The sequence below is a fragment of the Desulforhopalus sp. IMCC35007 genome (assembly GCF_005116575.1).
Taxonomy (GTDB): domain Bacteria; phylum Desulfobacterota; class Desulfobulbia; order Desulfobulbales; family Desulfocapsaceae; genus Desulforhopalus_A.
In genome coordinates this window covers 115,344-173,014 of sequence record NZ_SWCN01000003.1, presented here as the reverse complement: position 1 = coordinate 173,014, position 57,671 = coordinate 115,344, and the positions used below count along the sequence as shown (strand labels likewise).

General features: G+C 44.3%; 49 protein-coding genes (2 of these 49 cut by a window edge). 28 read left to right on the top strand and 21 right to left on the bottom strand.

What is annotated here, in order from left to right:
* The 3 genes in view from pilB to FCL48_RS25350 are tightly spaced (at most 30 nt apart) and all read left to right on the top strand, a layout consistent with a single transcriptional unit that may run on beyond the window.
* A protein-coding gene (gene pilB, locus FCL48_RS04190) for a type IV-A pilus assembly ATPase PilB (protein WP_136870996.1) crosses the window boundary here: on the top strand, positions 1-1,749 show its 3' portion. Its footprint begins 498 nt before the window's first position; 1,749 of the gene's 2,247 nt are visible here — the last part of the coding sequence; its start codon lies off the left edge, out of view; it ends in the stop codon at positions 1,747-1,749.
* Positions 1,750-1,779: 30 nt separating this feature from the next.
* The gene (locus FCL48_RS04185) at positions 1,780-2,745 is read left to right on the top strand and encodes an ELM1/GtrOC1 family putative glycosyltransferase (protein WP_169309070.1); all 966 of its coding nucleotides are present in this window, start codon (positions 1,780-1,782) and stop codon (positions 2,743-2,745) included.
* The gene (locus FCL48_RS25350) at positions 2,727-5,021 is read left to right on the top strand and encodes a glycosyltransferase family 4 protein (RefSeq protein ID WP_240744734.1); all 2,295 of its coding nucleotides are present in this window, start codon (positions 2,727-2,729) and stop codon (positions 5,019-5,021) included. The genes FCL48_RS04185 and FCL48_RS25350 overlap by 19 nt, the downstream gene beginning before the upstream one ends.
* A 17-nt stretch (positions 5,022-5,038) precedes the next feature.
* On the opposite strand, the gene FCL48_RS04175 is transcribed toward FCL48_RS25350, so the two are convergent.
* The gene (locus FCL48_RS04175; protein WP_136870994.1) at positions 5,039-5,224 is read right to left on the bottom strand and encodes a hypothetical protein; all 186 of its coding nucleotides are present in this window, start codon (positions 5,222-5,224) and stop codon (positions 5,039-5,041) included.
* 23 nt (positions 5,225-5,247) lie between these two features.
* Positions 5,248-7,449, bottom strand: a complete 2,202-nt coding sequence (gene glgB, locus FCL48_RS04170; protein ID WP_136870993.1) for a 1,4-alpha-glucan branching protein GlgB — start codon at positions 7,447-7,449, stop codon at positions 5,248-5,250.
* Positions 7,450-7,673: 224 nt separating this feature from the next.
* Between glgB and FCL48_RS04165 the strand changes: the two genes are divergently transcribed.
* The 3 genes from FCL48_RS04165 to FCL48_RS04155 all read left to right on the top strand — a co-directional run bounded on the left by FCL48_RS04165 (position 7,674) and on the right by FCL48_RS04155 (position 9,358).
* Positions 7,674-8,246, top strand: coding sequence for a YqgE/AlgH family protein (locus FCL48_RS04165; RefSeq protein ID WP_136870992.1), 573 nt, complete (start codon positions 7,674-7,676; stop codon positions 8,244-8,246).
* Positions 8,247-8,355: 109 nt separating this feature from the next.
* Positions 8,356-8,754, top strand: a complete 399-nt coding sequence (locus FCL48_RS04160; RefSeq protein WP_136870991.1) for a YkgJ family cysteine cluster protein — start codon at positions 8,356-8,358, stop codon at positions 8,752-8,754.
* A 133-nt stretch (positions 8,755-8,887) separates the two neighbouring features.
* On the top strand, positions 8,888-9,358 hold the full coding sequence (locus FCL48_RS04155; RefSeq protein WP_136870990.1) for a 23S rRNA (pseudouridine(1915)-N(3))-methyltransferase RlmH: 471 nt from the start codon (positions 8,888-8,890) through the stop codon (positions 9,356-9,358).
* An 80-nt stretch (positions 9,359-9,438) separates the two neighbouring features.
* On the opposite strand, the gene FCL48_RS04150 is transcribed toward FCL48_RS04155, so the two are convergent.
* Positions 9,439-10,215 (bottom strand): class I SAM-dependent methyltransferase, encoded by a 777-nt coding sequence (locus tag FCL48_RS04150; protein WP_169309069.1) that lies wholly within the window; start codon positions 10,213-10,215, stop codon positions 9,439-9,441.
* Between the two features lie 91 nt (positions 10,216-10,306).
* Here FCL48_RS04150 and kdsB point away from each other — a divergent pair, with 91 nt between their 5' ends.
* From kdsB to FCL48_RS04130, 4 genes are all read left to right on the top strand, one after another.
* The gene (gene kdsB / locus FCL48_RS04145) at positions 10,307-11,068 is read left to right on the top strand and encodes a 3-deoxy-manno-octulosonate cytidylyltransferase (protein ID WP_136870988.1); all 762 of its coding nucleotides are present in this window, start codon (positions 10,307-10,309) and stop codon (positions 11,066-11,068) included.
* Between the two features lie 66 nt (positions 11,069-11,134).
* On the top strand, positions 11,135-13,438 hold the full coding sequence (locus FCL48_RS04140) for a gluconeogenesis factor YvcK family protein (RefSeq protein ID WP_136870987.1): 2,304 nt from the start codon (positions 11,135-11,137) through the stop codon (positions 13,436-13,438).
* A gap of 17 nt (positions 13,439-13,455) precedes the next feature.
* The gene (locus FCL48_RS04135; RefSeq protein WP_136870986.1) at positions 13,456-13,824 is read left to right on the top strand and encodes a response regulator; all 369 of its coding nucleotides are present in this window, start codon (positions 13,456-13,458) and stop codon (positions 13,822-13,824) included.
* Positions 13,825-13,844: 20 nt separating this feature from the next.
* Positions 13,845-15,836 (top strand): response regulator, encoded by a 1,992-nt coding sequence (locus tag FCL48_RS04130; RefSeq protein WP_169309068.1) that lies wholly within the window; start codon positions 13,845-13,847, stop codon positions 15,834-15,836.
* A 76-nt stretch (positions 15,837-15,912) separates the two neighbouring features.
* Here the strand turns inward: FCL48_RS04130 and FCL48_RS24915 are convergent, their stop codons facing one another.
* A complete protein-coding gene (locus FCL48_RS24915; protein WP_169309067.1) occupies positions 15,913-16,050 on the bottom strand; it encodes a hypothetical protein in 138 nt (45 codons plus the stop codon).
* 9 nt (positions 16,051-16,059) lie between these two features.
* Positions 16,060-19,815: an ATP-dependent RNA helicase HrpA gene (gene hrpA, locus FCL48_RS04125; protein ID WP_136870984.1), complete on the bottom strand. Its 3,756-nt coding sequence runs from the start codon at positions 19,813-19,815 to the stop codon at positions 16,060-16,062.
* A 107-nt stretch (positions 19,816-19,922) separates the two neighbouring features.
* On the opposite strand from hrpA, the gene galU reads away from it, so the two are divergent.
* Together galU and priA are read left to right on the top strand one after the other, a co-directional pair.
* On the top strand, positions 19,923-20,798 hold the full coding sequence (gene galU, locus FCL48_RS04120) for a UTP--glucose-1-phosphate uridylyltransferase GalU (RefSeq protein WP_136870983.1): 876 nt from the start codon (positions 19,923-19,925) through the stop codon (positions 20,796-20,798).
* Positions 20,795-23,335, top strand: coding sequence for a primosomal protein N' (gene priA / locus FCL48_RS04115; protein WP_136870982.1), 2,541 nt, complete (start codon positions 20,795-20,797; stop codon positions 23,333-23,335). The genes galU and priA overlap by 4 nt, the downstream gene beginning before the upstream one ends.
* 48 nt (positions 23,336-23,383) lie before the next feature.
* On the opposite strand, the gene FCL48_RS04110 is transcribed toward priA, so the two are convergent.
* Together FCL48_RS04110 and FCL48_RS04105 are read right to left on the bottom strand one after the other, a co-directional pair.
* Complete coding sequence (locus tag FCL48_RS04110; RefSeq protein WP_136870981.1) at positions 23,384-24,934, bottom strand: GGDEF domain-containing protein; 1,551 nt, start codon at positions 24,932-24,934, stop codon at positions 23,384-23,386.
* Between the two features lie 148 nt (positions 24,935-25,082).
* Positions 25,083-26,135 carry a KamA family radical SAM protein gene (locus FCL48_RS04105; protein WP_136870980.1) on the bottom strand — a complete coding sequence of 351 codons (1,053 nt, stop codon included), beginning with the start codon at positions 26,133-26,135 and terminating at the stop codon, positions 25,083-25,085.
* A gap of 81 nt (positions 26,136-26,216) precedes the next feature.
* Between FCL48_RS04105 and maeA the strand changes: the two genes are divergently transcribed.
* Positions 26,217-27,953, top strand: coding sequence for an oxaloacetate-decarboxylating malate dehydrogenase (maeA, locus tag FCL48_RS04100; protein ID WP_136870979.1), 1,737 nt, complete (start codon positions 26,217-26,219; stop codon positions 27,951-27,953).
* Positions 27,954-28,026: 73 nt separating this feature from the next.
* On the opposite strand, the gene FCL48_RS04095 is transcribed toward maeA, so the two are convergent.
* A complete protein-coding gene (locus FCL48_RS04095; protein ID WP_136870978.1) occupies positions 28,027-28,227 on the bottom strand; it encodes a cold-shock protein in 201 nt (66 codons plus the stop codon).
* Between the two features lie 464 nt (positions 28,228-28,691).
* Here FCL48_RS04095 and FCL48_RS04090 point away from each other — a divergent pair, with 464 nt between their 5' ends.
* Genes FCL48_RS04090 through FCL48_RS04075 form a run of 4 tightly spaced genes read left to right on the top strand, consistent with a single transcriptional unit; the run spans position 28,692 to position 33,583 of the window.
* Positions 28,692-29,561: an alpha/beta fold hydrolase gene (locus tag FCL48_RS04090; protein ID WP_136870977.1), complete on the top strand. Its 870-nt coding sequence runs from the start codon at positions 28,692-28,694 to the stop codon at positions 29,559-29,561.
* On the top strand, positions 29,561-31,189 hold the full coding sequence (locus FCL48_RS04085; RefSeq protein ID WP_136870976.1) for a fatty acid CoA ligase family protein: 1,629 nt from the start codon (positions 29,561-29,563) through the stop codon (positions 31,187-31,189). The genes FCL48_RS04090 and FCL48_RS04085 overlap by 1 nt, the downstream gene beginning before the upstream one ends.
* Complete coding sequence (locus FCL48_RS04080) at positions 31,162-32,184, top strand: NAD-dependent epimerase/dehydratase family protein (RefSeq protein ID WP_136870975.1); 1,023 nt, start codon at positions 31,162-31,164, stop codon at positions 32,182-32,184. The genes FCL48_RS04085 and FCL48_RS04080 overlap by 28 nt, the downstream gene beginning before the upstream one ends.
* Positions 32,174-33,583: a M48 family metallopeptidase gene (locus tag FCL48_RS04075; RefSeq protein ID WP_136870974.1), complete on the top strand. Its 1,410-nt coding sequence runs from the start codon at positions 32,174-32,176 to the stop codon at positions 33,581-33,583. The genes FCL48_RS04080 and FCL48_RS04075 overlap by 11 nt, the downstream gene beginning before the upstream one ends.
* A 72-nt stretch (positions 33,584-33,655) precedes the next feature.
* Here FCL48_RS04075 and dusB read toward each other — a convergent pair whose 3' ends face one another.
* From dusB to FCL48_RS04030, 9 genes are all read right to left on the bottom strand, one after another.
* The gene (gene dusB / locus FCL48_RS04070; RefSeq protein WP_136870973.1) at positions 33,656-34,594 is read right to left on the bottom strand and encodes a tRNA dihydrouridine synthase DusB; all 939 of its coding nucleotides are present in this window, start codon (positions 34,592-34,594) and stop codon (positions 33,656-33,658) included.
* A gap of 78 nt (positions 34,595-34,672) precedes the next feature.
* Positions 34,673-35,191, bottom strand: a complete 519-nt coding sequence (lptE, locus tag FCL48_RS04065; protein WP_136870972.1) for an LptE family protein — start codon at positions 35,189-35,191, stop codon at positions 34,673-34,675.
* A 123-nt stretch (positions 35,192-35,314) separates the two neighbouring features.
* The gene (leuS, locus tag FCL48_RS04060; protein ID WP_136870971.1) at positions 35,315-37,807 is read right to left on the bottom strand and encodes a leucine--tRNA ligase; all 2,493 of its coding nucleotides are present in this window, start codon (positions 37,805-37,807) and stop codon (positions 35,315-35,317) included.
* 79 nt (positions 37,808-37,886) lie between these two features.
* Complete coding sequence (gene dnaB, locus FCL48_RS04055) at positions 37,887-39,272, bottom strand: replicative DNA helicase (RefSeq protein WP_240744733.1); 1,386 nt, start codon at positions 39,270-39,272, stop codon at positions 37,887-37,889.
* 182 nt (positions 39,273-39,454) lie between these two features.
* The gene (gene rplI, locus FCL48_RS04050) at positions 39,455-39,907 is read right to left on the bottom strand and encodes a 50S ribosomal protein L9 (RefSeq protein ID WP_136870970.1); all 453 of its coding nucleotides are present in this window, start codon (positions 39,905-39,907) and stop codon (positions 39,455-39,457) included.
* Between the two features lie 60 nt (positions 39,908-39,967).
* Positions 39,968-40,942 carry a DUF2232 domain-containing protein gene (locus FCL48_RS04045; protein ID WP_136870969.1) on the bottom strand — a complete coding sequence of 325 codons (975 nt, stop codon included), beginning with the start codon at positions 40,940-40,942 and terminating at the stop codon, positions 39,968-39,970.
* A 21-nt stretch (positions 40,943-40,963) separates the two neighbouring features.
* Positions 40,964-41,209 carry a 30S ribosomal protein S18 gene (gene rpsR, locus FCL48_RS04040; protein WP_136870968.1) on the bottom strand — a complete coding sequence of 82 codons (246 nt, stop codon included), beginning with the start codon at positions 41,207-41,209 and terminating at the stop codon, positions 40,964-40,966.
* Positions 41,210-41,252: 43 nt separating this feature from the next.
* Positions 41,253-41,681: a 30S ribosomal protein S6 gene (gene rpsF / locus FCL48_RS04035; protein ID WP_136870967.1), complete on the bottom strand. Its 429-nt coding sequence runs from the start codon at positions 41,679-41,681 to the stop codon at positions 41,253-41,255.
* 197 nt (positions 41,682-41,878) lie between these two features.
* Positions 41,879-42,277, bottom strand: coding sequence for a MazG nucleotide pyrophosphohydrolase domain-containing protein (locus FCL48_RS04030; protein ID WP_240744732.1), 399 nt, complete (start codon positions 42,275-42,277; stop codon positions 41,879-41,881).
* Positions 42,278-42,595: 318 nt separating this feature from the next.
* Here FCL48_RS04030 and FCL48_RS04025 point away from each other — a divergent pair, with 318 nt between their 5' ends.
* From FCL48_RS04025 to ung, 9 genes are all read left to right on the top strand, one after another.
* Entirely contained in the window at positions 42,596-43,042 is a 447-nt protein-coding gene (locus FCL48_RS04025; protein ID WP_136870966.1) for an AP2 domain-containing protein, read from the top strand.
* 206 nt (positions 43,043-43,248) lie between these two features.
* Positions 43,249-43,560 carry a 50S ribosomal protein L21 gene (rplU, locus tag FCL48_RS04020; protein ID WP_136870965.1) on the top strand — a complete coding sequence of 104 codons (312 nt, stop codon included), beginning with the start codon at positions 43,249-43,251 and terminating at the stop codon, positions 43,558-43,560.
* Between the two features lie 75 nt (positions 43,561-43,635).
* Positions 43,636-43,893, top strand: coding sequence for a 50S ribosomal protein L27 (gene rpmA, locus FCL48_RS04015; RefSeq protein ID WP_136870964.1), 258 nt, complete (start codon positions 43,636-43,638; stop codon positions 43,891-43,893).
* 128 nt (positions 43,894-44,021) lie between these two features.
* The gene (gene obgE / locus FCL48_RS04010; protein ID WP_136870963.1) at positions 44,022-45,038 is read left to right on the top strand and encodes a GTPase ObgE; all 1,017 of its coding nucleotides are present in this window, start codon (positions 44,022-44,024) and stop codon (positions 45,036-45,038) included.
* A 174-nt stretch (positions 45,039-45,212) separates the two neighbouring features.
* Entirely contained in the window at positions 45,213-46,358 is a 1,146-nt protein-coding gene (gene proB / locus FCL48_RS04005) for a glutamate 5-kinase (protein WP_240744731.1), read from the top strand.
* 21 nt (positions 46,359-46,379) lie between these two features.
* Positions 46,380-47,636, top strand: coding sequence for a glutamate-5-semialdehyde dehydrogenase (locus FCL48_RS04000; RefSeq protein WP_136870961.1), 1,257 nt, complete (start codon positions 46,380-46,382; stop codon positions 47,634-47,636).
* A complete protein-coding gene (gene nadD, locus FCL48_RS03995; RefSeq protein ID WP_169309066.1) occupies positions 47,633-48,271 on the top strand; it encodes a nicotinate (nicotinamide) nucleotide adenylyltransferase in 639 nt (212 codons plus the stop codon). The genes FCL48_RS04000 and nadD overlap by 4 nt, the downstream gene beginning before the upstream one ends.
* A gap of 72 nt (positions 48,272-48,343) precedes the next feature.
* Positions 48,344-49,576 (top strand): chemotaxis protein CheB, encoded by a 1,233-nt coding sequence (locus FCL48_RS03990; RefSeq protein WP_136870959.1) that lies wholly within the window; start codon positions 48,344-48,346, stop codon positions 49,574-49,576.
* A gap of 42 nt (positions 49,577-49,618) precedes the next feature.
* Positions 49,619-50,296 (top strand): uracil-DNA glycosylase, encoded by a 678-nt coding sequence (ung, locus tag FCL48_RS03985; protein ID WP_136870958.1) that lies wholly within the window; start codon positions 49,619-49,621, stop codon positions 50,294-50,296.
* A 7-nt stretch (positions 50,297-50,303) separates the two neighbouring features.
* On the opposite strand, the gene FCL48_RS03980 is transcribed toward ung, so the two are convergent.
* Both FCL48_RS03980 and lptF read right to left on the bottom strand, forming a co-directional pair.
* A complete protein-coding gene (locus tag FCL48_RS03980) occupies positions 50,304-51,902 on the bottom strand; it encodes an NAD(P)H-hydrate dehydratase (RefSeq protein WP_136870957.1) in 1,599 nt (532 codons plus the stop codon).
* 210 nt (positions 51,903-52,112) lie between these two features.
* The gene (lptF, locus tag FCL48_RS03975; protein ID WP_169309065.1) at positions 52,113-53,537 is read right to left on the bottom strand and encodes an LPS export ABC transporter permease LptF; all 1,425 of its coding nucleotides are present in this window, start codon (positions 53,535-53,537) and stop codon (positions 52,113-52,115) included.
* A 160-nt stretch (positions 53,538-53,697) separates the two neighbouring features.
* Here lptF and FCL48_RS24910 point away from each other — a divergent pair, with 160 nt between their 5' ends.
* Entirely contained in the window at positions 53,698-53,865 is a 168-nt protein-coding gene (locus FCL48_RS24910; RefSeq protein ID WP_169309064.1) for a hypothetical protein, read from the top strand.
* 28 nt (positions 53,866-53,893) lie between these two features.
* Here FCL48_RS24910 and FCL48_RS03970 read toward each other — a convergent pair whose 3' ends face one another.
* Together FCL48_RS03970 and FCL48_RS03965 are read right to left on the bottom strand one after the other, a co-directional pair.
* Complete coding sequence (locus FCL48_RS03970; RefSeq protein WP_136870955.1) at positions 53,894-55,267, bottom strand: M23 family metallopeptidase; 1,374 nt, start codon at positions 55,265-55,267, stop codon at positions 53,894-53,896.
* 54 nt (positions 55,268-55,321) lie between these two features.
* Entirely contained in the window at positions 55,322-56,818 is a 1,497-nt protein-coding gene (locus FCL48_RS03965) for an Rne/Rng family ribonuclease (protein ID WP_136870954.1), read from the bottom strand.
* A gap of 136 nt (positions 56,819-56,954) precedes the next feature.
* On the opposite strand from FCL48_RS03965, the gene FCL48_RS03960 reads away from it, so the two are divergent.
* Positions 56,955-57,671, top strand: partial view of a glycosyltransferase family A protein gene (locus FCL48_RS03960; RefSeq protein WP_136870953.1) — the 5' portion only. It continues 222 nt past the right edge of the window; 717 of the gene's 939 nt are visible here — the first part of the coding sequence; the start codon lies at positions 56,955-56,957; the stop codon falls past the right edge of the window.

Genomic DNA, 57,671 nt, shown 5'->3' with positions numbered 1-57,671 from the left:
AATGAAGAAGTAGAGTTACTTATTGGTCACAAAGAGGAGAAAGAAGAAGAACTTGATATTACTCAGGTTGAAGATTTTGGTTCTATCGTCGCCGAGGCTGCAGATGATTTTGAGATTGAACCAGACGATGTCGAAGAAGGTGGTGATAGATTTGCCGCATCAGATGCACCAATTATTAAACTGGTGAATGGTATATTGGTTAAAGCAGTTCAGGATGGGGTCTCAGATATACATGTTGAGCCATACGAAAAAACCATGCAGGTCCGTTATCGTAAAGATGGCTCCTTGTTTAAATCGATGAACCTGCCCCTTACTATCAAGAATGCTCTGGTCGCGAGACTGAAAATTCTTTCAGGTCTTGACATAACAGAGAGGAGAGTCCCCCAGGATGGCCGTATAAAAATGCGAATGGGCCGAAACAAATCTGTCGATTTTCGTGTTTCATCATTACCGACTTTGTTTGGCGAATCCGTCGTACTTCGTATCCTTGATAAATCCTCGCTCAATGTTGACCTTACCAAACTCGGTTTTGAGCATAGTACTTTTGATATGCTCAAAAGATGCCTCACGAAACCGCAGGGACTTCTTCTTGTTACAGGTCCTACAGGATCAGGGAAAACAGTCACACTGTATTCCGCACTGAACTCGATGAATAGCGAAGACATAAAAATCCTGACGGCAGAAGATCCGGTCGAGTTTAACTTCAAAGGTATTAATCAGGTCAATGTTCACCAGGAAGTCGGAATGACTTTTGCAGCTGCGCTGAAGGCATTTCTTCGTCAGGATCCGGATATTATCATGGTGGGTGAGATTCGAGATATGGAGACTGCGGAGATAGCGATTAAAGCTGCTATGACGGGTCACCTTGTTTTTTCAACCCTGCATACCAATGACAGCCCCGCTACAATTGGCCGTCTTATTGATATTGGAATTCCTCCTTATATGCTTGCTTCCGCAGTTACCATGGTTCTCTCCCAAAGACTGGGACGGCGCCTCTGTTCAAAGTGTAAAAAAATAGTTCAATATGAGCGGGATGAGCTTATGCAGGTCGGATTTAAAGAAGATGAACTGGATAGTCTGGTAATTTATGGTCCAAACGGCTGCTCTGAATGTAACGGCCTGGGATACAAAGGACGGCTTGGTTTTTTTGAACTCATGGAGATTACTGATGAAGTTGCCAAAGCGATAAACGCCGAGGTTCCTGAGGATCAATTGCGAAAAATTGCCATCCAGGAAGGAATGACCCCTTTGCGGGAAGCTGCACTGCAAAAAGTGCGGGCGGGGGTGACCAGTATTGACGAGGCTTTACGGAGAACTGTTGCCCATAAAGAAAGTCTGCCGGCATATATGGTCAATCCCGATGAAGAAAAGTATGAAGACGGTGACATGATCATCCGCGAAGGTAACAATGACATCGATTTCTTTAAACTGATCAGAGGTTCACTCAATGTAATCAAAGGTGGCAAAAAAATCGCCGAACTCACTGAGCCGGGCGAATATTTTGGTGAAATGGCCTCGATCACAGGAGAAGAACGAACCGCCTCTATCGTGGCTCAGGGACGAACAAGCGTAAAACGCTATCCAGGAGACAAAATTGAAGAAATAATTGAAAAATATCCCGACGTGTCTCGGCATATTTTCAAAACCATTACGACCAGGTTAAGGGCTTCCAATCAGATCAATGTCAAACTTGCAGAGCGTTTAAAAGGAGCGGGCGGGCCCAAGATACCACCGAGAAACAGACCCTGATACCGAAGACAACTCACAACAATGAAATCCATGAACAATAGGAAAAAAGAGGTCCTAGACGTTTTGGTGGTGGTTGATGGCAGACCTGGACACGAAAAACAGTCTTTTGGCATCATTAAGGCCCTGGGAAATAGAGTTAAGGTAAACACCTTTGTGGTGGATATCTCTAAAAAAAAATTTTTCCAACAACTGAAAAGTTACGGGACCTTTTTTTTTTCACTCCCACCAGGCGAAATAACCCTGCCGGACCATGCTGATCTTGTAATCGGTACAGGAACAAGAACTCACAGCACTGTTTTAAATCTTAAAAAATATTTTAAGATACCTGCTGTCACCTGTATGACACCGAGTTTGCATTTTCGTAAATATTTTGATGTATGTTTTGTCCCTGAACATGATAATTGCACAGCGCGAGCCAATTATTTTTTCACCTATGGGGCCCCAAACACCTCCACTGACAAGAGAAAACACAGCGAGGAAAAAGGCCTTATTGTCCTTGGAGGCGTGGATGCTAAAAGCCATGACTGGAACCACAAGGACATCACAGATAAAATCACAAAAATCATTTTCACTGAAAAAAATATTCAGTGGATTGTTTCTTCTTCCCCCCGTACCCCCGCACCAACGGCAGCAGTACTAGCCGAGATAGCAAGAACTGCTGACAATGCTGAATTTTTTGATTATAAGGATACGGCCAAAGGCTGGATCGAAGAACAATATGACTCCTGTGCAAGGGTATGGGTCACAACAGATTCAATCTCCATGCTGTATGAAGCGTTGTCGTCTGGTTGCCGGGTATACGTGCTCACCATGCCGTGGAAAGATGGTGGCAATAAATTTAAAAAAAATGAAGAACTGCTGATAAAAAAAGGCCTTGTAACACCATATTCCTCCTGGGAGAAAGGCAAAGTCGACCAGAGTATAAACACAATTAAACTCAATGAAGCACAGCGATGTGCTGATCATATATTGCAAACATGCTGGCAAGAAAATTAACGGTAGTACAGATTCTTCCGGAACTGGAAGAAGGAGGAGTAGAAGGCGAGACTGTCGATCTTGCCAGCTATCTTGCACGAAATGGGCACCGCTCTATTGTTATTTCAGGGGGAGGGCGTCTCGTCAAGCAACTGGAAGATGCGGGATGTATCCATGTGCAATGGGATTTTATCGGCGAGAAAAGCCTGCGCTGCCTCCAATACATACTAAAACTAAAAAAATTCCTTATTCAGGAGAAGGTTGATATTCTTCACCTGCGCTCTAGGTTGCCTGCCTGGATCGGCTATCTTTCTTGGAAATTGATTCCGGAACATCAAAGGCCTTCACTTTTCACAACGTTTCATGGTTTCTATTCTGTTAACTCCTACTCTTGCATCATGACCAAAGGGCAGACCGTTGCTGCCGTGTCAGAGACAATCCGTGAACACATTCTGAAAAATTACAAGGTAGATCCTCGTAAAATTCAACTGGTATATGGTGGGTTTGATACGCAGGAGTTTTGCAGAAGCGGGGTGAGTGAAGACCGGGTAGAGGCCCTTCGTACGAAATGGCTTGTCGGATATGAAAACAAACCTGTTATCGTTTTACCGGGACGTCTCACCTTGTGGAAGGGACAGGATGTTTTGATAGATGCACTAGCACGTCTTGGTAATTACGACTTCGTCTGTCTTCTAGTTGGAGATACCGAAGAAAATCCATCCTTTACCAAAAAACTTCGAGACCGAATTAACATCCATGGCCTGGCCAATAAAGTTCTGATGGTTGGACATTGTGTGGATATGCCCGCAGCATTACTGCTCGCAGATGTAGTTGTTTCTGCCTCATCAACCCAACCGGAAGCTTTTGGTAAGGTTGCAATAGAAGCGATGGCTATGGAAAAGCCCGTCATTGCTACATCCCATGGCGGAAGTCTTGAAACTATTATTGACGGCAAGACGGGCTGGCTTGTACCTCCGCTGTGTCCTGAAATCCTCGCCAAAGCAATTGTTGAAGCAATTGAAGCGCCAGACAAGTGTAAGGAGTTTGGTCAAAATGGACGTCAGCACGTTTTGAACAACTTTACTGCATTAAGGATGTGCGAGAAAACCGTACAGTTGTATCAGGAACTCTACAAAGTCAACACCTTCACAGATGAGCAGAAGATCTGTGTCATGCAGTTGCTGCCCGAACTCAACAGCGGTGGTGTTGAACGTGGCACCCTGGAAATGGGACGCTTTCTTGTTCAAAAACATCATAGTTCTATCGTTGTCTCAGGTGGTGGCCGTCTCGTCGATGAACTGGAAGCGGAGGGGAGCCTGCATATCAAGAAATCAATTGGCTCAAAATCACCCCTGGCTCTGGCTCATATCTGGCCGATGAGAAGAATGTTGAAAAAACATAAGGTTGACGTTCTCCATCTCCGTTCCCGAATGCCTGCCTGGGTTGGCTATATTGCCTGGCTTTCTATTAAGAAAAGCAAAAGGCCTCTTCTTGTCACTACGTTTCATGGATTTTACTCTGTAAATGCCTATTCAAAGATAATGACCAAGGGGGAGGGGGTGATTGCCGTTTCGGAGAGTATAAAAAAGCACATAAAGGAGAATTACCAAAGAGAGCATGATGTTCGTCTGATTTTCCGTGGTGTGGAAATTGATTCTTTTACCCCATCAAAAGTGGAGGAAGCGCGGGTGGACCGGTTGAGGGATCAATGGAACGTTACGGAAAACAAGCAGGTAATAATGCTTCCTGGCCGATTGACTCGCCTGAAGGGGCAGGAAGTATTTTTACGAAGCTTACGTGCGGTGACCAATACCAATTATCAGGCAATTCTGGTAGGGGATACCGAAGATAACCCTGGCTATACCGCAGAACTTAAAGAGATCATTCGAGCCAACAATCTGCAAAACTACGTCAAGATGGTTGGCCACTGTAGTGATATGCCTGCAGCCTTTATGATTGCAGATATTGTTCTCTCGACTTCTTCCCTTGAGCCGGAAGCCTTTGGTCGCACTACCGTTGAGGCGATGGCGATGGGTTGTCCGGTAATTGTTACCGGCCATGGTGGCAGCCTGGAAACGGTTCTGCCAGGAGAAAACGGCTGGATTGTTAAGCCGTCAGATATAGCCGAACTGGCTCAAGCCATTGACGCAGCTCTTTTAACATCTCCTGAGAGGTTAAAAGAGATAGGAGAAAATAACCAGAGACGCGTCATGGAAAAATTTACGGCGAGCGCCATGTGTGAACAGACGTTTTCTTTTTATGAAGAGTTGCTTGGGAAAAAAGCAGGGCACGCCTGAGCCTTCTGTGGCAGGTTTTACTCCCGGCTGCTGAAATGCTTTTCCATGAAAACGCATTCCTTCGGTGAAAGGTCATATTTTAATATGACCTTTTGCAGTATCTCATTTTGTTTTTCCACTCCTTTTACCTCAAGTTCTTCTGAATATTCTTTTATCGCCTTGATGATTTTATCCCCTGGTGGATAGATGGACTTAGATGACACCGTGACATCTCCTTTATATGTTTTTATAGGCTGAGCGGTTTGAGGATAATCGCGCCAAGGGGTGGGATGCTCATTACAGTATGAAATCTGCCCTGAGCATATGGCAGGTTGATCGCCTCAACTGTTGTTTGTTCTTGTACCCCCGCCCCACCGTAGCAGGCGTCATCTGAACAGAAGATGCGCTGATAGCTGCGGTTTGTTGGAAGAGGCACCTTATAATCTGTATGGGTCTGTGGGGTGAAATTGAATATGCAAACCAGGTGATCATCTGGATTGCGGCCATACCTGCAAAACGAGATTATAGAATTATCGCGGTCTTCAAGATCCAGCCAGGAAAAACCTTCATTGCTGTTGTCGAGCTCCCAGAGAGCAGGGTTATCGATGTAAAGTTTATTCAGGGTGGCCAGGCATTTCATCAGTTGTACATGCTGTGGGAATTCCAGTAGATGCCAGTCTAGACTCTGCTTGCAATACCATTCTGACCATTGGCCGAATTCTGAGCCCATGAAGAGTAGTTTCTTCCCAGGATGCATCCACATCAGGGAGAACAGAAGACGAAGGTTGGCAAACTTCTGCCAATCATCTCCTGGCATTTTTGCTAAGAGCGAATTCTTCCCATGAACCATTTCATCGTGGGATAAGGGCAGAATGAAGTGCTCTGAAAATGCGTATATAATAGAAAACGTAAGTTTGTTATGGTGGTATTTTCTATAAATCGGATCTTTCTCAAAATAGTCGAGGATGTCGTTCATCCAGCCCATATTCCATTTATAATTAAAACCAAGCCCGCCTTCTTCGGCAGGTCTTGAGACCCCGTAAAAACTTGTAGATTCTTCTGCAATCATGAGACGATCCGGGTGGAGCTGTGCTACAATAGAATTCAGATGTCGAATAAATTCAATGGCTTCAAGGTTTTCTCTCCCCCCGTAACTGTTTGGTATCCAGTCGCCATCATTGCGTGCATAATCGAGATAGAGCATCGAGGCCACAGCATCCACACGTAAACCGTCAATATTGTATTTATCAAACCAGAACAGAGCATTAGAGATCAGGTAATTACTGACTTCATTGCGCCCATAGTTGTAAATATAGGTGCCCCACTCAGGATGTGACCCGAGCCGATGATCTTCATGTTCGTAAAGGGGAGTTCCATCAAAAAAGCCGAGGCTGTGGTCATCTTTTGGAAAATGGGCAGGTACCCAATCAAGTATTACTCCGATATTATTGCAGTGGCATTTGTCCACAAACTGCATAAATTCTTGAGGCGTACCATATCTGCTGGTGATGCTGAAGGGTGCAGTTACCTGGTAGCCCCAGGATTCATCAAGGGGGTGCTCCATCACTGGCATAAGCTCTATATGGGTAAATCCCATTTCTACAACGTAGGGAATAAGTTTGTCTGCCAGCTCAAGATAGGTTAGAAAACGTTGAGCATCTTTGGGATCTCTTTGCCATGACCCGGGATGGACTTCGTAGATAGATAAAGGCCGTTTGTGTTGCGGTGTTGTTTTGCGGGTATCATTCCATTGTTGATCATTCCAGGTATAGCCTGAAAGGGAATGCACTACAGAGCCTGTCTGCGGGCGGAGTTCACCATAAAACTGGTAAGGGTCGGCCTTTTCCCTGTATAGACCATATTTCCCTAAAATCGCGTATTTGTAAATCTCACCTTCTGTGAGATGTGGAATGAAGAGTTCCCATATACCTGAGGCCCCAAGGCTTCGCATTTGATGAACCCGTTTATCCCAGTAGTTAAAATTGCCGATAATTGAAATGGCTTGGGCATTAGGGCTCCAGATTCTGAAGATGACACCGCTGATGTTATTGATCGTCGCCGTGTGTGATCCAAGGTGATTATAAATTTTGTAGTTGGTTCCCTTATTGAAAAGAAAGCGATCCTGCTCACCGAGTTGCACTGTAAAACGGTAGGTGTCATTTATTCGTCTGCTTATCCCATTGGCGTAATGGATTTCGTACTGGTAGTTGAAAGGATCCAGGTACGGGTCAACAAGCTCACTGGTTGGAATTGTCAGAACAAACATTCCCTCATCATGGGTTCGTTGCATTGGTCGCAGTTGCTGATCAACGGCAAGAAACACTTTTTCAGCATTGGGTTGAAATGTCCGAAGGGTAACGCTCTGTTCTTTGTCGTCATTAAAATGGGCACCAAGATATTGAAAAGGGTCATGGTGGCAACAGTTGAGAATCCTCGTGGCGTGGGTCATGGTCTCACTCGTTAGTAAATAGTGAAAGTACAAGAAGAATGGAATATGTATCTATAGTAGAGCAAAGCATGTTCTTTGTCATGGTCATTTTTCTATAAGCTGTTCTTTGGCAAAGAAATGAAGGAACGTGGTCTGTCTGCTTGACCTGGTCAATGACATTTTGGTAAAATAAGATGTGGGTAGAGAATAAATGAAATAACCAAAAAAGAGTGCAACAAAAAATTATGGAACAGAACACTCAGGATTTTACATCACTTGCAGGTAAATTTCTTATTTCGACACCGCAAATGCCGGATCCCAGATTTGCGGAGCATGTGATCTATATTTGTGCGCACAGCGCTGAAGGAGCAATGGGTGTTGCCGTCAATCAACCCAATCTATCTATTCCACTGGCTGAGATTTTACAAGGGATCCAACTTCCTGTGCCGGACAAAGAGCTTCCTCCTGTCCATATTGGCGGTCCGGTTGATCTTGAATCCGCTTTCATACTCTTTTTTTCAGATTATCGCACCCAACACAAAATTGATGTGAGTGAGACGGTTTCGCTCACCAGAGAAACCAAGGTGTTAGAAGACATTGCCCATGGTATGGGGCCTGATAAGTATCTTTTTATACTCGGCTACACAGGCTGGGGGCCCGGCCAGCTTGAAGAAGAACTGGTAGAAAAAGGCTGGTTGACGGTCCCTGCCAATGATGAAATCATCTTTCAGATGAGTGACGAACTCAAATGGAAGGCCGCAGCAATGCAGTTTGGTATCGATATATCTCTTTATGAAGATGAGATTGGCTACGCTTAGTATCTATATTTCATCATCGTTTTACGTGCATTGCAACTCCTAGCCGTGTATACTTCCTCCCCTCAATGAATCAACTCTTTTTTGTTCACTTTTTACTCTTAGGTATACGATGGATACAGTTGAAAAAATATTCTCATGCACGAGGTGTGGTTACTGTTGTCATGGGGAAACCACAGTCTCTTTGGACAAGGACGATCAGACACGTATGGTTGAGGTCCTTGGGGAGGAGCGTGAGGTCGTTGAAAAAACATTCTGGCGGGTGACTGCGGGAGTGGTGCAGATGAAGGTAACAGACGGTCATTGCATCTTTTTTGATGACGGCTGTAAAGTCCATAAAGGCCGGCCGTGGCGATGCGCGCAGTGGCCGCTTCATCCATCTATTCTTATTGATGAAAATAATTTTCATTCCATAGCTGAGTCCTGTCCAGGGATTAAGGTCGAAGTCGGTTATGCAGAGTTTTGTAGAGTCTTGAAAGGGCTTATGGCAAAATCAAAAATATCCTGCTAGAAAATTCCTGTTTTTGCCATTGTGTCAGGGGAAAATATTACCTGAAAATTGTATTCTTTGTTTTGAGCTTTTTAATTTGATTGTATTTTCAAAATGATACACCAGGCACTCGCAATATTCAGGTATTAATTTAATGAAACACGAACTGCTTTTTATCGGGAAAACCAAAGACCGTTTTATCCAGGACGGCATACAAGAATACAGTTCTAGGCTCAGTCATTACACTAATTTCAATATTACGACGCTTAAAGATAAAAGCACTTCTAAAAATAAAAGTGCCCTGGAAAGCATTGAAGCTCAAGGCAAACTTCTACTCGATGCCGTGCCGCAAGGGGCACTCATTGTTGCTCTGGACTCAAGGGGGCAGCAATTCACCTCTGAGCTTTTTTCTCAAAAAATCGTTGATTGGGAGATAAGTGGGACAAAGCAGATAAATTATCTGATCGGAGGTCCGGATGGTATTGCTGATGTTGTTTTAAAGTCCGCCACTCTGGTGCTCTCATTTTCTAAAATGACATTTACTCACGACATGGTGAGAATGTTGCTTGTTGAACAGCTCTATAGGGCCTATACCATTAAAAATGGAGAGAAATACCATAAGTAAAGGGTAGTGGGTGCAGTACATTGTCGGTTGGGTATGTGGTAATGTCTTCGTTGTGGCTCTAGCACAGTTGCAGCCCTGTTTTAGATTATGAGATAAATATCGTAACGGCTACTTTTCATTTTTATCTGATACGAAACGTTCTCAGTTGTCAGGGTAGGTGCCTGACGTGGACGTTTTACTACTACTCTTTTCCGCGCTTTCAATTTTGCAAGCTCCAGAAGATGCTCGCTGTCACTGTCGTCACCCACTATGGCGCGGATGATCCGCATGCTCTGTTTGTTGAGGGCTGAGCCACTATCGTGGGGATACATTGGATCGAGATAGACTGTATCGAATTCCTTTTCCTGTCCAGTTGACAGAGAAAAACTACTTTGGTGAATAAAGGTAACCCGTTCTTCGACTATTGGTTGCGTTTGCCTGTGCATGAGGGCACGATCCAGTCCATCCTGAAGAAGTGCTGCAATAACAGGGTTTCTCTCAAACAGGGTCACCCGGCAGCCCAGAGACGCCAGGACAAAACTATCCCCGCCAAGGCCTGCTGTCGCATCAAGTACCGTAGGTCGGACACCTGGTTTTATTCCTGCAGCTTTTGCCAGGGGTTGCTTTATGGAGGCGTCGTTAAGTCTTCTGTAACCATTTTTTCCATGAATAAAATCGACAAAGAGAAGCGTCTGGCATTTCTTTTTTTTCTGGTCATAGCAGACAAGTTCCAGCCCGTTTACTGTGTAACAGAGAATGTATTCGGTCGTGGATTCTGCAGGAGAAAGGTAAAAAGGGAGCTGGAGTTTTATTGCCAGTTCTTCGGCTTTTTGTAGAAATGTTGTTGTTTTTATTGTAGATGAAACAGAAGTGTTCATTGGCAGTTTCATGACTTTGGGCATACTCCCCGATAATGATTTATTTATTTAACCATCGTTTGATTTTCTATATAAAAACATTGAGTGAATCATGCATAAAGAAAAACCAAAAGTAGTTGCAATTATTCCCGCACGATACGACAGCAATAGATTTCCCGGCAAACCCCTGGCTCTCATTAATGGAAAGCCGATGATACAGCATGTAGTAGAAAGAGCAAGTGGGGTGCAGATATTATCGAGGGTGGTTGTTGCCACCGATGACTCGCGAATCGCTGATTGCGTTAAAGGGTTTGGTGGTGAATGCGTGATGACCAGAAGCAATCATGTTTCCGGCTCAGACAGACTCGCGGAAGCGGCTGAACTGCTGAAAATTTCAGAACATGATGTTGTTGTAAATGTTCAGGGGGATCAGCCACTTTTCCCGGAGGAGGTGATCAAACAGGTTGCTCAGCCTCTTCTTGATGACCCCGCACTTCCCATGTCGACTCTTATTTACAAGATTGTACGCCAGGAAGAAATACATGATCCTAACCATGTTAAGACCGTATTTGATAAAGATCACTATGCATTGTACTTCTCAAGGTCTCCAATTCCTTTTCAGCGAAACCCTGACGAGAGGAATAAACCAACCTATTATAAACATCTCGGTTTTTATGCTTACCGAAAAGGTTTTCTGCTCTCCTTTGTTGCTCTCAGGGAAGGGGAGTGGGAGAGGTTTGAAAAGTTAGAACAATTACGTGCGCTTGAATATGGTTACAAGATAAAGGTAACCATTACAGAACACGATTCCATAGAGGTCGACACCCCTGAGGATCTCAAAAGAGTCGAAGAGTTTTTGCAGAACAACAAATAAGATTACGGTTTCACCAGAAGAAATGGATACCGATCAAACGTTAATTTTTTCTATTCTAGGGGGCCCTTGCAGAAACACACCATAGAAGAGCTCAAACAGATCAGTTATTCTCCACTTGATTTGTTGCCGCAAAAAAATCTTCGGGAAAAACTCGTCGACCTTGTGATCCAGGGTGTGCCTGATGGAATACACCCTGAAGCAAAAGGTGTTCTTGGTATTTTACGGCAAAACCTCATTGGAACCAGTGCAGATGATGCCAAGGTTGTTATCTTTGGCGGGGGGACAGGTCTGTCTAACATCCTGGGGGGAGACTCCAGGCGGCCTGACTGGCTGGAGTCTCCTTTTTGTGGTCTTAAAAAGATGTTTCTCCACACAAGATCCATTGTTTGTATAACAGATAATGGAGGCTCTACAGGGGAATTACTCAAAGATCTGCCTTTGATTGCCATTGGTGATATTCGTCATGTTCTTCTCTCTTCCATTCAACTCTGTAATCTCCAGAGAAAATACAGTCTTGATGACTCTGCAGCCCAAAAAACAGTGGCTGTGGTTTCGTCTCTTTTTAATCTTCGTTTTTCAGCGTCTCTTGTAAAAGAGAATTCACAACTTGTTGAATGTCTTGATAAATTACGATTCCTGCCTACCCCTTTAGAAAATTACTTAAAGTTTTTAGTTAAATTTCTATTTGAAGACAAGAGGCTGGAAACAACAAGAAAACGGTCACACTGTATGGGCAACTTACTTTGTGCTGCTGCCATTCTAAGGGAGATGCCCGGTGATATAAGCTTTGACAGCGGATTTCCAGAAACCGCAATGAACGAAGCGGTGTTTTCCGGTCTTAATTCCCTTGGTGTCGTTTTAGGCTGTAGTCCCCATGCTGTATTACCCTGTACTCCGACGCCTGCACAACTTCGTGTGAGATACATAAATGGGGTTGAAATAACAGGAGAGCACAAACTCAGTGTCGTAAAAAGGGGGGTGCCTATTGACAGAATTGAGGTTGATTACTGTAACAAACCGTTTGTCTATCCGGAAATGCTGGAAGCGATAGAAAATGCTGATATCATAGTATTTGCCCCGGGAAGTCTTTACTCTTCAATCATCCCTGTATTAAAAGTGCCTGGGCTTGCCGATGCAGTCAGGAAAAATCAAAAGGCACTCAAAGTCCTTGTCTCAAATCTCTGGGTCCAGAGCGGTGAAACGGATCTTTCAAATGTTGACCCGGATAGAAAATTCCATGTTTCTGACATGATCGATGCCTATGAGAAAAATATTCCAGGAGGAACTGCTGGCTTATTTAAAGAGATTCTCTGTGTTTCTTTAAAGGACATTCCCGCTTCAATTATTCAGCGCTACGCCGTTGAAGGCAAGGTTCCAATTTATCTTGATCAGGAAAATCTCATAAAAAGAAATTATTATCCTGTGGAGTGTGATATTTTTTCCAAAGCGGCACTCAGTCAGCACGGCGTCATCCAGCATGATCCTGGTCGACTGGCACTTGCAGTGAAAGGGCTGTACAGCGGAAAAGAACATTTCGATTATGAATATAATGCTGTTTTAGAAAATACCTGCAGAATAGAACAGGGTAATCGTAAAGGAAATGAACTCTCATACTGCCTCTATCCCTGTAAAAAGTTTGCGGCAATTGAACAGAGACTTGAAGACTTAAATGTGCGTTTTATAGGGGCCGCTCAGGGGCATACTGACAAGCAGATCAAAAAAACAATAGGGGAGATATTATGGGATCACTCGGTTATTCCCGTATCCCATCTGAGGTTTTTTACTGATATTCATTGTATTTCGCCTGAAAACTGGAACCGTGATCAAAAATGGGATAATGTATTCTCATTTTTCGATCTGGAGGATCGGTGTATTAAAATCAGAACCGATCAAATATCTTCGAGAAGGAACCTGGAAATCGGTCTTATGATAGCCCTGGGGGAATCTCTTCTCGGTAATTATGCAAAATCAAAGGTCATGCATGAGGTGATTCAGGAGGCCTTGCACCTTGGTCGGGTCTACCATCTGCAACTTCATGAAGCAGAAAATCGGCACTGTTATTTCACCAACGAGCAACTCAAACATTTCTTGCTGTTATCGAGAATGTGTCCCACTGAAAATGAAAAGCACTATACTCGGCTCATAAACCGCAATGAGGGCTTCACTCCCCCAGGACTCCTGATGGGTTTAATGTATGCGTGGTATATCGATAATAGATTTGCCTCTCATATTGAGTATAAAATGTCAGTATTGAAAATTAACAGAAGCGGTCTTATTCCCGAACAACTGAAAATGGCTTCTCGACGGCGAGATATGATACAATTTTTCAGAGATGTTGTATTTGCAAGACCGACAACTGATCTTTTTTGAACAAACGGACAATTAAAATGAAAATTCTCATTATTGATGATGATTCTCGCATTAGAAATCTGTTTCGACTCTGGCTTGAGAGAGAGGGGTATGAGGTTTTTGAGGCCGAAAACGGTCTGGAAGGAATGCGGATACTGAGAAGCTCTGAAATCGATCTCCTCATCTGTGATCTGATCATGCCGGTTCAGGAAGGAATTGAGACAATCACCCAGGTGAAACATGAATTTCCCGATATCGGCATTATCGCAATTTCCGGCGGCGGGAAGATAGGCCCTGACTCCTATCTCAGTGTTGCAGAACATCTCGGAGCCTGGCGGATTTTCACAAAACCCATAGATATGAGACTCATGATTGAAACCATTCAGGAATGGAGAGAGGTCAAATAACGGTGGCTCAAGGGGAAGATATGAAAACAAAGGTTCTGGCGGTTGATAATAATCCTGTACTTCTGCAGGCGATCTCTACAATTCTTGATCAGGAAGGCTGTGAGGTTCGTAGTGCTGGAACGGGGCTTGAGGCACTGGAAATTCTAGACGGGTTCATTCCGGACATACTGTTTACTGATCTCATCATGCCAAGGGTCAGTGGCGAGCAACTCTGTCGTGTTGTCCGCAGTTCGGCAAAATATGCCGATGTTTTCATTGTCGTTCTATCTGCCATTGTGGTTGAGGATAGAGAGCGGATACAAAAAGAAGTCGAATGCGATCTTTGTATTGCCAAAGGCAATCTCAAAGAAATACGATTGGAACTTCAAGGGGCTCTTGAGGCGTATAAGCACCGGAGCGTGAACGGCGGTAATCCTCAGAACTCCTCTCCCCGGATTCCAAAAGGTTTAAAATCTTCTAAAGTCGCAGCCGAACTGCTGCTGGAGCAGAAACACCACAAAGAGATACTCTCAAACCTGAGTGAAGGTATCCTGGAAATTACCCAGGATGGAAAAATTGTCAGTGTAAATACCTCGGCCTGTCAGATTCTTAACCGCCGGGAAGAAATGCTCACAGGTGCTAAATTATGTAAAGCACGGGATTGGGGTTATTTTGAGGCGGATATTAATCGTTGGGTAGAAAATGAATTGCTGGGTGGGGGGCTGAAACCGTTTCATATTTATGAGGATAACCCTCTCTCTATAAATGATAGAATCGTTACTGCATCACTTCTGCCCGTTGTTGAAAACGAATCGATATTTGGACTTTGCATTTTTCGTGACATTACCCGTCAGTTTAAAGCGGAGCAATATAGCAAAGAACTTGATGATGCTATAAAACTCGCAAAAAAAATGGATGCAATGAGTTGCATGGCAGGTGGCATGGCTCATGATTTCAATAATCTGCTCACAGTAATTTGCGGGAATCTTGATATTGTTTCTATAGCAAATAAAAGAAATGATTTTGAAGTCACAATGAAACTCATCGAGCAGGCGAGAAAAGCCGCACTTATCGCAGTTGATCTGACTCGACAAATCTCTTGTTTTTCTAATTTTGGAATCGTTAGCCGTAAAGAAAAGAGTCTCCATACAACCGTTGAAACCATAGCCTATACATATTTTCAGAAAAACGGAGGGGAGTATGACCTCTTGCTTAACACGACGGATTGTGTTGTCAGTATGGATTCTGAGGAAATTCGTGTGGCAATTGAAAATGTTTTACAAAACGCACAGGAATCATCTGATAACGGGAAGATATGGATAAATGTTTCGAAAGTTACCTTAACAAAACCGGAGCTGATTTCAGGACAATATATCCCCGCTGGTTCCTATGGCAAGATTGAAATTAAAGATTCCGGAAAAGGTATAGACAAGGAATCCCTGTTTAAGGTGTTCGACCCTTATTATTCCACCAAGGAAAGAGGCATTGTCAAAGGGATGGGACTTGGTCTGACCATCGTTTACGCGACCCTGAGAAACCATGGCGGCCATATCGTTGTAAGCTCAACAGAAGGGCATGGTACCGTCGTGTCACTTTATTTACCTGTTTTTTTGCAGACGGGTGAAATGTCTCAGGGATTGTCCCAAGCTGAGCCGCAAAGATCGGTTCTGCTCATTGATCCAGATTATCAGATGCGTGAAATCGGAACAATTATGTTGACGTATCTTGGATTTGAAGTTACAGGCGTTGCAAACAGTTGTGAGGCAACCCTGGAATTACAAAAACAAGTCCATGAGAGTAAGCCGCCGTCTCTTGTGATTCTCGACATATCGGGCCTGAACCAGGAGTCTCCGGTTGACTGTTGCCGGATTTTCAAACAGCTTGTCCCATCTCTCCAGGTCATTGCAATGAGCGGAACTATACTGGATCCGATCATTGAGAATTGTCAGGAATATGGCTTTGCCAATAGCCTGTCGAAACCGTATTCAATGGATAGTCTTAGGCATATTGTGAACAGCGTTTTGTACGTATAGCCTAAATTTCACATCTCAAACACGAGAAGATACTTTTAGTTATTTTATCATGTTAGTCTATTATTTAGGTATAACACTATTTACGCCTCCAGCTCCCGCCATTCATCACCAGAATTCCCGCCATAAAGACGGGCACCCCCGCAAAAGCCTGGTTCCAGTGAAGTAGGATCAGACCTGACAGGCAGAGAAGCACCCCGATTGAAACTTTATTCATAACCTCCTCTCAGCACAAAGATTGTACTGCCTTCCATTGAGCGTTAAGTTTTTTTTGTGAAACAGACATGATACCTCTGATTTCCGGAGAAAAAAGTACCAGTCGGTATTCATTTATCATCGTCTGAAAGTGCTCTATCTCCTTTCTCGCCTCTGGAGAAAGAACAGTTTTTCTCGACTTTACTTCATCAAGCTGATTGAGGTAAGGGGTAAGCTGCAGTGCTTTTTGACGGTCCTTTTCTGGATCGACATAAAATCGTTCCAGACGTACCATTAATCCTCGGAGATACCTCTCAGTAGCCTGGGGCTCAAAGGCCACCTTGTCTTTTAAAAAAGATAAGGGAAAAACTGCTTCAAGGGCTTCATAAAATTCATCCTGAGATGTAGGGAGTCTGTGCCCTTTTTGGCGACTTTTGCTGTAGGTCTCTTCTATGGCGCTTGCGACCTCACGGCGTTGTCGCAACAGGGTCATTGTCGACTGGGCAATTTCCTGTCCTTTTTTAAAAAATCCAGCCTCTTTTACTTCACCTATGTGCTGCTGAAATTGTTCCTCGGTAATGATTCCATTGCCAACATCTGGAAAGAGGCCGGTTAGAATAAAGTCGAGAAATAAATCGGTTAATTCTTTCTTACTTGATGCAAGTGACATAAGTTGCAGAGTGGAAGGGCCGGAGAGGATCGTTGTACAGAGCTTTTTTAAAGCCTTGTAAGGCTCTGTGAACTGCAATCGGAAAAGCAGAAGATGTCCCTGTACGTTAATGGTTTGAGCTTTACGATAATCCGCAATAAAGATAATTTTCACTGACCCTTTCTCCGGTTGAGCCTGTAGTGCGGGGTAGAGTATTTCAATCGCTGTCCCCTCTCTGTCTCTTAGAGTGACTTCCTGTGGTAGACCTTTGAAATTCCAGGTGGTGTGTTCTGTATTATTCCATCTGCTGAGCGCTTTGTTGGGTTCTGTCGATTGCCGACTTACCTTATGTCGGGTTTGTTTTTCGTGGGATGTTTCTATTAAAGCCCTAAGGTTCCTGCCGTTAAAACATTCCTGGCCCTTCTCGTCTATGAGAACAAATCGAGGGGTGATGTGGAGGGGAAGATCCGAAGGCCAATCTGATCTGTTGATCTGAAAGCCAAATAATTTAAGGATAGAACTCTCTAATTTGGGGTAGAGAGTCCCTGAACCAAACTCGAGGTCATCAAGGATACGGTTGACGGAATCACTGACCGGCACCAGTTTTTTTCTGAGACTTTTGGGCAGTGCCTTGAGAAGAAAAAGCAGTTTTTCTCGAAAAAGGCCAGGTACAAGCCAGTCAAATCTTTCAGGAGCAGCTGTTGTCGCAATACCAATTGGCAGGCGAAAGGTCACACCATCACTTTCATCACCGGGGGTAAAATTATATTCAATTGCAACGGCTATACTGCCAATCTGCATGGTTTGTGGAAAATCCGCAAGTTCGTTCTCATCCAGGCTTCTCATGACGATGTCCTCGTCGCTCATGAGCAACCGAGCTGGATTTTTTTGTTTTTTGAGAAAACGATTGAGACTTGGCTGATCACAGACATAATCAGGTAGAGCAGAGTCGTAAAATTTAAAGAAATTGAAATCTTCTGCTACAATATTTCTGACCCGCAGTTTTTCTTCGGATTGTTTCCAGGCGTTAATCCGGTTTAGATTTTTTTTCAAAAACATGTAGTTACCGTTTAATTCACCTTCAACCAGAGCACTGTGGATAAAAATGTCCCGGGCTTCTTTGATGTTTTTGGAACTTCGCTGCGGAAAATTAACAAGTCGACCTGAATGCAGAAACAGTCCAAAGAGTGAAACAGTTTCTTCGGCGACGACGGTCCCCGATTTCTTCTTCCAGTGAGGATTGCTCCATGCGTATTTGCAGAGCATTCCTGCAACCGGTTCAATCCACTCCAGCGAGATAGAGGCTACATTGATTGCATATAACCGGTTGGTTTCAATAAAAGATCCACAGAGCACCCATTCATTATTTTTATTAAACTGTCCAGAACCAGGAAAGATCATGAACTCCTTATTATGGGTTCCCTGATAGATTTTTCCCTCTTTTTTCTTGGCAAGATTGCGCAGGAATCCCGAAAGGAGTGATTTATGGATCTGCTCGTAACCTGCAGTATTGTCGTTGAAACTGAATTGCTTGCGTTTTGAGATAATGCGTGAAAGTTGTTCGTGTAAATCAAACCACTCCCGCATTCTTTGAAATGAGAGATAGTTCGTCTTGCAGAATTTTTTTAGAAAAGACCATGATCTTTTAGTCTCATTACTGTCATGAAAACTCTGCCAGATATTGAGCAAGGTGGAAAAATCGGAATGTTGATGTGCAAATGCACTGTGGGCCTGATCCGCTTCATTTTCCAGTTCCGCAGGTCGCATTCTCGGGTCCTGGATTGCAAGAGCCGCTGAGATAATGGTTATCTCTTTGAGGCAATTGTTGTCGTTTGCCTCTATTATTATTCTGGCGATACATGGATCAATGGGAAGATCCGCCATGACTTTTCCTCGGGGGGTAAGGCTCTTGTCCCGACCTATGGCTCCGAGTTCTGTTAAAAGCCTGTAACCTTCACTGATCGCATTTTTGTAGGGTGGATCAATAAAGGGAAAATCTACAGGGGCGCCAAGCTTGAGTGAAATCATCTGAAGGATGACTTCCGCAAGATTAGAGCGTTTAATTTCCGGAACAGTAAAGATATCTCTGCTGTTATAATCATCCTCGGAGTAGAGACGAATGCATAGGCCAGGTCCAATCCGGCCACAGCGCCCCTTCCTCTGGTCACAACTTGCCTGTGAAATACGACTTACCGGTAAACTGGTGGTCTTTGCCCGCACATTATAGCTGGATATTCTTGCCAGTCCGCTGTCGATGACGTACCTGATTCCCGGTACGGTAAGTGACGTTTCGGCGACATTTGTGGCAACAATGATCTTCAGATGTCCACTGTGTTGAAATATTTTCTTCTGATCGCCGGATGCCAGACGACCAAAGAGCTGTAAAATTGTTACCCCATGTAAAGAACTCTCGAGAAGTTTGCAGCACTCTCTGATATCTCTTTCCGTGGGGAGAAAAACGAGAATGTCGCCCTGAGGTCGTTTGGCGACCAGATCTTGAACAACCTCCACACAATGTTCGACGATGTTGTCTTTACCTACAGAGCTTGTGTCCTCGGGGGGCCGGTAATCAATAGTGACAGGATAGGTACGGCCTGAAACAGTGATGATCGGTGCATTACCAAAGTGTTTTGAAAAGGCCTTGGTGTCTATGGTGGCGGATGTTATAATTACTTTCAAATCAGGCCGACGATGGAGCAGTTGCTTGAGATATCCGAGGATAAAGTCTATATTCAGGCTTCTTTCATGGGCTTCATCAACTATGATGACACCGTATCGCTCAAGATGTGGATCGTTACGGGTCTCCGCGAGCAGGACCCCGTCAGTCATGAATTTGATTTTGGTGCCAGGCCCAGTTGTGTCATGAAACCGGATTTTGTAGGCAACAGTATCATCTGTGCAGCCGAGTTCTTCCGCAACCCTGGTGGAAACCGAGGTCGTCGCAATACGCCTTGGCTGGGTACAGCCAATGATACCCGTCTTTTCTGGAAATGCCTCAAGGCACATCTTGGGGAGCTGGGTCGTTTTACCAGAGCCGGTGTCTCCAGCTAAAATAACCACCTGATGCTTTCTGATTGTCTCAATTATTCGGTCTTTTTCTTGAGATACTGGTAAATTGTCAGGGTAGTGAACATTCATGTAATTAATAAATAGATGTCATAAAAAAAGTATGTTAAATCTCCTTCAGAAGTTAGGCAGAAGGATAAAACACAGCTTTATTTTCTTATATATAAGCAGAGGATCTAATGAAAAAAGTTCGTAAGGCAGTCATTCCGGTTGCAGGGCTTGGGACACGTTTTCTTCCGGCAACCAAGGCAATTCCGAAAGAAATGCTCACCATCGTCGATCGTCCTACTATACAGTATATTGTAGAAGAAGTCGTTGCATCAGGAATAGATCAGATTATTTTTGTGACCAGCGAAGGTAAATCCGCCATAGAAAACCATTTTGACTATAATTTCCACCTTGATTCGGTGTTGAAGGAAAAAAATAAGACAATTCTTGGAGAAGAGTTGAATAATATTTCAAATCTCATTGATATTGTCTCTGTTCGTCAAAAAAAGCCACTTGGGCTTGGTCATGCAATCTGGACTGCCCGCCATGTTGTTGGTGATGAACCGTTCATGGTTCTTTTAGGTGACGACCTTGTTCTCAGTCAAAAGCCTTGCGCCAGGCAACTTATCGATCTCTACGACGAGGTTGGGGAATCCATTGTGGCCATACAACGGGTTCCTGCTGATCAGACCCATCAGTATGGTATCGTTGAGGGTGTTCCTAATGGCCGCGCAAACACAGTAAAGGTTACACGAATGGTCGAAAAACCAGCACCCGGCACGACTGATTCTGATATGGCAATTATTGGCCGCTACATCCTTATGCCGGAAATTTTTGGAATTCTCGGTAAAACCACCCCTGGCCACGGCGGAGAAATCCAGCTGACCGATGCACTCCTTGCCCTTACCAATAAACGTGGGATGTATGCATGTGAATTTGAAGGGGTCAGGTACGATGCAGGAGATAAAATGGGCTATCTTAAGGCAATCATAGCCTATGGCATACGCCATCAGGTGCTTGGATCGCAGCTCAAAGAGCATATTAAAGAGGTGGCGGCCTCTTTATGATCCACCTGGAGGTTGCAGTTGCTGTCCCTCTTTTTCAGTCATTAACCTACAGCCTTCCAAAGACTGCGCCTGACAAAGAATCAGACTGTCATGAAAAAGACAAATATATAGGGCGACGGGTAGTCGTCGCCCTTGGAAAACAGATGGTTACGGGCTATGTTTTAGCAGTAACCCAGGCAGGGGAGGTACAACTTGATTTCACTGTCAGGCCTATCGTCAAGTTTTTAGATGAGTATTCTCTATTTCATGCAGACTTTACTGATTTTTTTAAGTGGGTAGCCGATTATTATCAATATCCAATTGGTCTCGTTATCAAGGCCGCGCTTCCCGGGGGCCTTGCACCAAAATCAAAAAAAATAGTCTCCCTTGAGGTTGATGCTACTCTTATTCGGGACCATTGTGACAAACCATCCCCCGCCTGGCTTGATGAGTTGTGTGAAAATGGAGAGTACTGCCTGTCGCAAGGCCTCCATTCAATGTCTGTGGGGGATAAAAAACTGATAAAAAAACTGATTGTAGAGAAGTACCTCAGTGAAAGACTCCTTATCAAAAAAGACAGTGTAAAAGAAAAAAAAGAAATCTGTTACCGCTTGTTGGACAAGAACCTTCCCGGAACCGAGCAAAATGACGGACCAGAATTCGATTTTGACCAGTACCGCCTCCGGTTGAGCCGCCATCTTGGGAAAAAAGTAAAATTATCAGAAGCCAAAGCACTGCACGCCACCCTCGAAATCCTTGAGATAAATGGTGGGCAGGCAGCCTCGGTAAAAGATATTCGAAAGATCTATCTGGGTGCAGCCAAACCGCTTGAGCAGTTAGAACGGCAAGGTGTGTTGGAAAAGATCAGTCAACGGGTGTACAGGAGCCCATTTGGAGAGCAACTGCGGTTTTATCCAAGACCTGAGACCTTGACCTTCGAGCAGGAACAAGTCCTGAGTGCAATTGGCCCGGCTATTACGGCAAAAGAATTCAAACCATTTCTGCTTCACGGGGTTACCGGATGCGGTAAAACAGAGGTATATCTGCGATCTGCAGAGATTGCCCTTGCTGAGGGGAGGGATGTTATCATTCTGGTCCCTGAAATCGCCCTGGCAACCCAGCTGGAGGCACACCTTCTCTCCAGATTTGATAATCTGGTTGTGTTACTGCATTCAGGTCTCAGTAGTTCTGAAAAATATGATCAGTATTTCCTTGCACTGAGCGGTCAGGCCAGGATTGTTATTGGTGCACGCTCAGCGATCTTTGCTCCGCTTAAAGACCCGGGTCTGATTATCGTCGATGAAGAACATGACACGAGTTACAAACAGGACGACAGCTTTAGATATCATGGTCGGGATCTTGCGGTGTTACGGGCAAGACATCACAACTGTGTCGTAATCCTTGGTTCTGCAACACCATCTATTACAAGTTTTGAAAATGCCAGGAGTGGAAAATACAGTTTGCTTTCCATGGAAAATCGTGTGGGAAGCTCAACCTTACCAACGGTCACACTTGTAGATCTCAGTAAAAAACAGCAGGGTAAAAACAACCGGTCTGCAATAATTCAAGAAATGTTGCTGGGAAAACTCGAACAGACCTTACGGGAAGGCAAGCAATCGGTTCTCCTGTTAAACAGAAGAGGATTTTCAACGGCTCTGCTCTGCAGGGAATGTGGTAATCCGGTGCAATGTAACCACTGCAATGTCTCGCTTACCCTGCATAAAGGCAAAAATCAGCTGGTATGTCATTACTGTGGCTTTACAATAACCGCTGAAACTGTTTGTGTGCACTGCAGGTCAACCGACCTTACACCAGCGGGGTTTGGCACAGAGAGAGTAGAGGAGGAGCTTAAAACATTGCTCCCGGGTGCCAGGGTCATGCGGCTAGATTCCGATACCGCAGCAGACAGGAAAAAATTCTTAAAAGTCCTGGCTGACATGCATGATAAAAATATTGATATCCTTATTGGTACGCAGATGATCGCGAAGGGACATCATTTCCCCAATGTTACTCTGGTTGGAGTCGTTTGGGCGGATGGTGGTATGAGTATGCCTGATTACAAGGCCGCGGAGCGTACTTTTCAGCTCATTACCCAGGTGACCGGACGGGCTGGTCGAGGGGATTTCCCGGGCGAGGTTATTATTCAGACCCTTCGTCCTGATCATTACGCGATACAGCATGCGAAAAAACATCAGTATCTTGAGTTTTTTGAGCATGAAATGAGACTCAGAAGAAATCCAGCTTTTCCACCCTATGTTCGCCTGGTACTTATCAGAATTCAGGGTAAGGTGGAAAAGAAGGTGCAGCAGTCAACTCTTTCCGTGGCACAATTCTGTCGGAAATGCATTCGGGCAAATAATGTCAAGATTGAAGTGCTGGGGCCAGCCCCTTCCCCATTGGATAAGGTCAAGGATAATTACAGATGGCAGATACTGCTCAAAGCGGAGGGCGCTGGTGAATTGAGGGGTCTGTGCCTGGCTGTCCGGTCATCCCAGGGCGACCTTCTTGCCACACAATGCACCGTAAGTTTTGATGTAGACCCCGAAAACATGATGTGAATTCTAGATATTTACAATATCTCTCTGCTTTATAGGAGTTGTTAGATTCTATAAAGAGTACCATTTTTTCTTTGGTGTATAGGCAATCACTTTATTCCTGCCTTTTTCTTTGGCCTGATAGAGCGCCTGGTCAGCCTGGCCGATGAAATTGTCCTTGCTGAAATTATCTTCAGTGGCAGGGGTTGAATTGCTCACGCCAAAACTTGCAGTCACGTTATAACTTTCTCTGTTGTCGTCAAAGGCTGCAGTTTCGATGGCCACTCTTAATTTTTCGGCAACACTGACGGCTTCATCTTTTCCCGTTTCAGGCAGGATGATGACGAATTCTTCACCGCCATAGCGCGCTACAACATCATGTTTTCGTACGTTGTCTCGTAAAATCTTTGCAAATTCAGTCAAGACAAAGTCACCTGCCTGGTGGCCATAGGTATCGTTGAATTTCTTAAAATGATCTATGTCAAGCAATAAAAGAGAAAGGCTTGAACCGTTTCTCATACACCTGCTAATTTCCTGATCAAGAGAATTCTGGAAATATCGATGGTTGTAGACCCCTGTAAGGCCGTCAACATTGGCGAGATTATCCAGTATCTTATTTTTACTTTCGAGTTCCTGGGTCAGGTTTTCCAGATGGATTTTTGCCAGAATGAGCTGCTTGTTCATCTGGTCGTAGTCAAGGTTGATAAGACTGAGTTTGATGTTGGCTTCCTGAAGAATTTCCTGGACAGATTTTGTGCTTTTGATCTTCAGGTTAAAATAGGTCCCGGCTTCTTTGAATTTTAAGTGTACCTGATCAAGTATTTTTTCAATTTCAGCCGGGGAAAGTTTGAGAAGTTTGGTGGCCTGTTTTCTAAACTGCTGGTGGTATTTTTCAGGTTTCTCAGAAAAAAGAATATTCACAAGAAGGTCGGAGAGATACACGGCGCCAACAGTTGTGCGGATATGCGAGTTTTTACCGTCGCAGTCTGCTGGATCGTGGTGGTGAAGAATTGGCAGAACGAGAATGTCTGGAAATCCCCAGTTTCGAGCCACTGCGGTGCCAACGATAGTGTGGTCAATGCCGAAGACGGCTTTTTCGGCTGAAAGTAAATCCTGTTGATCATCTTCAATGGCGGCGATGACCTTGTCATACTCTTCAGGAAAAATTTTGGCCAGGATCAGTTCTCCAAGATTTTGTAGAAGGCCTGAAATAAAAATCTGCTCAGTGTCGGCGTCTTTCACATTTTCCAAAATGAGACGGGATGCGACCGCGGAGGCAAGAGATCTCTCCCAGAATTTGGTAAAATCGAATCGGCTTTGCTTTTTGCTGCCCTTAATCGTAAGAAAAGAAAACGATAGAACCAGGCTTCGTACGGCATTCATCCCGAGGATACTGACAGCCTGTTTTATGGAGCCAATCTGCTGGGGAAAACTGTAAAAGGCAGAATTTGATACTTTGAGTATCTTTGCAGAGATTGAAATGTCTTGAGCTACAAGATTACCAATGTCTGCAAGAGTTGTATCCTCACGCGAGGTAAGGGTGATGAGTTGCGAAGCGACCGTCGGCAGGGTAGGCAGTTCGTCCGACTGAAGTATGGTTTTGAGCAGGTCTTCCTGGTTCATGCTGTTCCTGAGTGTGATCATGATTCGAAAATTTATTACGTTAGGTATCAGTATAAGGCTTTAACAGGATGAGAATCAAGGGGCGGAACAATAAAATGCGGCTTTTCACCTGTCAAAAACTGTAATAATGTTATGGAAAACCGTCTGTTTAATAGATTTCAATTGGTTCAGGGTATTGGCAGAGTTGTCCAAGATAGTTTTCAAAGGTTAAGGTTTGACTGTCGCTGCTTTTAATGAATTGTGGGGTTAAAGGAATTTTGCCTTTACCACCTGGAGCGTCGAGAGCCAAAGTTGGAATCGCCATTCCTGAAAGATGACCATAAAGGTTTTTCATCAGCTGTATTCCTGTTTGCGTCGTGGTACGGAAATGATTCACGCCGTAGGTCAGGTCACTCTGAAAAAGATAGTACGGCTTTACTCTCATATAGAGCAGCCCCTGCATTAGTTCTTTCAGAGTTTCAACGTTGTCATTGACCCCTTTAAGCAGTACAGTCTGGGAACCGAGTGGGATTCCGGCGTTAGCAAGCATTTCACAGGCAGCCTTCGCTTCGACAGTCAGCTCCCGCGGGTGATTAAAATGGGTGTTGATATAAAGCGGGTGGTATTTTTTGAAGATGGCCGTCAGACGCTCGGTAATCCTCATGGGAAGGACCGATGGAATTCTTGTACCGATACGAATGAGCTTAACCGATTCAATGTTTCTTAGATTCCTGAGTATATCATCGAGTTGTTCGTCTTCAAGAAGAAGAGGGTCGCCACCTGAAATGAGGACATCGTTTACTTCCGGATGTTCCTGTAAATAACGATAGGCAAGTTTTTGGCTGGCCGGATCAATATGCATCCTGCTTGTCCCTACTTTTCGTTTTCTTGTGCAGAAGCGACAATACATGGCGCATTGGTTAGAAACAAGGAAAAGAACTCGATTCGGGTATTTATGAACGAGATTTGGGATGGGACTGAGATCTTCCTCTGCGAGAGGATCAGGGATGCAGACAGAATCGTGCAATTCCAGTAGGTCAGGAACGCACTGTTTCCAAATGGGATCCCCGGGATATTCAATCAAATTGAAAAAATATGGGTTTATCCTCATCGGAAAATTTGCTATTACATCCTGTAATACGTTAATATCACAACCCAGTTTATGATGAAGCTCAAGCGGTGTATTAATACTGTTGTGTAAAATTTCTCTCCATGATTCCATGGCTGGACATTATGGAGGAAACCGCGGGCCTTGTCAATTGGACATTTAATTATTTTTCAGGCAACTATGAGGGAGCTGGTTATGTCTTCAGATCTGTACCGGTTTAAATATGATGAGTATGGCAATACCAAAGAAATAATTGTCTATGCCAGTGGTGACTCTGCCCGTTCGTGCAGGTATATAAATAAAGGTACTGCCTTTAGCGAAGATGAAAGAAAGAAGCTGGCACTGGACGCAACTCTACCGCCAGGCGTACGGGGGCTGTTTGATCAGATTCAAAGCTCGCAGAAAAAGGTGAACGGAAAGGCGGACGATATCGAAAAATATATTTTCATCCGGGCTCTTTTTAACCGCAATGCAACCCTTGCCCATGCGCTGATCAACAGCGATATTGAAAGTTATATTAAACTCATTTACACACCAACCATCGGACTTGCGGTACAACAATACTCATCCATGTTTCGCCAGGCTAATGGCCTGCATTTTTATCCCGGCAACATAGATAGTGCCGAAGACATACTCAGGCGTTTTTCCCACAGGGATATCCGCGTGGCAGTGGTAACAGACAACCATGGTATCCTGGGCCTTGGTGACCAGGGGGCTGGCGGTATTGCTGTTTGTCTTGGTAAGTTAATGATTTACACCCAAGGGGCGGGCATTGCGCCCTGGCATTGTTTGCCGATTTCACTGGATGTCGGTACCAACAACGAAGAACTGCTGGCAGACAAACATTACCTCGGCTGGCGGCAACACCGACTCAAAGGTGAACAGTACCTGTCATTTATTGGTCGGTTTGTTCGGGCATTTCGCAATGTCTTCCCTAATGCATTGTGTCAGTGGGAAGATTTTTCGCCGGCGACGGCCTTTTCTGTTCACGATGCCTTCAGAGACGAGATTATATCGTTCAATGATGATATTCAGGGAATGGGGGCAGTGGCTGCAGCAGCAATTTTTTCTGCAATGAAGGTGAAAAAAGAAAAATTCACAGATCAGTACTTTCTAATCCACGGAAGTGGCACAGGTGGAATAGGTATTGCCCGAACGCTCATGAGTATCCTGGTAGATCTGGGTATGTCCGAAAAACAAGCGGCCAAACACATTTTTGTCGTGGCCAGAGATGGTCTTGTCTCTACTGAGCGAGAATGCCAGTTCTACAAAAAGCCCTTTGCCAAAGATCCGAAAGTCTTCCCATGGCTTAAAGAACTTGATCCAACAAATATTCCTGCAATTATAAGAGAAGCGGGGATCACTGTGCTTATAGGGACCACAGGCCATGAATTCTTTTTCAATGAAGAAGCTATCAACGAGATTAAGAAAAATACCAAGCGACCACTTATCCTGCCACTTTTTCAACATGTGTCTACTTCCGCCAAACTTTGTCAGAATATTGCCAAATGGAGTGATGAGGGAATTCTCATTGGCACAGGCAACCCCTGTGCAACAATGGATGCGCTCGAGAGGTCAACAGGTATCAGCCAGTGCAACAATGCCTTTATTTTTCCAGGAATCGCACTAGGGGTACTTGTCTCCGGTGCCAGTGAGATCACGCAGGATTTCTTCATTGTAGCCGCCAAAGCCGTCTCGGATATGATTACAGATGAGCAGTTGCAAGATGGACGCATCATGCCTCCTCTTGATTCCATGCGAGCCGTTGCCAAGTCCGTTGCCCTGGCTGTGGCGATGTGTGCGGTGGAAAAAGGATTAAGCAGGCCATGTATTTATTCTGACTTTCAGCCAAACGGTGATGAAACAAGAATGGCGAAACTGATAGATAGGATGAGGTGGAAACCGGAATATCTACCGCTAACGCCCATGTAAATATTAATATACAAAAAAAGGCCCGTAACACTCAGGTGTTACGGGCCTTGTTATTTCGATATCTTTAAAAAGGCTACATTTTCTGTACGTTGTCGGCAGCAGGACCTTTAGGGCCATCAACAATCTCAAAGGATACCCGGGAGCCTTCTTCCAGGGATTTGAAACCTTCAGATTTGATAGCGGAGTAATGTACAAAAACATCTTGTCCACCATCTTGTTCTATAAAACCAAAACCTTTTGCATCATTAAACCATTTCACTGTTCCTTCTGCCATCGTACCGCTCCTTTTATACTCGGTTTAAAGTCAAACCGTTAATAAATTTCCAACTAAATTAGTTGGATAACCAGATGTTATGCGAATGCTTTTACTTATCCCCTTGCATTTACATCATTATGTCCGGATAACGATGCTTACTGCATAACAATGATTCCGTTTAGCATATACGAGGTATTTATGCAATATAATTATTCATATAATTGTGTATATTCAAGGGACTAGGAATAATTATTAACAATTGTAAGGAGTGCGTGTTTTTTTCTGGCGACGAGGGGGCGGCAATACATTAAGAGATAAGGTATTGACAGTGTAAGTGATCGAAGTTTAAAATCTATTTCTTTTCCTATAAGATTGATCCAAGGTTATACAATGTGTCTTGCCGGTTTCAAAAATGATTGCAGAGCGGTTTTTACTTTGTCTCTTTTTGTACATAAAATGCTAATTCGTAGTTTATAAAGGTCATGATTTTGTTCCCCGACTACCCATTTACCTCAAGATTTTATGACCTTGACGGTCTACAAATGCACTACGTTGACGAAGGAAAGGGCCCTGTTGTTGTCATGCTTCATGGGAATCCCACCTGGTCATTTTACTATAGAAATCTCCTCAACCGACTCAAAACCAGCTGTCGTGTTATAGCCGTTGACCACATCGGCTGTGGTCTGTCGGATAAACCGCAGAACTATCCGTATACCCTGACTCAACATATTGATAATGTCCTGTCTCTTCTGTCAGCCAGGGGTGTACAGCGGTTTTCCCTTGTCCTCCATGATTGGGGAGGGGCTATTGGTATGGGTGTTGCCCGGTGTTTCCCTGACTCTATAGAAAAGATCGTTGTTATGAATACAGCGGCCTTTCGCTCTACCCTGATTCCTTATCGGATACGATTGTGTCGTTTACCTGTGGTGGGTGAAATTGTCGTCCGGTTGTTTAATGGCTTTGCCTGGCCGGCGACTTTTATGGCTGTATCCCAGCGGATGGACCCGAAGGTAAAGGCGGCTTATCTTGCACCTTATGATTCATGGAAGAACAGGATTGCAACCCACAGGTTTGTGGTTGATATTCCTCTTGACAGCACACACCAGAGTTACAGAAAACTCGTGGAGATTGAAGAGAGTCTGGCGACAATCAAATCGTTTCACATCCCTTTGCTCGTTCTGTGGGGAGGAAGAGATTTTTGCTTCAACGATACCTTTTACAGGCAATGGCTTGAATATTTTCCAGAGGCTGAGACCAGTTATTACCCGGATGCCGGTCACTATTTGCTCGAAGACAAGAAGGATGAGGTCATTCAGCGAATAGAATCCTTTTTCCTCCAAGAGAAACGGTGATGAAATACGTAGAAAACATCGCAGAAGCCTTTGAGCAGGCAGCCAGAGTAAATGCGGACAAAGATGCTATCATCGAAGCCAGATCTGGCCGGTCCATTACTTTTGCTGCGCTCAACCGGAGGGCGAACACCTACGTCAAATATTTTAAAGGTGAAGGCCTCTGTCCGGGAGACATCGTAATTCTCATGGTCAGACCTTCTATTGAGTTTATCTGCCTCACTCTTGCACTTTTTAAAATCGGTACGCCCATTGTACTCATTGATCCGGGAATGGGTTTTAAAAATCTACTAAGGTGTATTGAGCGTGTGGAGGCCAAATATCTTATTGGCATACCCAAAGCTTTACTTTTTTCTAAAATGTTCCCAAAAGCATTTGCCTCAGTGAAAAAACGCTTTTGCTGCGGAAATTCTTTTTACTTATTTGGACCAAATATCAACAATATAGAAGACACACCTGATAGTATGGTTGATGTTTACACACCACTTGAAGACGATCTTGCCGCGATTATCTTTACCACCGGCTCGACAGGACCACCCAAAGGTGTGAGGTATGAACACTCCGTTTTCAGTGCCCAGTTGCATCTCATACAATCCTACTATCACATCGGCGAAAAGGATGTCGATCAGCCTGCGTTTCCTCTTTTTGCTCTTTTTGCAACGGCACTTGGTGCCTGTGCAGTCATTCCTGATATGGATCCCACGAAACCGGCCCAGGTGGATCCTGCTAAATTCGTCAAATCCATTCTGGAAAATCAGGTGACATACTCTTTTGGCTCTCCGGCAATCTGGAGGGTGGTCAGCAGGTATTGTCTGGCGAATACCATCGTTTTACCTACTCTTCATAAAGTGCTCATGGCCGGTGCGCCTGTGCCCTATGATCTGCTGAAAAACATGGTGGCTATTTTGCCCGAAGATGGCGAGGTGTTTACACCTTACGGGGCAACAGAGAGTCTGCCGATAGCCTCGATTAATCATAGGGAAATAATCGCTGAAACCATGGAGTTGACACGGCAGGGCAGGGGGACTTGCGTTGGTCGTAGTCTGCCGGGTATAGATATCAGAATAATTGAACTCTCCGATGGGGTGATCGAAGATATCGGAGAATGCAGATTTGTTGAAAATGGCAGGATCGGAGAGATTATTGTCTGTGGTGGGGTTGTTACCAAAAGCTATATGAACAACGAAAAGGAGACCAGACTCGCAAAGATATCCGATGGCAATCGGTTTTGGCACAGGATGGGAGATGTGGGGTATCTGGACGATAAAAAACGCCTCTGGTTTTGCGGCAGAAGGGCCCACCGGGTAGTCTCTGGAACTGATACCTATTTCTCAATCCCTTGCGAGGCCATAGTGAATGAGCATCCTGATGTGTATCGATCCGCTCTTGTGGCTGTGACAGACAAAACAGGGGAGATTCTTCCAGCTCTTGTCCTCGAGCCTGTCCGCGACTTTAAGGGCTCAAAAGACAGACTTTTGGCCGAGGTGAGAGCACTTGCAGACACAAGCCCTTTGACAAAGTGCATAAGGCATTATCTTATTCATAACGATTTCCCGGTGGATATCCGTCATAATGCAAAAATATTTCGTGAGAAACTGAGCGTATGGGCACAGGAAAAACTCTATCACTAAACTTTAGATCAGCACTCGTTACTGGCGGAGGTGGTTTTGTCGGTAAAGCCGTTGTGCACCAACTTCTGGAAAAGGGGGTGCAGGTCAGTGTCGTTGGAAGAAACAGGTATCCTGATCTTGAAAAAATGGGTGTTCACTGTTTTGCCGGAGATATCGCTGACGAAAACTTTATAAACCGGGCAACCCGTGAAGTAGAGGTTGTATTCCATGTAGCCGCAAAAGCTGGTATCTGGGGGCCGTATCAGGATTATCATCGAGTAAACGTTGTGGGTACCAGAAATGTCGTAAACGCCTGCAGGGTGAACAGGGTCAGGGCTCTTGTCTACACCTCGACGCCATCTGTTGTCTTTAACAGAAAAGATATCAGGGGAGGAGATGAGTCTTTAGCCTATGCAACTGATTTTCTCTGCTCCTATGCAAAAACCAAGGTAATTGCAGAAAAAACTGTTCTCAATGAATCATCAACGCCAAGCTGCGCACTGCGTCCTCATTTGATATGGGGACCAAACGATCCACATCTGTTACCTCGACTGTTGGCCGCTGGTCGAAAAAAAACACTTAAAATTGTAGGGAGGGGTGATAACTTCGTTGATATTTCTTATGTCGATAATGTGGCCTATGCCCATATTTTAGCTGCTATAAATTTAACAAGCTCTTGCACTGCGGCGGGCCAGTCATATTTTATCAGTCAGGGGGAGCCTGTTAATTTATGGGACTGGATAAACGATCTCTTTCAACGTATGGGAGTTGAAAAAATAGAGAGGCGTGTTTCGCACCGGACAGCGTACAGAATCGGGGCGATTCTTGAAAGTATTTACAGGATAACTGGTCAGAAAAGCGAACCGAGAATGAGCCGGTTCCTGGCGGAACAGTTGGCCAAATCCCACTTTTTTTCCTGCCAGAAAGCGTATAACGATCTTGGATACAGCCCTCTTATTTCCACAGCAGAAGGGCTAGAGAGAACTGTGAAGTGGTTAAAGGACAATGGTAAATAAAGCAAAAAAAATATGCTGTGTTTTGACAACAGTCTTTTTCCTCCTTGTTCAATCGGTGATGCCGGTAAACAGTTTTAATATTGGCGAAGAACGGGAGGTTGGAGAGAAACTCCTTTACTCAGTGCGTTCCGCTTTTGACCTGATGGATGACCCGGATGTTACCGAGTATATTACCCGTATAGGCGAAAGAGTTCTTACGGTTGCAGGTATCCAATACTTTGATTATCACTTTTTTGTAATCGACAGTAAGGAATTTAATGCCTTTGCTGCACCTTCAGGCCTGATATTCTTTTATTCCGGGCTTATTGAATCGATGAACAGTGAGGACGAACTTGTTTCGGTTATTGCCCATGAGATCGGTCATATTGTCAAGCGGCACCTCGCCTCACGGCTTGAAAAGAGCAAATACAGCTCAATGACCACCTTAGGGCTTGCTGTTGCTGCCATTGCGTTTGGAGGTGCCGCAGCTCCGGCCCTGCTTACCGGAGCCTTGGCAACAGGTCAGAGTATGAACCTGCATTTCAGTCGAGAAAATGAAGCTGAGGCTGATCTTCTTGCCTATTCCTGGATGAAGAAAATGCACAGAGATACCAAAGGACAGGTGGAAATGCTGAAATCCATGCGAAGAATCGCAAGATATAGAAGTGATGTCCTGCCTCAGTATCTTCTGACACATCCAAATCCCGAGGTGCGGCTGGAAACTATCGAGTCGCTCATTGACGTGGATAAGAACAGCTACACACCGGATTCTGAAAGCAGTGACGACTTTGATTTTCTGCGCTTTAAATATCGCGTTTTATCCCAGGCATCCTCATCCCAGTCTTTTCGTGAGCGGATGGTCAGTATTCTGTCAGGAGAAAAGTACTCACCGTTGCAAAAAGACATGGCAAGCTATGGAATGGCGCAGCTGGCCCGGACCGAAAACAACTTCAGTCAGGCGAGAAAACTGCTCGACGAGATTATCGAGAAATATCCGGATAAAGAGAATCTTCTCGTCGATAAAGGTGTTCTTGAGTTTGAAGCAGGGCAATTCGATATCGCGGAACCACTCTTTCGGCAGGTGGTCAGGTCTAGTAGCAATAATATGTATGCAACATACAATCTCGGCTTGTTGCTCCAGAGATCAGGACGACTTGAAGAAGCGGTCGGATTTTTTAAGATTGTGGAGCGCGAGATGCCGCAATATTCAAATATCTATTTTGCTCTGGGGCAGATTTATACCAACCTGAACAAGGCCGGTCTTGCCAACATGTATCTTGGGAAATTCAACCTTTACGAAGGAAAACTCGACCTTGCAGAAGATAATTTCAGAATTGCAGCAAGAGATGATTTACTGACGGAAAAAGAACGAGAAGAAGCTGAGACACTACTGGAAAAAATCAAGAAATTGAAAAAATAGTCTACTTCGTAAGGGGTGCAACGGGAATACGGGTATAGTAAAAGGTTTTCTGAATGAGCTGTTTGGGCTGGTTCAGGGCGTTATTGTATACTCGGAGAGGAGTTGTAGGATCGCCGCACTGTCTGGTGCTGCAAAAATTTTTTTCCGAAACCCTGTCGCACCCTTGAGACCTTTGAAATACCTGCTGATCTGACTTTTTACATAGCCTATAACTCTGTCTGCAGGGAGGTGCTCCTGCATCAAGCAGAGATGCCGTCTTGCTCCTTCCACTATCTTTCTATAATCGTCCGGTCGGCCATTTTCACTAAAAACCCACGGATTACCAAGGGCAGCCCTGCCAATCATAACTCCGTGGCAGCCGGTGTCTTCCATCAACTGACGTCCAGCGGCGAGACTTTGCACATCGCCATTCCCTATAACGGGCAGACTGATATTATTGGTAACTGCCTTAATCACCATGGGATCAATGTGTCCGGAAAAGCCCTGGGCCCAGGTGCGCGCATGTACGGTAACGGCCGCCGCACCAGCACCTTCTGCCATTTTTGCAAATTCAACCGCTGTAATGTTGGCCGTATCTTTACCACTGCGAAACTTGACCGTAACCGGAACTGTGACTCGGCGGACGACTTTTTCTATGATTTCTTCGGCAATTTTGGGTGTAGCCATAAGAGCTGCACCGGCCCCTTTTTTTGTAACCTTTCGTACCGGGCAGCCCATATTTATATCAATGATTTCTGGCTCAAGGGCAGCCATGATTTCGGCAGCTTCAGCCATGATGTCGGGCTCGGCGCCAAAAAGTTGAAAAGCTACGGGACGTTCGGCCCTAACTGATTTTAACATTCTAAGGGTGTTGTCCTGCTGGTAGACAAGCCCGTGGCAACTGATCATTTCAGAGACAGTGTAGCCAGCCCCGAATTCTTTACAGATGAGGCGAAAAGGCAGGTCGGTATAACCGGCCAGGGGGGCGAGAATAAAGGGATTGTTAAATGTATGGGCGCCGATTTGCAGCATAGTTTAGATAGAGGATATAGAAACGCCGGTTCACTTCATGAAAGCAAGTGAACCGGCGTTGATCAAAAGTTGTTTCGATTAAATCTTGGGAAGAAGTGCAACTGTTCTCTGGTAGATTTTTTTAGAAAGATCTTCAATGATCTGATCAAGGGCCTCAGCTTCATTGTCTGAATTGGTTGAGGAGCTTGTTGTAACGAGATACTCCTCAGTCCATGTCTCTGAAGGCACCTCAAGCAGTACTTTGTTGGTGCTGATTTCTTTGAGAATATATCTGACTTTCAACCGCACTTTTACCTCGGTCGCGACATTGGAACCATAGGACAGACTGGGAAGTTCGATGGAAACAATTTCTCCGGCTAATATGAGATCAGCACCATCTTTTTCTCTTACGGTGGTAATAGAGCCCGACTTTTGAAACCAACTGGTAAGCGATCTATATATTTTAGAATCGAGTCCAAGTTCACTGGTTCTGTTTTTCCATTCCGTTGCATAAATCACCTTGGAAGGACCATTGTATACGTTGGGATTCTTATATCCACAACTGGCTACAAGAATGAGGAACAGCAAGATTGATACATTTTTCAAAACTGTCTTCACTGTAAATCTCCTATGGTTAAAATAAAGTGTATTTGTAAAATCAGATAGTTACGATTATCGATCAAAGAGATAATTCTCAGGTCACCCTGGTAGTTTTTACTATAGCTACGCTTTTATTTAGTCTCAAATGACAATATTAACAAGTTTCTTCTGTATAACAATAGTCTTTTTAACCGGCTGCGAATCGATGAATTTCATGGTGCTTTCATCTTTTAATGCCAATTGTTCAAGTTCATCATTGGTAATATCTGCAGCAACTTCGAGCCTGGACCGCACCTTACCGTTGACCTGGATAACAATGGTGATAAGATCGTCCTTTGCCGCCTCCGGATCAAACTCAGGCCAGGGCTGGTCCTCAAGAGCTGCGGTCTTGCCAATTTTAGCCCACATTTCAGCAGCAAAATGGGGGACCATTGGTGAGAGCAGCAAAATCAATACAGTAACTGCTTCATCGATAACTGCAGCTTCAATTTCTGCGACTTTATCTTCTGCAGTTGAGGATGAGAGTACATTGAAAAGCTCCATCATCCCACTGATTGCAGTGTTGAAATGGAAATTGTTTTCTATATTCTCTGTTACCCGTTTAATTGTTTGATGGGTTTTTCTATGCAACTCCCGGCCTGCAGCGGAGAGTTCATCGGTGAGGACTTCGCCTGTTTTGAACAGATCTTTGTTGGCTACAATCAATCGGTAAACCCTGTTTAGAAACCGGGAAGATCCTTCTACACCTTTAGAACTCCATTCCAGATCCCTTTCCGGTGGTGCTGCAAAAAGACTGAACAAGCGAACGGTGTCTGCGCCAAACTCCTGAATGAGATCATTGGGGTCAACCACGTTGCCTTTGGATTTAGACATCTTGGTTCCATCTTTGATAACCATTCCCTGGGTCAGCAGATTGGTGAACGGTTCGTCAATACTCAGGTGGCCGAGGTCGCGTAAAACTTTCGTGAAAAACCGGGAGTAGAGCAGATGCAAAATAGCATGTTCCACTCCACCTATATACTGATCTACAGGGAGCCAGTAGGATGCACCGTTTTTTTCAAGGGGAGCATTTTCGCAGCGTGGGGTTGTAAATCTTGCAAAGTACCAGGATGATTCCATGAAGGTGTCCATGGTATCTGTTTCCCGTCTGGCTTTTTGTTTGCACACAGGACATGTTGTGTTGATGAAATTCTCACGCTGATGGAGGGGGGCGCATGAGGTTGCCGAGCCTGCATCCTCTGGCAGAGTAACAGGCAGATCTGCTTCGGGAACGGGCTGAACACCACAGGTTTCACAGTGGATCATCGGAATGGGCGCCCCCCAGAAACGTTGCCTGGATATTCCCCAATCTCTCAGTCTGTAGGTAACGAGATCTGAACCAAAATTATTTTCGCGTGCGTGTTGAATAATAGTTTCTTGTGAGGCAAGGGAGTTCATGCCGGTGAATTCACCGGAATTGATAAGTATGCCAGGCTCAGTTGAAGCCTCGGACATATTTTCAGACAAGAGTTCTGTACCTTCTGGAATGACCACAGGTATTATAGGAAGATCATATTTTCTGGCAAATTCGAAATCTCTCTGGTCGTGGGCGGGCACAGCCATAACGGCACCTGTGCCGTATTCCATCAGAACAAAATTTGCGATATATATTGGAACCTTTGTGCCATTAAATGGATTAATACAGTATCGTCCGGTGAAGATACCTTTTTTCTCCACTTCCTCTTCCAGGGATTGTCGTTGTTTTTCTTCGAGGATCTTTTGAATAAAAGACCGTATCTCAGCCTCAGATTCCAGTCCTCCTATAAGAGTGTCGATGAGGGGGTGTTCCGGTGCAAGAGACATGAAGGTGACACCATAGATAGTGTCAGGCCTGGTAGTAAATATAGAGATTTTTTCATCCAGGCTATCCACCTGAAAATCACAGGTCAGACCGGTGGATTTCCCGATCCAGTTACGCTGCATGGTCAGGACTTTTTCTGGCCAACCGCTCAGCTTGTCAAGATCAGCAAGCAACTCCTCTGCGTAGTCGGTTATTTTAAAGAACCAGCCGTTCATTTTTCTCGGAGTGACAGGTTGATCACACCGCCAGCACGCCCCGTCAATAACTTGTTCATTGGCGAGTACTGTTTGACAATCTTCGCACCAGTTAACAGTAGTCACCTTCTGATAAACGATACCTTTGTTAAACATCTCAATAAAAAGGCGTTGTTCCCATTGATAATATTTAGGGTTGCAGGTGGCTATTTCCCGGCTCCAGTCGTAGGAGAGACCAAGCTGACGCAGTTGATTGCGCATGTAGTCGATGTTGGCATACGTCCAGGTTGCGGGGTGGGTATTGTTTTTCTGGGCTGCATTTTCAGCGGGCAGGCCAAATGCATCCCAGCCCATTGGGTGGAGAACGTTAAAGCCCCGCATTCTTTTATACCGGGCGACCACATCGCCAATAGAATAATTGCGCACATGGCCCATATGGATTCTACCGGACGGATAAGGAAACATCTCTAGGACATAATATTTTTCCTTGTTGTCGTCCTCGAGGACCTTGTACGTTTCATTCGTTTCCCAGGTTGTCTGCCATTTTTTCTCTATTGACTTGAAATCATACTTATTATTCACACCACTTTCTATGGTCATAACTCTGCCTTTATCAATTCTTGGTCTGTGATAGTTCTACCGGCTGAAGGTGCCTGCTGTCCTCTGCTGGAGAGGATGTTTAGCCAAACTCCTCTGGATCATCAAGTTCACTCATGTTTTCAAACATAGTGAATTCCTTGATGAAAGTTAGTTTTGCGGTTCCTGTGGGGCCGTTACGCTGTTTCCCTATGATTATTTCGGCACTGCCTCGCTCCGGATTATCCTCTGCCTTGTTATATACTTCATCTCGGTAAATAAAGCAGATGACGTCGGCATCCTGCTCGATAGCACCTGATTCACGAAGGTCTGACATCATCGGCCGCTTGTCTGTTCTACTTTCCAGGCCGCGGTTGAGCTGAGACAGGGCAATGACTGGTACGTGGTGCTCTTTTGCAAGTGCTTTTAGAGAACGGGAAATTTCACTGATTTCCTGGGTCCTGTTTTCCGTGCTTCGCCCCCGCATGAGCTGCAGGTAATCTACGACAATCAGGCCGATATCATGCTGTGCGGAAAGGCGCCGAACTTTGGCCCTCATCTCCAGAACCGAAATAGCCGGGGTGTCGTCAATAAAGATAGGTGCTTCTGAAAGCATTCCTACCGCCCTTGTAAGTTTGGGCCAGTCTTCGTTATGTAGTTTACCGGTCCGGATCCGCTGAGAGTCGATGCGTCCAGCCGAACTTAAAAGACGCATGACCAGTTGCTCCTTGGACATCTCAAGACTAAAAACAGCAACACCTATTTTTTCAACGAGGGCGGCATGCTGGGCAATATTCATGGCAAAGGATGTCTTTCCCATGGAGGGTCTCGCCGCCAGGATTATAAGATCCGAGGGCTGGAGTCCTGCAGTCATCCTGTCAATCATGGAATAGCCGGTGGGAACACCTGTTATGAGCTCCTTTCTTTTGTACAGTTGCTCTACAGCGGCAAAGGCCTTTGGAACAATAGACTTGATATGGGTGAAATGCCCATCACCTTTCTCGCCAGCAATATCGAAAATAGCCTGTTCAGCCTCATCCACCAGGATATCGATATCATTTTGTTCTTCATAACACCTCGAAGCGATATCGGTGTTTACTGAAATAAGTCTCCGAAGTATTGATTTTTCCCTGATTATCTTGGCATAACTGACAATATTTGCAGTAACCGGCACAATTGAGGTGAGGCTTGCCAGGTATGCCGGCCCACCAATTTTATCCAGTTTATTGGTGTTTGAGAGGAGATTGGAAACCGTCAGCAGATCCTGCGGCTCATTTTTCTCAAACAGATCGACCATGCTTTCAAAAATTATTTTATGACCATCTTTATAAAAATCATGAGGTTTGAGGATTTCCAGGACAGATCCCAGGAGATCGGCCTTCAGGAGTATTGAACCGAGTACGGCTTGTTCAGCCTCAGTGTTTTGGGGAGGAATCCGCATGGTAATTCGAGAACCACCAGGTTCCTCGGGCATAGAATTGTGTATCATATTTGACCGAGGTAGAAACTACGAAAAGAAAGTGAAACAAGAGACGTTATTAAACAAAAACACACCATGAAGGTCAACCCTCAAGGTGTGTTTTTATCACTGAAAACAATTTTACTCAATGGGGATTTTTAACAATTAGACCAAAGAGTAAATACAGATAGTTAAGAGATATAACTCAAAAACTAAACTGCTTTAACAGGGACAACGTTTACAGAGATCTCAGCGGTCACGTTAAAACCTACTTTGATCGAAATTTTTACTTCTCCAATTGTCTTGATTGGCTCAGAAAGCAAGATCTGTTTTTTATCAAGAGTTACATCAAGTTCAGCAAGCTTTGCACAGATATCTGCGGTGGTGACAGAACCAAAGAGGCGCTCGTCGGTACCTGCAAGCTGCTCGATGACAACTTCAAGGCCGTTAATTTTCTTTGCAATGGCCTCAGCATTTTTCTGATCTGCGGCTCTTCTGGCTTCAATGGCAGCCTTATTTTCTTCAAGAATTGTAAGGTTCTCTTTTGTTGCAGCAACGGCCTTCCCCTGGGGCAGCAGGTAGTTACGACCAAAACCGTCTTTTACTGTTACGACGTCTCCCTCTAGCCCGAGAGAACTTATTGTTTCTTTTAAAATGAGTTCCATTTTTAAACTCCTCTAATATTGTAGAATAGGTCTGCTCTTTCAGCATAACCCATAGTTCTATTAATTATCCTCTTTGACGTTATCACTGGGCTTGATCTTACGCAAATCAAGCCAGACATCAGCAATGCCAACAATGAGTAGTACGATCGTTCCAAAAGTCTGCACAATCAACATCACATAAAAAAAGGACCGGAGCAGCAGAGGCACGTTCCATTTGTTCATGTAAAAGACAGCAACTGCAAGTCCCTGAAAGCAATAAACCAGCCCCAGTAGAATCAATGTGTTTAAAGCAACGACTCTCAGTCCGGGAATGGGAAGCATAACACATATGCCGAGCACAATAGCGAGCCAGATTAATTTATCCGGTAACTGCCACAAACCATACTCGCCCCATGCTGTAGCGCCCTGTTGGCGAAATGCAATGAGGTTGCCTAAAACCATGGAGAACCAGGTGATAAGTAAAACAATACTTCCTAATATCGCCGGCATAATGAGCGGCAATACCAGTTTCATCTGACTTAACGTGCTTTCGAGCATTGCGAGGGTTTCCGGTGTTACTGAATCACTCCCCTGATAAAATGATAACGCTTCACTGATTCCAAGGTCAAGCGTGCTAATAAGTTGACTGTAAGGGGAAACTTCTTTTCCCAGGGTGAACAATACGAGTACTGCAATCCAGCCTGAACTTATTGTGGCAAATGTTTTCAATCCGCTAATCGCAGGGCGTTCCTTTTTCTCAAATGATGAAAACTGAACGTACCCTGCGAGAAGAAAAATCGCTGAAAAGACAAAAAGGTCTAAGTTACCAATGATGATGTAAAAAATAAGCGAGAGAACTGCAGCGGTAAGTAAAAACTTTTTCCCTGTATATGTGCCAAATTTCAACAAAACAGCAAAAGACAGCAGGGGAAGCAGTATATGCAGCCAACCAAAGAGCTCCCAGGCGATACCAGGAAGAACCACAATAACCGTCGTGGTCAGTATGGCTGCTATAATTTTACCAATATTAAGCTGTTCCTTCTCTTGTGCATTCACCTTTGTAACCTGCTTATCTTATCAGCCCTGCGAAGAGCCTGAGTAAGGCAAAAATGCGATCTGCCTTGCCTGCTTAATAGCTTCACAAAGCTGGCGCTGGTGTGTCGCGCATGTTCCTACAATTCTGCGAGGAATGATTTTTCCTCTTTCAGAAACAAAATTTCTAAGAGTTTTTACGTCTTTGTAGTTTATGGTGATCTCTTTGTCAGAGCAAAACCTACAGGTTTTGCGACGGGAAAATAATTTTTTCTGTGGTCTTGGTGCCATTGTGGTACCCTCCTGAGTTATTAACTAAAATGATAAGATAAATTTATTCTTCGCTGTCGTGGTCGTTGTCGTTGTCGTCGTCATCGGAATCGTCAGATTCGTTGTCAGCGTCGGTGGCTTCCGCCTCTTTAGCTGCTCTGACACCAACTGCTGCGATTGCCTCTTGCACACCCTCTTCAGTGATGGCAGCTGCAGTTTTAATGGTCATATACTTCAGAACCACATCATCGATACGATACTTTCTCTCAATTTCAGTAACTGCAGCAGGAGTTGCTGCGTAGTCAAAAAATACGTAGTAACCCAGGGTTTCTTTCTTGATAAGGTAGGCAAGCTTTTTCATGCCCCACTTATTCAGTTCAATGATGGTACCTTGCTCATCATTGATGATCTGGGTTGTTGTTTCAATGACTTTGTTGATCTCTTCTTCGCCAGCATTTGGGCGAAGAATCGCGATCGTTTCATACCTTCTCATGATTTCCTCCTCGTGGACTCATGGTTGTAACGGAAAAATTTTCCGTTTGTCGGCCCTCGCACTATGCATTCGGCAGAGAGCGAGAAGGGGCAGGCACACCCTATGTACACCTGCAATAATCCATGGGCACAAGATTATATGTGTTATTCTTGTGCCCATATAAAAACTGCTTACATTACTAGTATGACCAGGCTGTGTCAAATAGTTTTTTTCTGTTTCTCCTCGGATTTAATTTGCTTCCACTGGCGTTCGAGGTCTGACTCATCGTTGTAGGAGGTGCCTGCAAAAACGTGAGGGTGCCTGCGGATAAGCTTCTCGTTGATTTCGGAAAAGACATCAGCTAATCGAAAATTTTGCAACTCCTGGTTATGCAGAGTGATCATGATTAAAATATAAAATACATCTCCTAATTCCTCACAGGTGTTTGCGGTATCATTATTTAATATGGCCTCTATTAATTCCGTGGTCTCCGCCTTGAGGTATTTGACCAGGGAAGCGGGTGTCTGTTTCTTGTCCCATGGGCAACCGTTTTCACCACGTAAGGTGCAAATGGTCTCCAGGAGCTGCTGTAAGTTAGGGTAGTTATCTGTCATCATAAGGTGTCGTGGCGAGGAGGAATGGTTTTACTCTGACCTTGGAAAATTCTTGGAAGCCTACATATTTCAAGTATATTTTTTGTCAGCATAAATTTTTTTTTATTGACAAGGACTTTGCAACTCACTATTAAAGTTTGCTGGAATCTGTTGTCAGGTATTTATCTCTGTTTTTTATATATTGCGAGCTTTGCAAACAACATGGGATTGCAGACTTTTGCACTTTTCAGTTTTACACGCGTAGCACATTGTGGTATAAGAAGTCATTCGTTAGCAAATCATTTACAGTAATCATTGATACAATAATTTTGAGGTAGTTTCATGGAAGATGACAAGAAACAAAAAATTCTATTAGAAAAACATAAAGATATAGCACGAATTGATCAAGAGTCCAAACGAACTCATGGTTGGTATGTCAGAGTCCGATTTTTAGGTAAAACCCATTCTAAATTCTTTTCTGATAGGAAAAGTGGCGGTCGTTATTCCAGTTTGCTTTCTGCTATCAGTTGGCGCGACAAAACCGAAAAGAAACTTGGCAAGGTGAGAACAAACAAACATATGGTGACCGTCAGCAATTCTGGTACAGGAGTTGTTGGGGTCCGTTTGAACGAGAAGTTGAACCGTTATGAGGTGAGTTGGGTCACCCATCAGGGCAAGCAGGGCAAGACATCCGTTTCCATTGCAAAGCATGGGAAAAAATCAGCGTTTACCAGAGCCTGTGCCATTCGTTCTGAAAAGGAAAAAGCCCGCTTAGAGTACGCTAACTAATAGAAGACACTGTAATGAATCAATGGCCCTCTGGAGTATAGATCTCCAGAGGGCCATTTTGAGTTCAGGTGTCGTTATGTAAAAAATACAGAGAATAGATGGAAAAATATTGACATTAGCATTGATGAGGTGTTAAATACCTGGTTCTTGCAATATTTCCGTTATTTTGTCGAAAGTTGAACAGATATTCTCAAAGAGGTTTATATATGTATGCGATAGTTCGTACAGGTGGAAAACAATATCAGGTTGCGTGTGGTGATCAAGTTCGTGTTGAAAAGCTTGAGGGCAACGTTGGAGACAGCATTGATCTCGTCGACGTTCTTATGATTTCTGATGGCGATGATGTGAAAATTGGCCAGCCAGTTCTCGAAAATGCAAAGGTTACCGCAAAAATCGCTGAGCAGGGCAAAGATAAGAAAATAATTATCTTTAAGAAAAAGCGACGTAAAGGGTATCGCCTGAAAAAAGGCCACAGACAATCCTATACTGCATTGAAAATTGAAGAGATATCTGCCTAGTTCCGCTATCTAGATATTGACCTAATAAAAAGTATAAAAACGATACGAAGTAGTCGTTCATGAAAGGAGTGTAAGATGGCTCATAAGAAAGCAGGTGGTAGTTCACGTAACGGTCGTGACAGTGGTGGTCAGCGTAGAGGTGTCAAGCGCTTTGGTGGTCAGATTGTAAGAGCAGGAAATATTCTTGTACGACAATTAGGCACAAAAATACATCCGGGTACCAATGTAGGTTGTGGAAGAGATTATACCCTCTTTGCCATGGTCGATGGTGTCGTTACCTATGAGGACTTTGGTAAAAATAAAAAGCGTGTCAGCGTATACCCAGAAGCATAAATAAGTATCTCTGACATCTTTTCCTGGAATTACGTCTGGTGTAATTCAAGCAGGAGTATAGACTCGACCTCAATGCTGTATTGAAGGTCGAGTTTTTTTTTGAATTCCAGTAATAACAGGATTTTCTGATGGCCTTCATTGATGAAGCAAAATTTTTTGTAAAAGCCGGCGATGGTGGAAATGGTTGTGTGAGTTTTCGTCGGGAAAAATATGTCCCCAAAGGTGGTCCAAATGGTGGCGATGGCGGACGCGGCGGTGATGTTATCATTATTGCCAAAGCCTCGCTCAATTCACTCATTGATTTCCGCTACCGTTCTCATTTCAAAGCAGAAAGAGGAGAGCACGGTAAAGGAAAGGACATGCACGGTAGAAAAGGCAAGAACTGTTATGTCGAGGTTCCCGTCGGTTCAATCATTAAAAACATTGAAACGGGCGAGATTCTAGCCGATCTGTCTGAAGATGGCCAAACTTTCTGTGCAGGCGTTGGAGGTGAAGGGGGACTTGGTAATCCACATTTCTCCAGTGGTACCAATCGTACACCTCGGATTGCAACCAAGGGCCAGTTGGGAGTAGAACACTGGCTGAAAATCGAGTTGAAACTGATTGCCGATATCGGGCTTGTCGGTTTACCAAACGCTGGAAAATCCACATTACTGTCAAAACTGTCTGCAGCAAACCCCAAAATTGCACCCTATCCATTTACTACCCTGGAGCCCCAACTCGGAGTACTGCAATATAAATTCTACGAACCGGCAATTATAGCCGATATTCCAGGTTTAGTTGAGGGTGCGCATACAGGTACAGGTCTTGGCCATAAATTTTTAAAGCATATTGAAAGAACCAGTATTCTCATCCATGTTCTCGACGCAGCAGACGAGAACGTCTTGCAAAACCATCAAACTATTACGAATGAACTCGCCCTGTATAAAAAAGAGCTTGCCGATCGCACCCAGATAGTTTTATTGAATAAAATAGATATCGTAGACGAAGAAGTGCTGGAAGAATTACAAAAACATTTCCAAGAGATGAGTATGACAGTCTTATGTGTTTCTGCAGAAACAGAAGAAGGGCTTGAACCGCTCAGAGAAACGATCATGGAGTTGATTAGCAATAAGAAAAAAAACCTAATCTCAACGGGCGAGTAGGAAATCGCAGATAACTGCCTTTTTGATTGAAATCTTGTACAATTGCAAAAAACAACCAAAAAATGATAAGGTGCTAAAACAGGGGCTCAGACTCCTCATCGGGATGACAGAGCAACGGTTGAGTGAATATTATTTAATCGATATATTTCTTATAATTACGTGATGATGAATGAAATGTCGCAGGAGGAGGGTCTGTACCACCGACAGACCCTTTTTGATAAGGCTAAAAGGGTTGTAGTTAAAGTTGGCAGCGCAATTCTTACCTGCGAAGATGGCATCGATCAGGATGTTGTAGATAATCTCGCCAAGGAAATCTCTTTTCTCAGAGATACAGGCCGTGAAGTCATTTTAGTGTCTTCGGGAGCTGTTGCGGCCGGAAAGAAAAAACTGCACTTAAAAGATGATCTGGAGCTGACGATTAAACAGAAGCAGGCCCTGGCAGCCATCGGGCAATCTCAGCTCATGCATGATTACGATGAGGCCTTTTCCCGATACGGTTACAATATTGGCCAAATTCTGCTTACCCATTCCGATCTCTCCCACCGGACACGATATCTCAATGTAAGAAATACCATTCATACACTTTTTAATTACGGTGTAATCCCGATTATCAACGAAAATGATACGGTATCTACCGAAGAACTGAAATTTAGTGATAATGATAATCTCGGTGCACTGCTTGCCAATCTGATAGAGGCGGATATGTTTATCTGTCTGACCGATGTAGATGCGCTCTATGACAAAAACCCGTTAATCTCACCGGATGCCAAGGCCATTTACACTGTGTGTCAAGTCGATGACAATATTCAGTCCATGGCAGGCCATAGTAAATCTGTCCTTGGTACAGGCGGCATGCAGAGCAAGATCAAGGCCGCCCGAATGGTGGCAGCCGGCGGGGGAAGCTCTTTTATTGGCCCGGGAAAACAGAAAAATATCCTGGAACATCTTTTTTCAGGGGAGATGATCGGGACATTTTTCCTCCCTCAAAAAGAAAAAATGCAGAGCAGGAAGCGATGGATCGCCTATGTATTAAAACCTAAAGGTAAAATGGTGTTGGATGCCGGCGCTTGCAATGCCATCACAAAAAACGGACGATCTCTGCTGCCTTCTGGAATCATTGCAGTTGAAGGAACCTTTCAAAAGGGTGATTCTGTCCGCTGTGTTGATGAAAATGATGTTGCAATAGCCGTAGGCCTCACTAACTTCAGTTATAATATGGTCGACAAAATCAAAGGTCTTCGCACAGACGACATCAGAAAGCTCCTCGGTTACAAAGAAAGCGACGAGGTCATGCACCGCGATAACATGGTGATTTTATAATTCAGACCCAGGGAAACCCTTATGACACTTGAAACAACAATTGCAGAACTTGCAGCAAAAACTAAAAGTGCCTCGACAGCACTTGTGTCTCTTTCCACCCAGGTTAAAAATGATGTTCTCGAGTCTGTAGCCAGACTTTTAGCCACGGAAAAGGCTGATATACAAAGTGAAAATCAGAAGGATCTCACCGCCGGAAAAGAAAAGGGCCTTTCCGCTGCCATGCTCGACAGACTTACCCTGTCAGATGGTGTTATTGACTCCATGATTACCGGGATAAAAGAACTTATCGCTCTGCCCGATCCAATTGGGAAAATTGAAGATTATAGTAAAAGACCCAACGGTTTGCAGGTGGGGAGAATGCGTGTCCCGCTGGGTGTCATTGCAATGATCTATGAATCAAGGCCAAATGTTACCGTTGATGCAGCAGCACTTGCCATCAAGACAGGGAATGGTGTTATATTAAGAGGTGGTTCGGAGGCTATTCACTCGAATCTCATTCTAGCAGAAATACTGAAAAAAGGATTGGCTCTGCACGGTATCAGTCCTGATGTTGTCCAGGTAATTCCTGTCACGGACAGGAATGCAATCACCTTTCTGTTGCAGCAGGAGGAGTCCATAGACCTCGTTATTCCGCGAGGTGGTGAAGGCCTGATCCGATTTGTCGTCGAACATTCGAGAATTCCAGTTCTTAAACACTATAAAGGTGTCTGTCATATATACGTGGATAAGGATGCTGATCTTACTAAGTCCATCCCAATCATTATTAATTCAAAAACCCATAGACCGGGTGTCTGTAATGCGCTGGAAGGCATCCTGATCCATAAAGATGTTGCACCGTCCTTTTTACCTGCTCTTGCAAAAGCCTTACACGAAAAAAATGTCACCATAAAAGGTTGTCCGGCATCAGTACAGCTTTCAGATATTGTTGTGGCTGCAGAAGAAAATGACTGGGGCACAGAGTTTTTAGACCTTAAGGTGTGCGTAAAAGTTGTCTCCGGCTTTGAAGAGGCAAAGAATTACATCTACCGCTATGGGTCACAGCATACGGAATCTATTCTTACTGAAAACTACACCACCGCCCAGAGATTTATTACAGAGATTGATGCCTCCGCTGTGATGGTTAACGCCTCGACCCGGTTCAACGATGGAGGGCAGCTTGGACTTGGTGCAGAAATAGGGATTAGTACAACAAAGCTCCATGCCTATGGCCCCATGGGACTTGAAGAGTTGACCACCAGAAAGTTTGTTGTATATGGGCAGGGGCAAGTGAGAAGTTGAAATCCTCCAGGATCGGTGTCTTAGGCGGGACATTTGATCCCGTGCATCTCAGCCATCTGCAACTTGCCCAGCACGCTATAAAAGAGGTGGGTTTAAAAGAGATCCTCTTTATTCCTGCGGCACAACCCCCACATAAGTACAGGGTCACCACACCTTTTCTGCACAGGCTTGGGATGGTAGAGGCCATGTGCAGAAATCATGACAACTTTACCTGTAGTGACATAGAAAACAGGCTGCAAAAACCTTCCTATACCGTTGATACACTTTTTGCTCTTAAAAATGAGCTGCCTACTGGTACCAGTCTCTTTTTTATCATCGGAATGGATGCTTTTCTTGAGCTGATGACCTGGAAATCGTACCGCACAGTGCTGACCATGGCTCAAATGGTGGTGTCTCCTCGATTGGGTTACTCCCCTGAATCGTTTAACAATTTTCTTGACCACCTTGGCTATAAAGGTAAACACAGGCATTGGCAGGGGGAGGGTGATACAAAAGATATTACGCTTCTTTCTGCTGCACCAAAAGAAATCTGCTCACGTAAAATCAGAAAAATTCTTGCAGAAGGAGGTGACGCGTCGGAGTTCCTTTCTCCTGAAGTTGCAAATTATATCAATGAAAATAACTTGTACAACTGATAGAAAATTTTGTATCTTATTCGTTTTGTAAAAGCATAACGATCTACAACCATATAACGGAAAGCAAGTAAGATGGAATTTGAAGATACTTCAGAAGGGGCTCGAAAGGTTTCTGTTCTCATCGTCGATGATTCATTAGTATTCCGCCGATTTTTGAGCGATATTTTTGCTGAGTTTAAAAATATCCGTATCGTTGGTGAAGCACAGAACGGTATAGAAGCCCTAGATATGGTCCTGAAGACATCTCCTGACGTGATCCTGCTTGATATGGAAATGCCCCTCATGGACGGCATGACGGCGCTTCAGCATCTTATGATTCATCGTCCTATTCCTACAATCATGTTTTCCAGTTTAACGGAGGAAGGAACCGCCCGCTGTTTTGACACTCTGAAAAATGGTGCCGTAGATTTTGTTTCAAAAGATTTCATTTTCCAGAAAAACCTCCTCACTGAACACAAAAAACAACTTCTTGAAAAGGTGTACAAGGCCGCTGCATTAAAAATGACAGCAAGAGATCCGATCTCTTCAACCCCTCCGCCGAAGGTTTCACCTGTGACCGAGGTTCTCCAGCGGGTTGTCTTCTGTGAGGAGTGCGGATCACGGGAGGTAGTCACTCTTAATCCCGGTCAGGTTGCCCAGACAACCACCTGTTCGCAGTGTGGTGATGTGATTGAGGTTGCAGGTTTCACTCACGAGCAATATCGACGAAATTCTTTTATTTCGGTGCTTGGCGGGGGTAAAGGTTGTTTTGCAAATCTGCTTTCTATCATCCCTCAGATGCAGCCTGATATGGGTGGGGCCGTTCTTGTCATTATTCATGAAGAAGTTGAATCTGTTGACAATTTCACCGAATATTTAAACGCAATTTCCGCCATGAAAGTGGTTCGGGTTCAGGAGGGAATGAGTATTGAAGGTGGGAGTTGCTATGTGTTTTCAGGTGAAGATTACATGTCCATTAAGCCATACAGCGCTCAAATGACCCTGCAGCGGGTGGAAAAGGGCAGCGTAAAGGGTGGCCCGATAGATATAGTTATGGCCTCAGTCGGTACGCTGTTTAAAACAAAGGCGTCTGCTATCATCCTCTCAGGGGACGTGACGGATGGTGATAAAGGCATGGCTATAATGCTCAAGTATGGTGGGGGGTTTGGAGTACTAGACCCGAGCGAGTGTTACTGTAAAAAACTCAGTCAACATATATTAAGCAGTCTTGATATCACCCAGACCCTTACCCTTGCCGCAATCAGTGAAAGAATAAAGAAAAATCACTATGAGGGTAAATACGACGGGGTCGCCGGAGGTCTCTAGCTCCAAAGACTCTTTCCGTTTTCCTTACCTGAAATAAACGCTATGGAAAAAAGCTTACTTTGGGAAGAGAGTGTCCCTCTGATGATTAAGGGGGTTCATAAAGTTCTCCTCAACAAGGCATTTTCGCCTGAGAAAAATTCCGTCCCTGTTTACCCCGAAAGAAAAGACGTCTTTGCCGCAATGAGACAGACCAGCCTTGAGGCGACGAAGGTGGTGATTCTTGGTCAAGACCCATATTTCAACGCCCATCCCGGGAAAGGGCCTGAAGCCCATGGTTTAAGCTTTTCTGTGAGAGAGGGGATACCCATTCCACCGTCTCTGAGGAATATACTCAAAGAAGTGAATCAAAGCATATATGGCGGCAAACAGGTTTCAATCAACAGCGATTTAACTCGCTGGGCTGAGCAGGGCGTACTGCTTTTGAATGCAAGTCTTACAGTCATGGCCAGGAAGCCGAACTCCCATGCAGATCTCGGCTGGCATCACCTTACAGACGATATCATAAAGACGATTTCAGAGCACAGACAACACGTCGTTTTTATGCTCTGGGGTTCATTTGCCCAGAAGAAAAGAGACCTCATTGATACATCAAGACATCTTATTCTCGCAACGAGTCACCCTTCACCACTCTCGGCCCATAGAGGTTTCCTGGGCTCTGGCGTATTTCTGCGCTGTAATGACTATCTGAAAAAAAACGGAATACAACCGATAGAGTGGTAAAATTATGCTAAGGTAAATGGGTTTTTATCGCCTCGGGAGTAGTGTCTGCAAGCTCTCCTGCATAAAAACCAGCACCTTTTTCTCTGTAAAGGATGTCTCCTGCTGCCCCATGAATGTAAACCGCTGCGACAGCGGCATTTTTGGGCGTCATCCCCTGACAGATAAATGCTCCTAACATCCCACTAAGGACATCTCCCATTCCAGCAGTCGCCATTCCAGGATTGCCTGTAGTATTAATGATAGTTGAACCATCACTGGCCGCAATTACGGTTCCGGCTCCCTTAAGGACCAGTACGGTTTCATACATGTCATTGTGAAAAAGGTCACAGCCAAGAAGTGCTGCATCAAGTCTGTTATCCTGAATGATTTCCGCCGACTTTCCGAGAAGACGACTGAGTTCACCCGGGTGGGGTGTGAAAATTCTTGGGCCAGCAGGAGCGAGCAGGCTACTGCTGAGGTTTGCAAGGATGTTAAGGGCATCGGCATCAAAGATAACGGGACATTTCACTTCATTATACACTTTCAAGACAAGGGCTGAAGTCATTGCATCCTGGCCTATTCCCGGGCCTATTACAACGGCTGTTTTGTTTTGTATTTCTTTTTCAATCGTCGGCCAGTCTTCGAAAGAGAGGATCTTCTCACTGTTATAGAGAGGAATGGTCATCATTTCAGGAAGAGCTGTTTCAAAGATAGGGTTAAGATCATGGGGCACAGCCAGAGAGACAAGGCCGGCACCACTTCTGAGAGCGCCTTTGGCACTGAGGATTGCAGCACCGGTTTTACCTGCGGATCCGGCAAGGACCAGCAGGTGACCGTGACTTCCTTTATGAGATGTTCGTTTACGGCGAAGTGGTTTGAGAAGATCCTGAACAAAATCTTTTGTGGCAAGCTCTGTTGATATGCCTGCCCGGTATAGCGCTTCAGGTGGAATGCCGATATCGATTATTTCAAGTTTACCCGTCCAGTAGGCGCTGCCGTGTATAAAATGTCCTGGTTTGGCGCAACCATAGGTGGCTGTGTAGTCAGCACGAACGCAGGCACCGAGAACCTTACCTGTATCCGCTTCCATTCCAGAGGGTGTATCGACTGAAATGACGGGCGGAGAACCTTTACAGCCAAGTTTGTTGATCAGGTTGACGATAACTGCAAAGTGACCAGAAATCTGTCTACCAAGTCCAATGCCAAAGATAGCATCGATGATAGCATAACAGGGGAGGCCACGGGATTCGAATTGTTTAAACAAGATAGAAACCGTCTCCGCCCGAGCTTTCGTGTCAATAACATGGAAAGGGAGTTTCAGATTTTTGATTATTTCAAGATTTGTTTTTGCATCACCCTTAAGCTTATCGGGGCTGACAAGAAAAAAGAAGACAGGCTGACATCCCCGCTGATGAAGATGCCGGCCGATGACCAGGCCATCCCCCCCGTTATTGCCAGGACCAACAAAGATGGGAGCAAAGGTGTCTTTACAGGAACCGAGATCTTTTTCCATCATAAGTACAGTGGAAAGTCCAGCGTTCTCCATCAGGACAATGCTGGGAATCCCAAAGATTTCACTGGCACTTCTGTCCAGATTTTTCATTTCCTGTGCTGTTGGTAATTTCATAATGTCTCCTAAATAATAACAAGGACAATGTAAAAAATGAATTCAGACTACCTCAGATGATCACTCTGTCACCTCATCTCTATGCAGTACAAGAATCTAACCGAGGAGGTAAACATAGAAAAACCAGATCTTGTCGATGTCAGCGATAATTAATCCCAGCCTTTCATCTTTACTGAAATATAAAACATCCGAGGTATCTTTAAGGTGATTTTACGGTAATTCCATCTTGTTTTTGCAAAACCTGCACGGTTCAAAACCTGAATCAAGGGCTATCTGAATGTTTTTAAATTCGATAGAGCAGTTTTTGCTAGTATAGTATTCACAGCCAGGTACGTGGAAAACGCGGCTCTTGGCGTTACCTCTGATAGCTCCGGGCAATAGTGGTGCATCTTCATCATCGTCATGATCCCGTTGCACAATCCCAAACCTGTTTTTTACCATAGCAACCAGACCTGCGAAAAAACGTTTGATAGCTGTAAACAATTTCACCAGGTTCTCTGATAATATTGCTGGAACCAATGTCTGTTCATTCGACACTCTATATATCCAGAATACTGCCAGGCAGAAAAAGAACAGATTTGGACCCCACATGGCAACGGCAACGGGAAGAGTGGCCTTTTCGGCCATGGATTTTCCTATGGTGAAAAAGATATAATAAATAATAAATATTCCTAGCCCTGCCTGAATACCTATAGCTTTTTTACCGGGTCTTGCCTGCAGCCCAAGGGGGAGACCAATGAGGCTGATCAGTAGGCAACCAGCAGGCAGCACCATTCTTTTATGAAATTCAATGAGCAGGGTTCTCTGTTCTTTGACAGGGACTCTTTCATCTTTTGATTCTTGAAGGAGCTCACCCATGGTGAGCACGTTACGTTTCTTTACCTGGGTGGCTTTAGAGTTGGGGGGACTCAGGGGGATATGAATTTTGTATTGATCAAATTCTACAATCTGGGCACTTTCATTGCTTGGTTTATGGAGGCTGCCATTTTGTAGAACGATGGTGACATTCATATCCTGGATATCGCTTTCCATGTGCCCGGATGATGCCATGGTAATCACAGGATTCTCTACCCCCCTCATGTCCGACACCCAGACGTCGCTCCAGTTGCCTGTCTCCTTGTCTATTTGATCGACATAGACGACAACATCACCTAAGGCTTCAGTAAATACATGGGGTTTGATACCCTTGTTTACTTTTTCTTTGAGGAGCTGGTAGGTGAGTTGTTTCATCGCAATTTCGCTCAGCGGGATGAGCTTCATGGAAAAATAAGCGGTGAAAAGGGCGATGATCGCAGTAACAATGACCACCGGAGGGATGATCTTGTACATACTGATTCCACTGGCTTTCAGAGCAAGAATTTCTGAATCGCTGGAAAGCCGGGCAAATCCAATAGTGACCCCCATCATAGCAGACATGGGGATGGAGTAGAGAAAGATGTTTGGAAAAAGATATGAAAAAAGACGGGTAAAATCAGAAAAATCTATTTGCAGTTCTAAGACAAAATTTAAAAATGGGATGAGTTTGACCAGAAAAAATACGCAGTTCATGATCAGAAAACTTGCGAAAAAGGGAGCAAGCATCTCTGTTGCAAGGTAGGTGTAGAGAAGCTGAGGATTTTTGAAGTTCTGTTTCATGGGATTACGGGATTTGACTCCCGGCGGCAAAGCAGCGCTCATGCTTTGAAAAATTTATAGCTTTGGTGTATAGATCGACAGTACCGTAAAGAAAATACCCGAGGGCATCTTTCAGTCTGCCCTTTAAACGACAAAAACAGTAATGAAAAAGAGGTAGTCGATGCATTTGTTTGAAACGGAAGAAGGTGATAAATGGGTTTGCGTAACCTGTGGTGTCGAAAAAAATGATATGATCGAAGAAAAAAAATGGGAGTTTATTTTTGATAAGCATGATCAGACGTTACGCTGTTCCCTGTGTGGTCATCCCGACTATGACTACGAAGATTAACTTCGTAGTCTGCATATTCTGCCAGTCGTTAAAATTTTGACGCCGTGATGGGCTCATCAATGGTTACCTCAATCCAGTGCTGATCCCACCACTCTTTTGGTGTGACAAACACACCATTGACAAGCATTGAAAAGTGTAGATGATCCCCACCGGCCATCCCTGTTGTTCCGGTCTGCCCTAAAACGGTTTTCTGATCGACAATATCGCCGGGTTTTACATTTATCTGACTCAGATGTGAGTAGAGACTGAATACCCCCTGTCCGTGGTCGACAAGTACCATGTTGCCGTAGATCCCCAGATAATCAGCAAAAACGATTTTGCCATTGTTGGCAGCTCTTACGTCGGCTCCCCTGGTCGATGCAATATCCATCCCCAGGTGTACCTGATGGTCCACCTCTTTATTCTGATACTTGTAGGTTCGATGATCGGCAAACCCTGCCCGGGAACTTCCAGGCATTCTCAGAAAGTGATCCTTCCAGAGTCGTTCCGGGGTGGAGGACTGACAGAGTTGATAAATTTTTTCATTGTTCTGGTCACGAACCTCACTGTTTGCATACAGATATTTATCAATAAAGTCACCCTGCATTTCTGGGTAGTACTGTTGGAATTCAGGGATTTTCGTATTGAGAAAACCATCACTTACATTGATAACATCCCTTTTCTGCTGAGCTGCTTTAAAGGTCGTTGAGAAGGGGAAAACCGTAGAGTTCCCCGCCTTGTCCGTGGCAGAGATGTTGAGATTTTTTATTTCTTCTGCATCATAAGGAAGTGCGAAATAGCACACAAAGGTATCCGGACGCGCTGCATCAAGAATAAATCCGGGGTTAAAGAGACCATTTATATCTACACCGTGTGTTGCATCCTGATCCGTGACCTTATAAATGGCAATCCCGGTACCGCCTGGCGAAAGATATTTTTCACCGTGGAGGAGATGAATTTTGGGAGCAATAGTGTCTATAGTGACATCTTTTGTAGCGATGGTTTTATTCCCCTGAAACCAGCCTCGCAGCGAAAAATCAGAAACAGTTAAGGAAAGGGTCATAGGGCCATCGTTAAATCCCATCTTTATGGGATCAAAGGCAATAGTCTGGGAATCGGTCAATGGACCGACAGCGCCGTTATAAGTAGTCCTTGGAAAGCTGGCGGTGTGGATGTTTTTTTCGACCCCACCCTGGCTGGCAGTGATGCTGATATTACGGATCCCGCTACCCTTGTCCGATGCATGGTAAACAATGTTGCCTTTATTGCCAATGTAGTCGCTGGTCTGATTAAAATCAGCTACCGGCACGTTGCCCTCGAAAAAAAGGATAAATCCGCCGACACCACCGGCTGTAAGAATCAGCAGAAGAGTGATAAGTAAAATGCGTTTGCCTTGGGGTTGTCTTCTTTTTCTAAGTGTCATGGTAATATATTTTTTTTGTGGTTCTAAGGAAATTGACAGGGCAGGAATGATCCGTTAGCTCTGCCATATTACTTCATATTTCTCGATATGAAGATCCTTTGAAGGTGCGATGATGATACGTTTACTGATGTCTTTTTCCACCTGTTGCTTTGTGCTTTCTTCTTCATTTTGCAGCAGCTCGGCAATCCGTGGATGGACACGCAGAGTGATGTTTGAGCCTTTGTGTTTTTTTGCATTTCTGCTGATTACCCTGAATATATCGTAGCAGATAGTGCGCCTGGACTTAATCATCCCTTCACCGGAACAATAATGACAGGGTTCACACATGAGCTGGTGGAGATTTTCGCTGTTGCGTTTGCGGGTCATCTGAACAAGACCGAACTCAGATAATTTGAGTATGTTATTACGGCTTTTATCTTTTTTGACAGCCTCTTTAAATGTCTCAAAGAGTTGTTCCCGATGCTGGTCATCTTCCATGTCGATAAAATCAATAATAATAATTCCACCAATATTACGGAGTCGAAGCTGGTATGCAATTTCAACAGCGGCCTCCATATTTGTCTTGAAAATGGTGGCGTTAAGGTCGTTTTTACCAACATAGCGGCCGGTATTTACATCAATGACGGATAAAGCCTCTGTACTTTCTATAATGATGTAACCACCCGAACGTAACCATACCTTTTTTTCGATTGCCCGCGATATTTCCACCTCGATATTATAGGACTCAAAAATTGGTGTATTCTCACTATACAGGGAAATACGGTCTTTGAGTTGCGGAGCAAAGGTCTTTACGTGATCGAGAATTTTCAGATATGACGGCTCATGATCAATGATAAGATTATCAACGTCCATGGTGAAAAAATCTCTAATGGACCGCAGTACTATATCTATATCCTCGTGAACAAGACAAGGTGAGGGGAGTCTGCCTGCCTTATCTATGATATCATCCCAGAGGAGCATAAGAAATTCCATATCGGCTTCAAGCTCTTCTGTTGTTGCATGTTCGGCCACGGTTCGAACAATAAAGCCGCTGTCTTGAGGCCTGAGCTGTTCAATGAGAGCCTTTAAGGAAAGGCGGAGTTCCTCATCCTCAATTTTTCGGGATATGCCAATATGGTCTGTCTGGGGTATAAAAACCAGATTTCTGCACGGCAATGTTATATGACAGGTAAGCCGCGCACCCTTTGTTCCTATAGGATCCTTGCTGACCTGAACAAGCAGTTCCTGTCCTTCAGATATAAGGTCTTCTATGTGCAGGCCTTGAGACCGGACATGGGTGTTTGCACAATCGGTGATGCAGGGATTAAAATCAGGACTGTTCGAGCTTACGCAGACATCATCGACATATAAAAACCCCGTTCTCTCAAGACCAATATCTACAAATGCAGCCTGCATACCAGGGAGTACGCGGACCACGCGCCCCTTGTAAACATTACCCATCAGCCCCTTTTCGGTCGGCCTCTGCATGTGGAATTCGCTAAGATTCCCATCTTCTACAAGGGCAAGGCGCACCTCGTAGTTGGTTGCGTTAATCAATATATCAGTGGTCATTCTTAAACCGTTATAAACAAAAAAGTAAACTTCCGCAGTGGAAGGAGTATATTTTTTTTAATTTTGTAGTATACAGTAAACAATAAAAAAAATGCCATATTAATAATAAGTTTTGAATTCAATAGTGGTTTGAGCAATGGTTGATTGCCCCATCTCAGTAATAATTCCAACCTATAACAGAGACAAATTCCTAAAACGAGCTATCGATTCCGTCTGTCGGCAGACCTGGTCGTGCAGTGAAATTATTGTTGTAGATGATGGTTCCACTGATAATACAGAGAAGTTACTCTTTCATTTAGCTCAAGAGAGCAAGATTCCCCTGGTGGTTATCCGTTCAAAAAATCAAGGAGTTGCAGCAGCTCGTAATCTTGGAATTAAAAAAGCCAAATACGACTATTTAGCATTTCTTGATTCAGATGACCATTGGGGCCGTAAAAAAATTGAAATTCAATTTCAGAAATTTAAGGAGCAAAATAAATTTCAGATCAGCCACACAAAAGAACGATGGTTTCGCAGGGGTGTCCATCTCAATCAAAAAAGAAAACATATCCCGAGACATGGCGATATCTTTTGTCATTGCTTAGAACTCTGTGCAGTCGGTGCTTCAACAGTCATGCTGCGTAAAGAATTGCTGGAGCAGGTTGGCGTATTTGATGAAAAGATGAATTGTTGTGAGGATTACGATTTATGGTTACGTGTAAGTGCAAGCCATGAATTTTTGTTAATAGACGCTCCCTTGACGATAAAAGAAGGTGGCCGTAAAGACCAGCTTTCCCATATTCACCGGATTGGCATGGATGAAAGACGGATTTACAGTATTAAAAAACTTCTCGACACAGGTGAGCTAAGCCCT

Bases quoted from the DNA above. Each gene is read 5' to 3' on its own strand.
- FCL48_RS04185 (WP_169309070.1), top strand. From the start codon at position 1,780: ATGAACAATAGGAAAAAAGAGGTCCTAGACGTTTTGGTGGTGGTTGAT.
- FCL48_RS25350 (WP_240744734.1), top strand. From the start codon at position 2,727: ATGCTGGCAAGAAAATTAACGGTAGTACAGATTCTTCCGGAACTGGAA.
- glgB (WP_136870993.1), bottom strand. From the start codon at position 7,449: ATGACCCACGCCACGAGGATTCTCAACTGTTGCCACCATGACCCTTTT.
- FCL48_RS04165 (WP_136870992.1), top strand. From the start codon at position 7,674: ATGGAACAGAACACTCAGGATTTTACATCACTTGCAGGTAAATTTCTT.
- FCL48_RS04160 (WP_136870991.1), top strand. From the start codon at position 8,356: ATGGATACAGTTGAAAAAATATTCTCATGCACGAGGTGTGGTTACTGT.
- FCL48_RS04155 (WP_136870990.1), top strand. From the start codon at position 8,888: ATGAAACACGAACTGCTTTTTATCGGGAAAACCAAAGACCGTTTTATC.
- FCL48_RS04150 (WP_169309069.1), bottom strand. From the start codon at position 10,215: ATGAACACTTCTGTTTCATCTACAATAAAAACAACAACATTTCTACAA.
- kdsB (WP_136870988.1), top strand. From the start codon at position 10,307: ATGCATAAAGAAAAACCAAAAGTAGTTGCAATTATTCCCGCACGATAC.
- FCL48_RS04135 (WP_136870986.1), top strand. From the start codon at position 13,456: ATGAAAATTCTCATTATTGATGATGATTCTCGCATTAGAAATCTGTTT.
- FCL48_RS04130 (WP_169309068.1), top strand. From the start codon at position 13,845: ATGAAAACAAAGGTTCTGGCGGTTGATAATAATCCTGTACTTCTGCAG.
- FCL48_RS24915 (WP_169309067.1), bottom strand. From the start codon at position 16,050: ATGAATAAAGTTTCAATCGGGGTGCTTCTCTGCCTGTCAGGTCTGATC.
- hrpA (WP_136870984.1), bottom strand. From the start codon at position 19,815: ATGAATGTTCACTACCCTGACAATTTACCAGTATCTCAAGAAAAAGAC.
- galU (WP_136870983.1), top strand. From the start codon at position 19,923: ATGAAAAAAGTTCGTAAGGCAGTCATTCCGGTTGCAGGGCTTGGGACA.
- priA (WP_136870982.1), top strand. From the start codon at position 20,795: ATGATCCACCTGGAGGTTGCAGTTGCTGTCCCTCTTTTTCAGTCATTA.
- FCL48_RS04110 (WP_136870981.1), bottom strand. From the start codon at position 24,934: ATGAACCAGGAAGACCTGCTCAAAACCATACTTCAGTCGGACGAACTG.
- FCL48_RS04105 (WP_136870980.1), bottom strand. From the start codon at position 26,135: ATGGAATCATGGAGAGAAATTTTACACAACAGTATTAATACACCGCTT.
- maeA (WP_136870979.1), top strand. From the start codon at position 26,217: ATGTCTTCAGATCTGTACCGGTTTAAATATGATGAGTATGGCAATACC.
- FCL48_RS04095 (WP_136870978.1), bottom strand. From the start codon at position 28,227: ATGGCAGAAGGAACAGTGAAATGGTTTAATGATGCAAAAGGTTTTGGT.
- FCL48_RS04090 (WP_136870977.1), top strand. From the start codon at position 28,692: ATGATTTTGTTCCCCGACTACCCATTTACCTCAAGATTTTATGACCTT.
- FCL48_RS04085 (WP_136870976.1), top strand. From the start codon at position 29,561: ATGAAATACGTAGAAAACATCGCAGAAGCCTTTGAGCAGGCAGCCAGA.
- FCL48_RS04080 (WP_136870975.1), top strand. From the start codon at position 31,162: ATGGGCACAGGAAAAACTCTATCACTAAACTTTAGATCAGCACTCGTT.
- FCL48_RS04075 (WP_136870974.1), top strand. From the start codon at position 32,174: ATGGTAAATAAAGCAAAAAAAATATGCTGTGTTTTGACAACAGTCTTT.
- dusB (WP_136870973.1), bottom strand. From the start codon at position 34,594: ATGCTGCAAATCGGCGCCCATACATTTAACAATCCCTTTATTCTCGCC.
- leuS (WP_136870971.1), bottom strand. From the start codon at position 37,807: ATGACCATAGAAAGTGGTGTGAATAATAAGTATGATTTCAAGTCAATA.
- dnaB (WP_240744733.1), bottom strand. From the start codon at position 39,272: ATGATACACAATTCTATGCCCGAGGAACCTGGTGGTTCTCGAATTACC.
- rplI (WP_136870970.1), bottom strand. From the start codon at position 39,907: ATGGAACTCATTTTAAAAGAAACAATAAGTTCTCTCGGGCTAGAGGGA.
- rpsR (WP_136870968.1), bottom strand. From the start codon at position 41,209: ATGGCACCAAGACCACAGAAAAAATTATTTTCCCGTCGCAAAACCTGT.
- rpsF (WP_136870967.1), bottom strand. From the start codon at position 41,681: ATGAGAAGGTATGAAACGATCGCGATTCTTCGCCCAAATGCTGGCGAA.
- FCL48_RS04030 (WP_240744732.1), bottom strand. From the start codon at position 42,277: ATGATGACAGATAACTACCCTAACTTACAGCAGCTCCTGGAGACCATT.
- FCL48_RS04025 (WP_136870966.1), top strand. From the start codon at position 42,596: ATGGAAGATGACAAGAAACAAAAAATTCTATTAGAAAAACATAAAGAT.
- rplU (WP_136870965.1), top strand. From the start codon at position 43,249: ATGTATGCGATAGTTCGTACAGGTGGAAAACAATATCAGGTTGCGTGT.
- rpmA (WP_136870964.1), top strand. From the start codon at position 43,636: ATGGCTCATAAGAAAGCAGGTGGTAGTTCACGTAACGGTCGTGACAGT.
- obgE (WP_136870963.1), top strand. From the start codon at position 44,022: ATGGCCTTCATTGATGAAGCAAAATTTTTTGTAAAAGCCGGCGATGGT.
- proB (WP_240744731.1), top strand. From the start codon at position 45,213: ATGTCGCAGGAGGAGGGTCTGTACCACCGACAGACCCTTTTTGATAAG.
- FCL48_RS04000 (WP_136870961.1), top strand. From the start codon at position 46,380: ATGACACTTGAAACAACAATTGCAGAACTTGCAGCAAAAACTAAAAGT.
- FCL48_RS03990 (WP_136870959.1), top strand. From the start codon at position 48,344: ATGGAATTTGAAGATACTTCAGAAGGGGCTCGAAAGGTTTCTGTTCTC.
- ung (WP_136870958.1), top strand. From the start codon at position 49,619: ATGGAAAAAAGCTTACTTTGGGAAGAGAGTGTCCCTCTGATGATTAAG.
- FCL48_RS03980 (WP_136870957.1), bottom strand. From the start codon at position 51,902: ATGAAATTACCAACAGCACAGGAAATGAAAAATCTGGACAGAAGTGCC.
- lptF (WP_169309065.1), bottom strand. From the start codon at position 53,537: ATGAAACAGAACTTCAAAAATCCTCAGCTTCTCTACACCTACCTTGCA.
- FCL48_RS24910 (WP_169309064.1), top strand. From the start codon at position 53,698: ATGCATTTGTTTGAAACGGAAGAAGGTGATAAATGGGTTTGCGTAACC.
- FCL48_RS03970 (WP_136870955.1), bottom strand. From the start codon at position 55,267: ATGACACTTAGAAAAAGAAGACAACCCCAAGGCAAACGCATTTTACTT.
- FCL48_RS03965 (WP_136870954.1), bottom strand. From the start codon at position 56,818: ATGACCACTGATATATTGATTAACGCAACCAACTACGAGGTGCGCCTT.